This window comes from Arthrobacter sp. 05T444 (assembly GCF_056395905.1).
The window spans coordinates 227,286-284,063 of sequence record NZ_JBFTKK010000001.1 but is presented as its reverse complement, the minus strand read 5'-3'; the positions used below and the strand labels follow the sequence as shown (position 1 = coordinate 284,063).

The following is a 56,778-nucleotide window of genomic DNA, read 5'->3' as shown; positions in this document are numbered from 1 at the left end:
GGCGACCTGAGCTTTGACCTTCAGGGCTTCACCCACGACTTCGGAGCCAACTCGGTTTCCGGCGACGTGACCATCAGGCTCCCCCACGACGTGGGCGCGGACATAGTAGCCAATACTGCCAGCGGCGCTGTGGTGATCGATGACCAGAGATACGCCCAGCCCGGCGGCAGGGTGCAAACCATTGCAGGCCCGGACGCCAAGCTGATGCTGGTCCGGACCAATTCACTGTCGGGCAAGACGTCCATCTTCCACAGCCAGGCCCCCGCGGACGTCGGAACGGGCCTCTGATGCCTCCGGTCTTCGCCCACGGCGCGCTCCGCCTCTACCTGCTGGCGCTCCTCGAGTCTGGCCCCAAACACGGCTACGAACTGATCAAGGCGTTGAGCGAACGGTTCGGCGGCACGTACTCCCCCAGCGCCGGCACCATCTATCCGCGGCTTGGCAAACTGGAAGAAGAGGGTCTGGTGGCCACCGAATCGGAGGGCCGGCGCACCAATTACCGCATCACCGACGCCGGCCTGGCCGAGCTGAACGGCCGCAGGGATGAGCTCGCCGGCGTGGAGAACGACATTTCGGCTTCCGTGCGCCGGCTGGCTGACGACCTCCGCGCGGACATCCGGAGCAACATGCGGGGACTCCGGGCCGACCTCGCGGCCACGGCGGAAGCCGCACGGTTTGCTGCCACGTCAGGCGACTATCGCGGCTCCTCGTCCCGGTCCTCCCCTGACGCGCAACGCATGCTCAAGGAAGCCGAGATGCTGCTCCAGGCTTTCCGGGACGATCTGCGGGTGGAGCTCCGCACCCGGGCGGGCGCACATCCCATCACCCCCGTCACAGTGGAGACTGTAAGGACAGTCCTTGAGCAGGCGCGCATTTCGATCAGGAATTCACTAAAGGCCTAAGCCGTGAAGACTCCCCAATGTGCCGCCAATGGCGCCGGTTCGCGGCCTGTCCCGTGATGTGGGAGACTTGAGGGCAGCTCTTTTGAGTACCGATATTAAGGAGGCCAGCTATGAGCAAACGTGCACGTAAACGTCGTGACCGTAAGCGTGGCGGCGCTAACCACGGGAAGCGCCCCAACACCTAAGCCACGGCTTGAACCGAAGCTTAAACGAAGTGCCCCGGAACCTGTCGGTTCCGGGGCACTTCGCTTTGGTGGCCGGCGTCAGGCGTCCACTGGCCGGATGCTGTGGATTCTGTCCAGGATTGCGTTCTTGAGGTTTTCCGGAGCGGCTTCCGTGCAGGACCGCTTGACCATGTTGCGGATGACGCACTCGAGGTCATACTGCTGCGTGCATTCCGGGCACTCGTCCAGGTGATGTTTGATCTCCGCAATATCACTGCGGGTCAGGGCACCATCCAGATACTCGTAGATACGTTGCATCCGGGCGTCGTCGCAATCGCCCAATCCCTGGCAGTCGCTCATTTCCTGTTCTCCTGTTTGTTGCTTTCCGCTGCTGCGTTGGGTTCAGCAGCCTTGAATCCCCGTTCAGCGGCGTAATCCGCGAGCATGTCCCGCAGCATCTTTCGGCCGCGGTGAAGCCGGGACATGACGGTGCCGATGGGGGTGTTCATGATGTCTGAAATTTCTTTGTATGCGAAGCCTTCGACGTCGGCGAAGTAGACAGCCAGCCGGAATTCCTCCGGAATCGCCTGCAGCGCGCGCTTGACGTCCGAATCCGGCAGGTGGTCGAGGGCCTCTGCCTCCGCCGAACGGAGCCCGCTGGACGTATGCGACTCAGCCCTGGCGAGCTGCCAGTCCTCGATGGTGTCCGAGTTGGACTGCAGCGGCTCACGCTGCCGCTTCCGATAGAGATTGATGTAGGTGTTCGTCAGGATCCGGTACAGCCAGGCCTTCAGGTTGGTCCCTGGCTTGTACTGATGGAATGCCGAAAACGCCTTGGTGTAGGCCTCCTGGACGAGATCCTCCGCGTCCGACGGGTTCCGGGCCATGCGCATTGCGGCCGAGTACAACTGGTCCACGTACTGCATGGCGTCGCGCTCAAACCGGGCCCGCCGCGCCTCCGGACTTTCAGTGGCGACGTCGATTTCCTCCGCCAGCTCCGCGGCCTGCGGCGCGCTGATCTCCGGCGCGCTGATGTCGTCGGCGGCGTTCCCTGCGTCCTCTTGCGTGGCCTCTAGGGCCGGATCCACGGTGCTCATTGCCTTCAAGTCTACTGTCACCCGCGGAACTGCCCTTGGGCCAGGGTTGGCGCCATAGGGAAGTTCGGCGGACTCCTCCAGCGGCACGTCAAATGCCGACACGTCAATAGGTCCCCGCAGCTCTACAGCGTCTTTCACCAAAGTCAAAGCTCCATCTCCACTCCACTTTCCCGCATGTCGGGCACTCGACACCCCGGGTGCTCCGTGCGCCCCAGGCCGCCAAAGCCCTGTCCGGCGGCACGTCTCCCGCGGACCGGTCCCTTGCGCAGGCTTCTGCGGCAAAAGGCCGTCCGGGACGCCGCCCAACCATGTTTCGATGCCGGCAACGGTCCAGGACTGCTGTCCCGGGGTGTTCCGGATCTGCAGTGCACAACGACGCCAAGCGGGCAAATATTCCGCAAAAGTGCAAGACTAGAACCGACTCCGCCGCAGTCACCGCGGCTCGTCCATCCAGGAGGAAATTCATGTCCTTTGTCCGTTTTCTCGCCCGGCCGATGCTGGCTTCAAGTTTCGTCCTCGCCGGCGTGGACAAGCTCAGGAATGCGGACGACACTGTGGAACAGTTGTCCCCCCTCCTGCGCCGCGCCGCGGAAACACTTCCGTTCCAGACCAACGAGAAGGTCCTGGCCCGGGTGATCGGCGGAACCCAGGTGGGCGCCGGCGTCCTGTTCGCCGTCGGCAAGTTCGCGCGGTTGTCCGCTACCCTCCTGGCCATCATCTCAGCGCTGAACGCGTTCGTTGAATGGCGCAGTGCGGACATCAGCAGCAAGGAAGGCCGGGACGCCCGCCGCAACCAGCTGCTCAAGAACGTCACCCTTACCGGTGGCGTGCTGCTGGCCTCCGTTGATACCGCGGGCAAGCCTAGCCTTGCCTGGCGCGCGGAGCACCTCGCAGCTGACGCCCGGAAAACGGCAAGCCACCTCGCCGCGGACGCCCGCAAGACCACCGGAAAGAAGCTGCACAAGGCCGACAAGGCAGTCCGCAAGGCCGTAGACCACGCGGTAGGGGCATAGGCACGAATGACAGGATCCATCACGGACGCGCCCGCTGACCACACCGGCGCCGCTCCGCACTGGCCCGCGCCGTTTGCGGAGCAGCCGGTGGACGCCACCGTGCGCGTCCCCGGTTCGAAGTCACTGACCAACAGGTATCTCGTGCTTGCGGCGCTGGCCGACGGGCCCTCCCGCCTGCGTGCCCCGCTGCACTCCCGGGATTCCGCGCTGATGATCGGTGCGCTCCGGCAACTCGGCGCCGACGTCCGCGAGGTGCCGGGCGACAGTACCTTCGGCCCCGACCTCGAGGTGACGCCCATCCCGTCCGGTTCCGGCGCCATGGACGTCGCCATCGACTGCGGCCTGGCCGGCACTGTCATGCGTTTCGTTCCGCCTCTGGCAGCCCTGCGCCACGGTGTCGCTGTGTTCGACGGCGACCCGCACGCCCGGGAGCGGCCGATGGGAACCATCATCGAGGCGCTGGCGGCCCTCGGCGTCACCGTTCGCGGCGACGCCGGCGGGACACCCTCTTCCCTGCCTTTCCGCGTTGACGGGACGGGAGAGGTCCGCGGCGGCCATCTCGTCATCGACGCGAGCGCGTCATCCCAGTTTGTCTCCGCGCTGCTGCTCGTCGGCGCACGCTTCACCGAAGGCCTGCACCTCGAACACTCCGGAGACGCTGTCCCAAGCCTTGACCACATCAACATGACCGTGGCCGTGCTGCGCGGCGTGGGTGTGGAAGTGGACAACTCCACTCCGAACCACTGGATCGTCAGCCCCGGGCCGATCCGTGCCTTTGATGAGAAAATCGAACAGGACCTGTCCAACGCCGGGCCGTTCCTGGCCGCGGCCCTCGCCTCGGGCGGCACTGTGCGGATCCCGGACTGGCCCGAACACACCACTCAGGTGGGCGATCTTTGGCGGAGCATCCTGACGGATATGGGCGCGGCCGTGACACTGCAGGACGGAACGCTGACCGTCACCGGAGGCAGCGAGATCACGGGCGCCGACTTCGCGGAAACGAGCGAACTGGCCCCCACTGTCGCGGCGCTCTGCGCCCTCGCCACCGGCCCGTCACGGCTTAGCGGCATCGCACACCTCCGCGGGCACGAGACAGACCGCCTCGCCGCACTCGTCACGGAAATCAACCGGCTGGGCGGAGACGCCGAAGAGACGGGCGACGGGCTGATCATCCGGCCCGCAAAGCTCCATGGCGGTGTGGTCCGCAGCTACGCTGACCACCGGATGGCCACTGCAGGCGCCATCCTCGGACTGGCCGTGAAGGGCGTCGAAGTCCAGGACATCAGCACAACGGCCAAGACCATGCCGGACTTCCCGCAGCTGTGGGCGGACATGCTCACACAGCGGACCGGCCGCACCCAGAGGAACAACGCAGGGACCAGCGGTGGCACGCAGCACTGAGTCCTGGGACGAATCCGACGTCCGGATCCGCCCGAACAAGAAGGGCTCCCGTCCGCGCACCAAAGACCGTCCCAGCCATGACGATGCCGTCACCGGACGCATCATCACCGTTGACCGTGGCCGGTATACGGCAGTGGTGGGTGAGGACTCCGGCGACGAGCGGACGATCATCGCTGCCCGGGCCCGCGAGCTCCGCCGCTCCCCCGTGGTGGCCGGCGACTTCGTATCCCTCGTGGGTGACGTGTCAGGTGCTCCGGACACGCTCGCCCGGCTCGTAAAGATCCAGGCCCGGAAAACGCTCCTGCGCCGGAGCGCGGACGACACTGACCCGATTGAACGCGCCGTGGTGGCCAACGCGGACCAGCTGGTCGTCGTGGTGGCTGCCGCCAATCCGGAGCCCCGCACCGGTTTCATCGACCGCGCGCTGGTGGCCGCCTACGACGCCGGCATCGAGCCGCTGCTGCTCGTGACGAAGGCAGACGTCAAGGACCCCACCGAGCTGCTGGACAACTACCGCCATCTCGACTTCCCCGTCATCATTAGCCGCACAGCGGACTCTGCGGCGTCGGGCATCGACGCCCGCTCCGATGATGGCTTGTCCGCACGCCTCGACCTTGACGCCGTCTCCCAGCTGCGCGCCCACCTGGACGGCAAGGTGACTGTCATGCTGGGCCACTCCGGCGTCGGCAAGTCCACCATGGTGAATGCATTGACCGGCGCGGAGCGGGCAACCGGCGGCGTTAACGCCGTCACGGGACGCGGCCGGCACACGTCGTCGTCGGCCCTCGCGCTCAAGCTCGCGGACGCGCCCACCGGGAGCTGGATCATCGACACCCCGGGGATCCGCTCGTTTGGCCTCGCGCATGTGGACCCGGACCGAATCCTGCATTCCTTCCCTGACCTGGAGCCCGGCACCGAAGCCTGCGAACGCGGCTGCAAGCACGATGCAACCGCCGTCAACTGCGGCGTGGATGCCTGGGTGGAAGCCGGCCACGCAGGCCCTTCCGGGCCTGCGAGGCTAGCGTCCCTGCGCCGCCTGCTGGGCACCGATCCGCGCATGGAGGCCCAGGAAGCCAAGGAACTGGGAAGCGTCAGCTAGTCTCCCCGGCGGCTCCGGCATGCGGACATCCCCGCCCCGCCGGTCCTTTGACGGTAGTTTGGAACCATGACCCAACCCGCTTCGAGCTACAACGATGACCTGCGACTGGCCCATGTACTGGCGGATTCCGTGGATGACCAGACCATGAGCCGGTTCAAGGCGCTGGACCTTAAGATCGAAACCAAGCCCGACCTGACGCCGGTCACGGATGCCGACAAAGCCGCCGAGGAGTCCATCCGGGGCCAGCTCTCCCGCTCCCGCCCCCGCGATGCCGTCCTCGGCGAGGAGTTCGGCAGTTCGGGCCACGGTTCCCGGCGCTGGATCATTGACCCCATCGACGGCACCAAGAACTTCGTCCGCGGGGTGCCGGTGTGGGCCACGCTGATTGCGCTCGTCGATGAAGGCGAGCCCGTGGTGGGTGTCGTCAGCGCCCCGGCCCTCGGCAAACGCTGGTGGGCAGCCAAGGGCGCGGGCGCCTACATGGGGCGCTCCCTTGCCGCAGCCACCCGGCTGAAAGTCTCGAATGTCTCGAATCTTTCGGACGCTTCGCTGTCCTACTCGAGCCTCGGCGGCTGGAAAGAACGCGGGAACCTCGACGAGTTCCTCGCCCTCACCGAAGACGTCTGGCGCACCCGCGCCTTCGGGGATTTCTGGTCCTACTGCATGGTGGCGGAAGGGTCCGTGGACATCGCCTGCGAGCCGGAACTGAACCTGTATGACATGGCTGCGCTGGTGCCCATCGTCACGGAAGCCGGCGGCCGCTTCACCTCACTCGAAGGAACCGACGGTCCCTTCGGCGGCAACGCATTGGCCACCAACTCCATCCTTCATTCGGAGGTCCTCAAGCGGCTCAACCCACAGCTGGACGACCTGCTGTAGTTCGGTCCAACAAACTTTCCGAAGAATTATCGACGGCGGGCGCCCCCTCAGGAGGGCGTCCGCCGGCGTATGTTCGGCATTCCGGCCAGATGAAGCGGGGCTGTAACAAACCGCTTAACATTCACGTTGGCCTTTTCCATCGCCCGCCGGGATGTCCTACGCTCTTTACAGGTCACGAGTGCCAGCGCGAAACCCCGGTTTGCTGGCCGGCAACCCTCCATTCGCGGTGGGGTGCCCCGGGTGACGACCAGGCCGGTCCGGAACGGACCCGGCAAGCGCGGATCCCCGTCACAAAGGGGTCCTTTCACAGCGAGGTCCCATGACTACTGCAACGTTCTCCTCCAACACCGGCGCCGGCCTGCTCGACGATCGCATTGCCGCTGCCGGACGGCCGCTGGCCGCAGTTACCGGCGCCGAGATCCAGGCTCCGCTGATCCAGGGCGGCCACGTGCGTTACGCCAACCTCGATTACGGCGCGTCGGCACCTGCGCTGTCCGTGGTGTCGGCTTACCTCAACGAGATCCTGCCGTTCTACGCCAGCGTGCACCGCGGCGCGGGTTACGCATCGCAGATCAGCACGTCGGTCTATGAGAACGCCCGGAACATCGTCCGCGACTTTGTCGGCGGCCGCCCGGATGACTCCGTAATCTTCACGCGCAACACCACGGACTCCCTCAACCTGCTGGCAGGCTGCCTCCCGGTGGAGGACCACCACCACACGGGGGAAGTCCTGTACCTCGACATCGAGCACCACGCCAACCTGTTGCCCTGGCAGGGCGTGCCGCACCGCAGCGTGGTGGCATCCGCCACCCTCGAGGCCACCATCGCCAGCCTCCGGGCTGAACTGGAGCATGGCGACGTCAGCCTCCTCGCCGTGACCGGCGCCTCCAACGTCACCGGCGAAATACTGCCAATCCGCCGCCTTGCCGCGCTGGCACACGAGTTCGGCGCCCGGATCGTGGTGGACGCGGCACAGCTCGCTCCGCACCGCCGCATCAACATCGCCGCGGACGACGTCGATTATCTCGCCTTTTCCGGCCACAAGCTCTACGCGCCGTTCGGTTCCGGCGTCCTGGTGGGACGCCCTGACTGGCTCGACGCCGGCACCCCGCACCTTGCGGGCGGCGGCGCTGTCAGTGAGGCCCGGCTCGACGGCGTCAGCTGGACCACCGGCCCCGCCCGGCATGAAGGCGGTTCGCCCAACGTCCTGGGCGCTGCCACCCTGGCCCGCGCAACGCAGGTGGTCGCTGCCCTGGACCAGGAGCGCTGGCACGCCCACGAGGCGGCCATCCGGTCCTTCCTCGTCGAGGGGCTGCGGAGGATCGAAGGCGTCACCGTGCACCAGATCTTCTCGGACACCGACGCGGACAACGACACGATCGGCGTAGTGAACTTCTCAGTGGAAGGCTACGACGCCGGCCTGGTGGCGGCCTACCTTTCCGCCGAACACGGCGTCGGACTCCGCGACGGCCGCTTCTGCGCCCACCCGCTGCTCAAGCGCCTGGGACTTCCGTCCGGCTCCCTGCGCGCCAGCTTTGGCGTAGGTTCGCGGCTCGAGGACGCCCAGCGGCTCCTCGCGGGCATCGAAGAACTGCGCCGCACCGGCCTCGGCTGGGACTATGTGGTGGACTCGGGACGCTGGGTTCCGGCCAACGACACCCGCAGCTACCCGGACTGGGCACCCAACACCCCCGGCACCGCCGGCGCGGCCCCCTGCGCGCTGGACTGATCCCGGCACTCCGCCAGGGTGCTCCATGCGGTAAATTCGAAGGGTAAATTTTCAGCCTGCCCTAAGGAGACGGCGCGTGGCACGCGGTGGCCCCAAACTCGACCAGTGGCGGCGTCAGGAACTCGGGCAGAGTTTCCAGGACGGTGGCGAACACTACCACCGCGTCCGTCCCGGCTACCCTGCCGAGTCCGCGGACTGGATCATTCCTGCCGGCGCCCGGACAGCTGCTGACATAGGCGCCGGTACCGGCAAGTTCACCGCCTTGCTCGTGGAACGCGGCCTGGCGGTCAGCGCCGTGGATCCCTCGCCGGACATGCTTGATCAGCTCCGCGTCGCCTATCCGGCAGTGGCGGCGCGTGAGGGCACCGCTGAGGACACGGGGCTGCCCGGCTCGGCCTTCGACGTCGTGACGGTGGCACAGGCATGGCACTGGTGCGAGCCGCTGCGGGCCAGCACCGAAATCGCCCGGGTACTGAGACCCGACGGAGTGCTCGGCCTGATCTGGAACCAGCTGGATACGTCAGTGCCATGGGTCCACAGACTCTCGCGCATCATGCACGCCGGCGATGTCCACAAGCCGGACTTCCGTCCGCCCATAGGCCCCGAATTCACGGGCCTGGAAAGCCACCTGACCCGGTGGGACGACCCGGTCACCACGGCCGACATCCTCGAGCTGACCAAGTCGCGCAGCTACTACCTCGCCGCCAACGGGGCCACCCGCGCCAAGGTCACCGGAAACCTCGACTGGTACCTCCACGACCATCTGGGTCACGCCCGCGGCGAACTGTTGAGCCTCCCCTACCTCACCCAGACATGGCGGGCCGTCAGGGCGTGATGCCGCACCCGCAACGGGTAGGCTTGGATCTGTGAAGACCAGCACGCCATCCTCCTCGATCGAGGACTACGTCAAGGTCATCTACTCTTTCACGGAGTGGCAGGACAAACCCATTACGTCGACGCAGCTGGCCCAGCGCCTTGGCGTAGCCAATTCCTCGGTGTCCGAGATGGTCCGCAAACTCAAGGACCAGGGCCTGGTCCTTCACAAGCCCTACAGCGCCATCACCCTGACCCAGGAGGGCGTGCGCCTGGCCCTTTCCATGGTCCGGCGGCACCGGCTCATCGAGACGTACCTGGTGCAGGACCTGGGGTACAGCTGGGATGAGGTGCACGACGAAGCCGAGCTGCTCGAGCATGCCGTCTCCGACACATTCATCGAACGGATGGCGGCCAGGCTCGGCAACCCGACCCGGGATCCCCACGGTGACCCCATCCCCTCCGCTGACGGCACGGTACAGATGCCGCCGGCCCACCGGATGAGCGAACTCGACGAGGGCCATACTGGCAGGATCACCCGGATCAGCGACGAAAATCCGGAGCTGCTGCGCTACTTGGCCGCCGAAGAGATCGACCTGGACTCCGACGTCGAGGTCATGAGGCGCAAACCGTTCGGCGGCGCCCTCGTGGTGCGTATCGCTTCGGCGGGCAGAAGCCGCGACTTTGATCTCGCCGACGAGGTCACCTCGGCACTGTGGGTGCAGAGCGAAGAAGTGCACCCGGGCTGCCGGATGGCCGGCTCCGGATGAACGGCCACGCCATCGCCGGGCGCCCCATGACTGCGGCAGCATGAAGGCTGCGTCGGCTGATAAAGGAACCGCAGTGACAGCGGCCGGCAGCCACGGCTGGCGGACCTGGGCCGCCGTCGCCGCGGGAGGGCTGGCGGGCACAGAGCTGCGGTACGGTCTCGGCGTGCTGTTTCCGGAGTCCGCCGGCGCCGTGCCGTGGACCACACTGGCCATCAACGTCGCCGGAAGCTTCGTCCTTGGCATGCTGACCACCATCTGGATCGCGCGGCCGCACACTGCCTTCTGGCTCCGTGCCGCCATCGGGCCAGGTCTGCTCGGATCCTTCACCACCTTCTCAGCGGTGGTTGCTTCAGTGGACCAGCTGGCTCGCGGTGGGCTCCACGCAGTATGGGTTCTCTACCTGTCCCTGTCCGTCCTGCTGGGCCTTGGCGCCGCGGCAGTAGGCTGGAAAGCCGGGAAAGCGTTCGGTGCAGGAAACTGGGGCAGTCCATGACGGCCGGGGTCCTGGCTACGCCGCTGCTGGTGGGACTGTTCGGCATTGCCGGCGCCCTCATCAGGTTTGCCGCGGACACCTGGCTGGCCGGCAAGCCAACGCCCCGCCGCCACTGGCCCTGGGCCACGTTGCTGGTCAATGTCGCGGGGTCCCTTGTCATCGGACTGTCGATCGGTCTCAGCAGCCGCGTCGGACCGGAATGGCATGCAGCGCTGGCCACCGGACTGGCCGGCGGCCTGACCACCTTCAGCTCCTGGACCACGGCCACTGTCCGGCTGGTCAGCGAGGATCGGTACCCTGCCGCAGCGCTCAATGTCGGAATCAACCTCGTGGCCGGGCTGGCGGCCGCGGCGGCAGGCATCGCATTCAGCGGCGGGTAGTCCCCCCGGAGGCGGGCCGGCCGCCCAGGCGGCGCCAGCACCGCCGTCGTGCTCCGCTTTCAGGCTTGCTGCTGCCGGACAGGGTTGCGGATTCCGACGGCCGAGGCGGCCGCCCCGAGCAACAGCAGCGCCGCCGTGGCAATCAGGGCCCGGTGCAGGCCCTCTGTCGTCAGGACCGGGCCGATGATGAACCCGGCAAAGGCGATGCACACGAGACCGGCAATCCTCGAGACGGCGTTGTTGACGGCCGAACCGACGCCGGCTTGGTCCTGCGGAACGGCACCGAGGATCGCCGTGGTGAGAGGCGCAACGGTCATTGCCAGGCCCAGACCGAAAACCAGCTGCCCGGGCAGCACCTGGGTCCAGTAGCTCAGTGGCGTGCCCACCGTCAGGGTGAGCAGGAAGCCCACTGCACACAGTGCCGGCCCGCATGCCATGAACCAGCGGGGACCGTGTTTGCCTGCCAAGCGGCCAAAAAATGACGCCGATACCATGAGGATCACGGTGGACGGCAAGAGCGCAAAGCCCGCCGTGGTCGCCTTCATGCCGCCGATCTGCTGGATGTAGATGCCCAACGCAAAGAAGCCGAGGGAGAATCCGCCGTAGATGGCTGCAGTGGCAACGTTGCCCCAGCCGAAGTTCCGGACGGTGAACATTCCCAGCGGCAGGATTGGTGAGGCCGTCCGGGATTCGTGAACAAGAAACAGAATCAGGCACACGATGCCCGCGGCGAGGGGAAGCCAGACCTGCGGGCTGGCCCAGCCCGCCGTCCCCTGCTCGATCAGGGCATAGACCGGCCCGCCCAGTGCCCCGACTGCCAGCAGCGCTCCCGTAACGTCGATGCTGCTCGCCGGATCGGGCGCAGCGTCCGAGCTCCGCAGCTTCGCCAGCACCGGCCAGATGGCGGCAGCAGGGAGGACGTTGATGAAAAAGATGACGCGCCACGAGAGGAGATCCACGGACACTCCCCCGATCAGCGGGGCGACAATGGCGGCGGCGCTGGTCCAGGCAGACCACTTGCCGATCGCCGCACCCTGGGCGCTGTCGGAAAAGTGGTTGACGATCAGGGCCAGGGAGCTGGGAACCAGCAGCGCACCGGCGACTCCCTGCAGGCCGCGGCTTATCACCAGGACCTCCGCGGTCCACGCCGCACCGCAGAGAACTGACGTTGCGGCGAACCCGGCCAGACCCCATTGCAGCACCCTGGCGCGGCCGAAGTGATCCGAGAGTGAGCCGGCGGCGAGGATCAGGGCACCCAGCGTCAGGAGGTACGCGTCCACTACCCACTGCTGGATGGGCAGCCCGCCGCCGAGTTCCCGGCCTATTGCGGGGAGTGCAATGCTGACCACAAAGCTGTCCAGGATGGCCATGAACGACGCCACGATGGCCACCATGAGGACCTGGCGCTGCAGTCCTGTAGGAACAGCGCGGGAGGCTGCATCGGTCATGCTTTACCGTATCGTGGACTGTGATGATTAGCAGACGCGATGCGGCAATTGCCCTTGATGTACCTATGGAAATGGCCCAGCGCCACGGCATTCCCAGCCGGCTGACCGAAGCCGAGCTGGGTGAAATCCTGGACAATCCCCCACAGTGGCTACTCCAGTCGCGGGCCAACCGCACGGGAAAGCGCCCGGTGTGGGTTCATCTGCGCTGCGACGTCTGTGGCTACGAGGAGGCCGCGAGGCCCAAAAAATGGTGGCCGGAGTTTACCTACGTCAGCTGCAGCCACCACAGCCCGGCTGACATTCCGGCACCGGCTGCGGGGTTCGTCAGAAGCGAATTCGACGGCGTGGGCAGCCGCTTCGTGGGCATCTCGGACGTTTCCGTCTGAGCCGCAGGTGCCTTCGCCGGGCAGTTACATTCGGCGCGAAACAGGCGTAATTTACGTAGGGAGGGGCACTCTCCTGCTCCTCGGACGAGGGAGCACGCCATGCCGGACAAGTCACCGCACACGCATCAGCTGAAAAAAGCGGGCAAGACCATCAAACAAAAACGCGCGGACAAGAAAGCGAAGGGGCCCCTTGAGGGAGCCCCGGATCCCGTCGCGCATCTGAAGAAACGTTCATAGCCGCACGTAAATGCAATGAAGAGCGGGGCCGGTTCCGGCCCCGCTCTTCATGTTTGGCGGTCCCGCTCCCTTGAGCGGTCCTGGTGCCGTCCTAGCCGGGCTCCGCCATTTCCGCCGGGACGGCCACAATCTCCAGCTCGTGCCCGTCCCGCAGGACCACGATGACCATGGGTTCGCCGATGGCGTCGGCGAAGAGCAGCTTTTGCAGGCTTTCGGCGTTGCTCACCGGTCGCGATGCCGCCCTCAGCAGCACGTCGCCCACCTTCAGGCCCGCGTGCTCGGCAGGGGAACCCGAGAGCACTTCAACCACGCGCAGGCCGTCGCGCTGGCCGGTGCGGATCACCGCGCTGGGGCCGAGCCTGATGGGTGTGCTGATCACGCCCAGGTAAGCGCGGCGTACCCGCCCGTCAGCCAAAAGCGCGGCGATGATCCGTCGGGTGGTTTTATTGATCGGCACCGCCAGGCCCAGCCCCGCGCCGGCCACGGCGGTGTTGATCCCCACGATCCTGCTGCGGGCATCCGCCAGGGCACCGCCTGAACTGCCGGCGTTCAGGGCGGCGTCCGTCTGGATGACATCCTCGATGACCCTGCGGTTGCGCCCGGCCCAGACGGGGATGGCCCGACCCAAGCCGCTGACCACGCCCGCAGTCACAGAACCTGCGAGGCCGAGCGGGTTGCCGACCGCGATGACTAGCTGACCCACACGGAGGGATTCGGCATCGCCGAATTCCGCGGGCGCCACGTGCGGCGCCCGGCCGCGGACCACGGCGAGGTCTGAAAGGGGATCCGCCCCCACCATTTCAAGGTCAGTCGCGGAGCCGTCTGCGAACACAGCGCGGCCCTTCTGCGTTCCGGCGACCACATGGGCGTTGGTCAACAGGTAACCGTCTTCCGTAAACAGCACGGCGGAGCCGGCTCCCACCCGGAACCGTCCGTTGCGCCCGTTGCCTGTCATTTCGATCGCGGCGACGTGCGGCGTGACCGTACTGGCCACCCGGATCACCGTCTCGGAGTAGGAATCGAGGGGCCCGTCGTCTCTGTCAGGACCCGGTGAAGTTGCAGGCGCCGTGGACATGGCGCGCCTCCCTTGGCCGTTTCGTGCTTGGCGAAAATTGATTGGTATCTGGAACAACCCCTGCTGCGGCCCGGCTAGTCCCCGGCGGGCTACGCCGTCGGTGAACACCGGCGTAGGTCACATCGCCGCCCGAAGACAGAGCTTAAACACGTACAGCCCGGACGCGGGTCCGGGCTGTACGTGTTCGGCTTTTATACCGTGGAGATGGGGGGAATTGAACCCCCGTCCGATGTCGTGTTGTCAGGGCTTCTCCGGGCGCAGTTTGCGTCGGATTTTCTCGGCCCCAGCCGTCCTGCAAACAGGCGGCTGATCCGGGCCCAGTCATCTAAGAGTCCCGTTTACCCCGATGACGGGGGCAAACAGCAGTGGCTATCTAAATGACGCCAGGATCCGGGGCGATAGCAGCCTCGGGCTGACGGACTGTCTTACTGCTTAGGCAGCAAGAGCGAAGTCAGTGCGCTTAGATTCGGCACTTATTGGTTTGCAGACAGCGTTTACGAGATAATTCTGCATCCTCGGCCCGCTTCACCTGTCGCGACTAACATCGTCGAAACCGATCATCCCCGTATTTTGTTACCAAACCGGCGGGAACCATAAGTTCCTGCCGGACTATTCATCATAACGCATCCGTCCGGCGAAAAATTCCTAGCCGCGGTTGCGTTCCCGCATCACGCGGAGCGCCTCGCGCTTGTCCTGCTGTTCCCTCAGGGTCTGGCGCTTGTCATATTCCTTCTTGCCTCGGGCGATCCCGATCTCCACTTTGGCACGGCCGTCCAGGAAGTACAGCTGGAGCGGCACGATCGTAAAGCCGGACTCCCTGACCTTGTGCGAGATCTTGATCAGCTCCTCGCGGTGCAGCAGCAGTTTGCGGCGCCGGCGGGCGGCGTGGTTGGTCCAGCTCCCCTGGTTGTACTCGGGGATATGGATACCCTCCATCCACAGCTCGTCGTTGTAGAAAGTGCAGAAGCCGTCAACCATGGAGGCGTGGCCTTCCCGGAGGGACTTTACCTCGGTGCCCATCAGGGCGATGCCGGCCTCGTAGGTGTCCAGGACATGGTAGTCATGCCGGGCCTTCCGGTTGGTGGCCACTACCTTACGGCCACTTTCTTTCGGCACGGTAGAACTCCTCAGATCTTTGAAAGTTGGGTGCTTCGGCTGTCGCGGAGCAAAGTCATTCCAGTGTACGGCAGTCGTTCGGCCGGTTGCGGCGGGGTCAGGGCATCACAGCAGGCGCATGGGGTCGACTGCTTCGCCGTTCAGCCACGTCTCAAAGTGCGAGTGGCAGCCGGTGGAGTTACCGGTGGTACCTGAGTACGCGATCAGCTGCCCCTGGCTGACCTGCTGTCCCACCGAAACCACGACGCTCGTGTTGTGGTAGAAAATCGTTGTCAGCGAATTGCCCTGGACCACGCCGTGGGAGATCTTGACGTTGTTGCCGCCGCCGTCATCTGCCCAGCCGGCCGAGATCACGGTGCCGGCCGCGGGCGCATAGACGGGCGTGCCGCAGGCGGCACCGAAGTCGATGCCGGTGTGCATGTAGCCGCCGGCGCCGTAGAAGTCGATCGTGCCCGGCGGCGTTGCCCGCCAGCCAAAACCGGAGGTGATCGGGACGCTGGCGTCGAACGGGTGGCGGAGACCGAAGGCCGACGGCGGACCCGCCGCCGGCGGCACGTACGGCTGCACGATCCGGGCCCGGGCAGCGGCTTCCTCGTCACCGCGGGCGCGGGCAGCAGCTTCGGCCTGGGCGCGCGCCGCCGCTGCGGCGGCCTCGGCGATGCGCCGCTGTTCCGCCAGCCAGGCTTCGCGCAGCTTCCGGTCCCGTTCAACGATCTCGGCAGCAACTTTGTCCTGGCGCGCTTTGACTGCGGCAAGTTTGCTCTGGATGCCGGGTTTGGCAGCTTCGAGCTGCTTGTTCAGGCGTGCGGTGTCCGCGATGAGCTTGTCCACCTTGGCCTTCTTGGCAGCTGCCTCGTCGCGGGCGGCTTTTTCCTTCTCCAGGGCGGCGTCGGCCTTGGCCTTCAGGTCCTGGATCTCCGCCTCAACAGCTTCCAGCCGGGCCTGCGAATTCACGTTGGTGGCATTTTGCTGGCTCAGCTTGTCCATGGCGGAGTTCTGGCTTCGCATGGCCTGGTCTGCAAGGTCGATGGTGTCGGTGAGGCTGCCGGTGTTGTTCGAGCCGAAGAAAAGCGTCAGGTTCGAAGGCACACCGCCGGACTTGTACGCCTGGGTGGCGATCTGGCCGATCAGCTTCTTGGTGCTGGCAATTTTCTGTTTGTCGGAATCAAGCTGCTGGGTGATCTTCGCCTTGTTTTGCTGGGCCAGATCCACGCGGGCAGCAAGGGCTTCCACCTCTTTCACCGCACTCGCCACCCGGCCTTGGGCCTCGAGCAGCGCCTGCTGGGCGCCGGGTAGCTGGCCGCGGAAAATGACCAGGTCTCCCGCGGCTTTGGAGATCTTCGCATCAACGAACTCCAGGGACTGCTGGACGCGGGCCGCTTCGTCCTTGAGCGCGGCCTGCTGGTCTTCCAGGTCGCCGGCAAATGCGGGGGCTGACGATCCGAGCCCGGCGGCCAGCACCACCGCGAGTGCGGCGCTGATGATCCTGCGTTGGCGTCCCGAAGGGACGCTCGGCAGCTGCCGGCCGGGCTTTGCAATCATGGGCGTTCCTTCGATATGCATGGCCTATACCCTCAAGTATCGGCGGAGGGTCAACAGAGATGAAGTACCGGCCAGAACTACGCCCAGGCCGATGAGCGCCGGCGCCAGCAGCAGGGTCTGCGCTGGGGAGATAAATGCCGTGTCCGGGTACTGCTTGGACATGTATTCGCCGAGGAAGAAGTGCGCCACCGCCCAGAGGGTGCCTGACGCCAGCGCTGCACCGATCACGGCTGCGATAACGCCCTCCAGGATGAACGGCAGCTGGATCACCGTCTTTGAGGCGCCCACGAGCCTCATGATCCCGGTCTCGCGGCGCCGGCTGAAGGCCGACAGCCTGATGGTGGTGGCAATGAGCAGGATCGCGCAGACCGTCATGACGCCGGCGATGCTCACAGCCACCAGTGAGGCTGCGTTCATGACAGAAAACAACCGCTCCAGGACCTGCCGCTGGTCAATGACCGTTTCCACCCCGGGCTGCGAGGAGAAGGTTTCACTGATGATCTGGTACTTTTCCGGATCCTTCATGTTGATCCGGAAGGACGCAGGAAGCTGGTCCGGGGTGACGGAGTCCACGATGGGAGAGTTCGAGAACTGCTCCTTGAAATGCTTGTAGGCGTCGTCCTTGGACTCGAACTGGAAGTCGTTGATGTACTGGGAAACGGCCGGTGACTCAAGGAGCGTCCGCAAGTTGTCCTGCTGCTCAGGCGTCGCCGAACCCGAAGCGCAACCGGCCGCCGTCGAACCTTCACCGCAGAGGAAGACCGCTACCTGGACTTTGTCGTACCAGTAGCCCTTCATCTGGTTGATCTGCAGCTGGAGCATGCCGGCGGCGCCGACGAACGTGAGTGACACGAAGGTGACCAGGATGACCGAAACCACCATGGACATGTTCCGGCGCAGGCCGCTGCCGATTTCCCCGAGGATGAACTGGAGCCTCACAGCCGGCCCTCCCCTGAACGGTTGGATGTATGCCTTTCCGGCGACACGTTGCGTGGGTCGTCCGACGCGGGGAATCCCCCGCCGGCCTCCTCCCGGCCACTGGCATCGCGGAGCCTGCGGGACTGGCCGACGATCGGAATCATCGACGTGTACAGCGCGCGGGCTTCGTCGCGGATGACCACGCCGTTCTTCAGCTCCACGACGCGCTTGCGCATTTCATTCACGATGTCGTCGTCGTGCGTGGCCATGACCACGGTGGTGCCGTTCTGGTTGATCTTGTCCAGAACGCCCATGATCCCCATGGACGTGGTGGGATCGAGGTTGCCGGTGGGCTCGTCGGCCAGCAGGATGCCGGGACGGTTCACCACGGCGCGGGCGATTGCCACGCGCTGCTGCTCTCCGCCGGAGAGCTCGTGCGGCATGCGCTTCTCTTTCCCCTCCAGCCCCACGGTCTTGAGTACTTCGGGGACGGTGTCCCGGATGACGCTGCGGCTTTTGCCGATGACCTGCATGGCGAAGGCGACGTTCGCGAACACGTTCTTTTGCGGGAGCAGGCGGAAGTCCTGGAACACGACGCCGATTCCGCGGCGCAGCCTCGGAACGCGCCAGCTTGAGATGTTGGCGACGTTTTGCCCTGCGACATAGACGGTGCCGGACGTGGCGCGGTCTTCCTTGAGCACCAGGCGCAGGAACGTCGACTTGCCGGATCCGGATGCGCCGACAAGGAAGGCAAATTCACCACGGTCGATTTCAAGGGTGACAGAGTCCAGCGCGGGCCGGGTTGTCTGGTCGTAGACCTTGGTGACATTTTCGAATCGGATCATGACCCTATGTACCCTGCAGGACACGGCCCTGTGGGCCTGGTCTGCAACCGGTGCGGGGGCTTTCTCTTGGGGGAAGGAGAGCTCCGGCTTCTCGACTATACCTACGGGGGCAGGAACTCCCGGGTGAGTCAGAGGGGCGTGTCGCAGTATAGGTCGCAGTATAGAAGGTCGCTGTATTGAAAGTCGCTGTATTGAAACCGGAGGCCGGGCGGCTGGTGGGCGGCCTCCCGTCCGTCGCGCAGCCACGCCCGCGTTGCCGGCCGGCCGGCTCGCCTACTTGTCGGCGTTGCGGTTGTCGGTGCGCCAACGGATGCCGGCCTCGATGAAGTCGTCGATTGCGCCGTCGAACACTGCTGACGTGTTGCCCACTTCGTGTTCGGTCCGGAGGTCCTTGACCATCTGGTACGGGTTCAGGACATAGGAGCGCATCTGGTCGCCCCAGGATGCTTTGACGTCACCGGCGAACGCCTTCTTCTCGGCGTCCTCCTGTTCTTTCTTCAGCAAAAGGAGGCGGGACTGGAGCACGCGCAATGCAGCGGCGCGGTTCTGCAGCTGTGACTTTTCATTCTGCATCGACACCACAGTGCCGGTGGGGATATGTGTCAGCCGGACGGCGGAGTCGGTCGTGTTGACCGACTGGCCGCCGGGGCCGGAGGACCTGAAGACGTCCACCCGGATCTCATTGTCCGGGATGTCGATGGAGTCGGTCTGCTCGATGAGCGGAATGACTTCCACCGCCGCGAAGGACGTCTGGCGGCGGCCCTGGTTGTCAAAGGGGCTGATCCGGACCAGCCGGTGTGTGCCGGCCTCGACGCTCAGCGTGCCGAAAGCGTACGGTGCATTGACCTCGAAGGTGGCGGACTTAAGCCCGGCTTCCTCTGCATAGGAAGTGTCCATGACTGTGGTGGGGTATCCATGCCGCTCGGCCCAGCGCAGGTACATCCGGAGGAGCATTTCCGCGAAGTCGGCAGCATCGACGCCGCCGGCACCCGAGCGAATGGTTACCACGGCCTCGCGCTCGTCGTATTCGCCTGCGAGGAGCGTGACGACCTCAAGCTCCTTGAGGGACTTCCTGATCGACTCGAGCTCCGCGGCGGCCTCGCCCATCGAATCGGCGTCGTCCTCGTCCTGGCCCAGCTCCACGAGGACCTCAAGGTCGTCGATGCGGGAGACCAGCGTGTTCAGCCGCTCAAGTTCTGACTGGCGGTGCGACAGCCGTGACGTGATCACCTGAGCGGCTGCGGGGTCATCCCACAGATTCGGTTCGCCGGCGCGCTCGCTCAGTTCTGCGATGTCTTCCTTCAGCGCCTCCACGTTGGTGACGTTCTCAATGGAGGTGTAGGTGGCGCGCAAGGCGCGGATCTCTGCAGAAAAATCTATTTGAGCCATGGTGGTTTAAGCCTACGCTATCCGCCTCCTTCGGCCGGACGGTGGGATGGGCGGTAGGTGCGCGCACGTCAGCGAGTGAGCCTGGACCGCGCGGTGGAGGCCGCTTCAATCCGTATGCCGTCCGGCACGAGGAAGTTGACCACTGGAGGATGCACGGCCGCGCTGAGAACCACGACGGCGGTGGCACCGTCAGGCGTGCCGGTCGCCGGAGCGACGGCCAGCCCGTCAAAGCGCCCGAACGCACCGTTCCGGCTGAGGTAGTCAGAGGCGACGTTCCTGATGCGGTCCCCACTCAGCACGGCCGAAGGAGTGCCCCCGGCCGATTCCACCTGGCCCAGGGTGTAGCTGCCCGCGGCGGCAACGGACGCACCGTCCGCCAGGGACAGGAGCTTCTTGTGCTCGATGTAGAGGCTGGACGCGGCCATCACCACGGTGCTGACCAGGAGTGCCAACATGACGAATCCAATGATGAGCACGGTCATCTGCCCGTCTTCGGGCCCGGCGGCTACGCTGCCCTCAGCGGCGGCGGACGGTCGGCGCAGTACGGGGACACTCAACGGAACCTGCCCACAACTTGGGTCGCCGAGGCGTTCAGCTGGCTGGCGTTGAGGTGGAATGCTTCGCTGAAGGGGACAAAAGGCAGAGGCACGCTGAGATGGACCGTCACGGTGACCGCAGATCCCGCGGCCATGCAGTCCCCACGATCACAGCTCACTTCCACGCGGGCGTTTTCGGCGGGATGGCCGTAGTCCGCGATGGCCAGGACGGCTGCCTGCTCTGCTGCTGCCCGACCGGCCGGTTCGTCGGGTTGGGCCACGAAAACCTTAGCCGCCTGGTCTGCCGCGCCGACCACCGCGAATGAGCCGCCCTGGATCTGTGCCACGGTGATGATGAAGTACACCACCGGCACCATGAGGAGCAGGCCCAGGAACGTGAACTCGACGACAGCACTCCCCCGGTCCTCCAAGTCGGGCCCGCAGGACGGCTGCCGCGTTGCAGTGCCAGGCCCTGCATCCAGGACGGATTGCGCCCGCAGATCCGGGTCGGCGCCGTTCCCGCTTTGTTCCGGGACCCGGCGGTCAAGGCACAGCGCTTCGCGGAGGCGGCGCACGATTGGCCTTGTTAGGGGGCCAGTTAGAGTACCAGGCCGTGACCGGCGCCCGGACGGCGGCGACAATTCCCGCCTGGACCGTTCGGCTGCGGATGGCCGCTCAGTTGTTGATGGCCGCATGGCCCCTGACCTCCAGCAGGTCCCGCGGGCCGATCAGACCGATCACCGGCATCGGCGCCCGTACCGTTACTTCCAGTGTGCGCAGGCCCTGAAACGTGACTTCACTTGTCTGTATGTCCTGGGCGAAGTCGGCGTTAAGCGCAGTCCCGATGAGTTCGCCCGTGCGTTGCCGTGCATCAATGGCGCTGCGGTCCGCCAAGGTCCCGTACCGCGCGCCCGAAGCCGCGGCGTCGATCAACGTATTACGGACATGCAGCACCAGTGCGAGCTGAATGATGGCCAGAAAGAACATCGTGAGCAGCCCGCCCACCAGGACGAAGTCGACGACAGCAGAACCACGCTCGCGCTCGGAGCCGTCCGCGGCACCCAGGATCACGAGCTATTTTCCGACCGTGTCCATGGCCTGGTTGAACATTGCTTCAAGTGCCGGTCCGGCGAGCGCAAGCAGCGCAGCCACGAGCACCGCCGACATGAGGGTAATCATGACCCAGCCTGGAACGTCGCCCCGCTCCGCGTGATCGCTGTGGACCGTTTGGTCGCCGGGAGTCGGGAGCCTCGAGGCCGTCGATCTCCTGACGCGAGCCATCAGCGCGCCGAAAAGTGCGATTCCGTGCTTGGCTATGAATGTCATTTACTTCCCGTTTCTTTGCGATAGCGGTTGCTGGTTAGAGGAATTCGGTCTTCTGCAGGGCGGTCGGGTAGGGGCGGCATCAAAGGCTCAGGCTCAGCGCAGCGAGGCCGGGGAACACGGCGAAGACAACCGTGAGCGGCAACACTCCAAAGACCAGGGGAACCATCATGGCGATTTCTTTCTTTCCGGCGGACTCCATCAATTCGCGCTTGGCGGTGTCCCTGACGTCCTGCGCCTGGGCCCGCAGGACGTCAGCCAGGGGTGTGCCCCTCTCCACCGCGACGAGGATGCCGTCGACAAAGCGGATCAGCGGTCCGAGGTCCGTCCGGGCGGAGAACTCTTGAAGCGCTTCCACCAAAGGCTTGCCGGCACGCGTTTCTGCAAGCACTTTTTCGAACTCCTTGGACAGCTCTCCGCGGGCGCTTCTGCAGACCCGGTCCAGAGCACCGGTGGCACTTTCCCCCGCGCCCACAGCGAGCGCCATCAGCTCGGCAAGGCTCGGAAATTCAGCCATCATCCTGGTTTCCCGTTTTTTGATCTGGACTCCCAGCCAATAGTCACGGAAGAGGATTCCGCCCAGCGCGCTTCCGGCCGAAGCCACGACGGCCAGCACCGGACTAAATCTGCCGGCCGCGGCGCCCAAGGCGATGATGCCGACAGCCGCCACGAACCCGGACACAGCCCAGAGCAGTTGTTCGGCACGGAAATGAACAGGCGATTTGCTGATCCCGGCCTGCGCCAGTTTCCGGGCAAGCGCGGAGGTTCCAAGGTTGAACCTGGCCAGCTTCGCCATCCCGTCCCTGATAAGCGGACGCACAATACGTTCGAGCGGTCCGAAGGGCGTGAGGTTGTGGTCGGCAGCCCTCAGCAGGCGGGACTCCATGTTCTGGGATTTGAGCTGCGGTTCGATGCGTTCGACAAAGGTGGTGGGCCGCATGAACGGGAGCCGGACTAGCAGGAGCCACAGTCCGGCGCCAAGAACTATGCCGCACACGACAGCGGCGGCCGGGACGGTCGTCATCGCAGAACCCTCTCTTCCTCGGGCAGAGCACCGATCCGCAGCATGATGGAGTAGCAGACCAAGGAGACCACCAGCCCGCCGAGCAGGACCCCGGCCCCCATGGGGGTGTTGTAGGCGGCAACCGCTTCCGGGCGGCTCGCCAGCAACACCATCACGATCCATGGGGCGGCTACTGCGAGCCGGGCCGCGTTGACGGTCCAGGACTGCCGGGCTTCCAGTTCACTCCGGGTCCTGGCACTTTCGCGGAGGAACTCAGCCAGGGTCCCGAGCAGCTTGCCGAGATCCGAGCCTCCGACTTCCCTCGTGAGCCTGAGCGCCTCGATGATGCGATCGGCGACCGGATCAGCCAGGCGTTCCTTTAGTTTGTTCAGCGAGGCATCGAACTGGCCGCCCGCCCGATAGTCGGAGCCGAAGTCGCGGAACACGTGGCGGAGTTCCTCCGGCCCTTTCTCCCCCAGCTGAATAAGAGCTTCGGGCAGTGACAGCCCTGCCCTGATGGCGGATCTGAGGTGATCCACCACGTCTGGCCACAACCGCCGCAAAACTGCCGTCCGGCGTCGGGCCCTCCATCTGACCACCACCACCGGAAGCCAGGCCCCGAACAGACCGAAGCAGAAGGAAATCGGCCACGATTTACTCAGGACGAAGAACACCAGGGTTACGAATAATCCGAGCCCCAGGCAACTGCCGACGAGACCTGCCCCCGTGACCCTTTCAATGCCGGCGGCAAGCAGCAAATCCTGCAGGCGGCTGGTCCGGGGGTCGCGCTTGGCGGCCGCAGGCTGCTCCCAAGCCGACCACCAGATCAGGAACAGTCCCGCCCCGGTCAGCACGCCAAGCAGCGGCGCCGTCAACGGGACTCCAAGAGGGCCGCGACGTCGTAACCTGCCCTCGCGAACTTTTCGGCTGCGGGCATCGAGCTGGCTTTTGGCTGAAGCTGGCCGTCGGTCACGGAGAAAACCATGGACGACTCAATGATGCCGTTCTCGACGCGCCTGCCGAGGGAGAGGATCTCCGTCACCTGCCTGCGACCGTTCGCCTGCCGGCTGCAATGGACCACGAGGTCAATGCACGAAGCCACAGTCGGGACAACAAAGGCGCTAGATATGTTGTCGCCCGCCAGCAACGGAAGCGTGCAGATCTTGGTCACCGCGTCGTGCGCAGAGTTCGCGTGGACCGTGCACATGCCAGGAAGCCCCGAATTCAGGGCAATGAGCATATCGAGGCTTTCTGCTTCCCGGACCTCTCCGACCACCAGTCGGTCCGGCCGCATTCGGAGGGCCTCTTTGACCAGCCGCCGCAGCGGTATTTCGCCCTCGCCCTCGAGGTTGGGCTGGCGGCACTGAAGTCCCACGACGTCGCGCAGCGGAAACTGGAGTTCAAAGATTTCCTCCACCGTGATGACCCGCTCACGGCTGCCGATGCTGGCGGCCAGGCAGTTCAGCATGGTCGTTTTACCCGCCTGGGTGGATCCTGACACGAGAATGTTGAGGCCGCTGGCCACCGCTGCACCCAGAAACCGAGCAGACTGGGGTGTCAGGGTCCCCAGCTCAACCAGGTGCTCAAGGCGGCTCGCCTTGACCACGAACTTACGGATATTGATGGCCCAATGGCGTCTCGTCACGTCCGGGATGACCACGTGGAGCCGAGACCCGTCCGGCAGCGCTGCATCCACAAACGGTGAGGACATGTCCAGGCGCCGCCCAGAACTCTTCAGCATTCGCTCCACGAGGTCCCGAACCTGCTGGTCCGTGAGGCTGAGCGACGTCAGCTCGGACTCGCCGTTCCGGGCCACGTAAATTTCGGTGGGGGCGTTCAGCCAGATTTCCTCGATGTTCGGATCATCCAGAAGAGGCTGCAGGGCACCGAAGCCGGCAACCGCGTCGAAAACGAACCTGCGGGCCAGCTCCAAAGGGCCGAGGGGCGGAAGCGGTCCCATCAGGGCACGCTCGTCGTAATCACTCACTGCCGCGTCCACCAGCCGCCTGACCTCGCCGGTCTGCCGCAGTGGATCAAGACCACGCCTGCGAATCAGCTCCCGGACTTCGTCCTCGACTATCCGTACAGCATCCATGCGTTCCCCCGAACGACTTCCGCCCCCAGCGGAGACAGTCCAATTGGGTTAAAGCTAAAGGATGGCGACCCCCGAATGAAGTCATATGGGGGAAGTTGTGGATAAACAGGAACTACGCTCCGGCCGAGAGGCAGACAGCCAACCGGAGGTCTGCATTCGCGGCGTCAAGCTGCTTCGCGATAAAATTGCTCGTTGTGTCAGCAACCAGGATCCTAGAAACGCCAGAAAAGCGCCCGCACGCAGTCCGCGGGCCTCTGACGACGAGCCAATTTCAACCTGAAATCCAAGGTCTGCGGGCTATCGCCGTCGTCATTGTCGTGCTGTACCACCTCTGGCCACAGCGGTTGACCGGCGGCTATGTCGGCGTCGACGTCTTCTTCGTTATTTCCGGTTTCCTGATCACTGCGCACATGTATCGCGAAGTCCGGGACGGTTCAAAAGTAGGACTCACTCGGTTCTGGGCCCGGAGGATCCGTCGGCTGCTCCCCGCTTCGATACTGGTCCTGCTCGTGTCGCTGCTCGGAGTCTTCTTGTGGGTCCCCTCGACTCTCTGGGAAGTTGCTGCCCGTCAAATCGGCGCCAGTGTCCTGTATGTCCAGAACTGGATCCTTGCCGGCGACTCCGTTGATTACTCGGCACAGCATAACGACGCCTCAGCCGTCCAGCACTACTGGTCGCTCTCGGTGGAGGAGCAGTTCTACTTCGTCTGGCCCCTCCTGGTGGCGGCGCTGCTGTTCGTTGCCGGACGGCCCCCGGTTGCCAGGCGTTTGGGCCGTCTTGGCTCACCCAGAGCCATGATGATTGCAGGTATCACGGCAGTCGGCACCGCATCGCTGGTCTATTCAATCGTTCTGACGGCACTAAATCCCTCGGTCGCCTACTTTGCAACCCCCACCCGCGTCTGGGAATTCGCCGCCGGCGGCCTGATGGCCCTCGTCTTCAATGGAAGGCAATACTCCGGACGGCTGTCCTCGGCTCTCGCCTGGGCCGGACTGCTCCTGATCGCCTTTTCGGCGCTCACGTACGACGGCGGCACCCCCTTCCCCGGTTGGACAGCCGTGGTTCCCGTGGCCGGAACAGCCCTCGTACTGGTCTGCAGCGGGAACACTGCGGTCATGAACGCGCGTTGGTGGCTCTCCCGGAAGCCCATGACGTTTTTGGGCGATGTGTCCTACGGCCTATATCTCTGGCACTGGCCGCTGATCGTCATCGTCCCGTTCGTCCTTGGCCACGCGCTGACCACACCAGAAAAATTTCTGCTTTTGCTGGCATCGATCCTTCTGGCATGGATCACCAAGCTGACCGTTGAGGATCCGTTGCGCCGCGGCCGGGCACTCAAGACTTCCCCGCGGGCCTACGCCTTCACGGCAGGCGGCATGATCCTCACCGTCGCGTTGTGTTTTGGCCTGACGGCATCCGCCTACTCAACGCCGAGCGCTGACCGTGCGGCTGAGCTTGGAGACTGCTACGGACCTGGAGCACTGGTTCCGGCTAATGGCTGCGGTCCGGTCGTAGGCAAGGAGTCACCGAGCCCCGCACCCGCGCTTGTGGCCAAGCAGAATACGCAGCCCCTTCACCCGGGGTGTCAGGCCGACGCCGTCGGGACTGACATCGTGAGTTGCGATTTGGGGGTGGACGCCGCACAGGCGCGGGAAACAGTGGCCGTGGTCGGTGACTCCCACGCGACAGCCTGGTTCCCCGCCCTTGAGACGCTGGCAAAAGACCGCGGGTGGCACATCAAGACCTACACCAAGAGCTCCTGCCCCGTCACGGCCGCACTTCGCGTCCAGCCGGGGGAGAAGACCGATTCAAATCAACGTGACTGTTTCGCTTGGGGACAAAACGTGACTGACGAACTGGTGGCGGACAAGAAGATCACCACCGTCTTCGCCGCTTCCTACTCCACTGCCTTTACGTTCATGTCCCCAGACAACAAGAAGCTGCAGAACCCCGCCGTCGACGGATTCGCCGAAGTGTGGCGTCACTGGATGACCGCGGGCAAGCGTGTAGTGGTCTTCGATGACGTTCCGCGGACCAACGGCGAGTACGTTCCTACCTGCCTCGCACGCCATCAAAATGCACTTGATTGCGCCGTTCCAGTCGGCAAGGCGTATCCCGCCGGCACTGCCATCACCAACGCCGCAAAGGCCATGGCTTCCGAGGGCGTGCACCGCATCAACCTTCGTGACCAGTTTTGCGACAAGGCCCTTTGCTACCCTGTTGTGGGCTCCATGATTGTCTACAGGGACTTCTCCCACGTCAGCGCTGAGTATGCACGGGCACTCGCTCCGTACATAGCCAAGCAACTCCCCAAGCCCTAGCCGTCCGGGCCATCCTGCCCGGCAAGCAACGGAACAATCAGGCTTTTCCTGCGTAGCCGAACGGGTTTGAACTCTGCCAGCGCCAGTGATCCCGGCACATCTGTGCAAGGTCCCGGTGTGCAGACCAGCCCAGGTCGGCCAGAGCCGCCGAGGCGTCGGCGTAACTTACTGCCGCATCGCCGGGCCGCCGGGGCGCGAACTCGTACGGAATGGGATGCCCGGCCGCGGCGCCGAAGGCCTCGATGACTTCCAGCACGGAGGAGCCCCGTCCGGTCCCGAGGTTCCACCGGAAAGCGCCGGTCTTGGTCTCCAGGTAGTGCAGGGCGGCCAGGTGGCCGGCCGCGAGGTCCATGACGTGGATGTAGTCCCGCACTCCTGTGCCGTCGGGCGTGGGATAGTCGTTGCCGAACACCATGACCTTCTCCCGGCGGCCCACCGCCACCTGGGCCACGAACGGCAGCAGGTTGTTGGGAATGCCGTGCGGGTCTTCACCGATCCGCCCGGATTCGTGCGCACCCACCGGATTAAAGTACCGGAGCAATGCGATGCTCCAGCGCGGGTCCGCCGCGCTCAGGTCGGAGAGGATGTCCTCGATCTGTTCCTTGGTCCTGCCATATGGATTGGTGGCGTCCAGCGGCGACTTCTCGATCAACGGGACGTGCTCCGAAGCGCCGTACACCGTGGCGGACGAGCTGAAGACCAGCCGCCGTACGCCCGCCTTCTCCATGCTCTCCAGCAGGTTCAGCGTGCCCACAACATTGTTCTTGTAGTACCAGAGGGGCTTCTCGACCGACTCCCCCACGGCCTTGAGGCCGGCGAAGTGGATAACGGCGTCGAAGCCGCCTTCCGCGAACACCTCGTCGACGGCGTCCGCGTCCAGAAGGTCGCCCTCACGGAAATCCACTTTCTTGCCGGTAAGCTCCTCGACCCGCCGCACCGCCTCGACACTGGAATTCATGAGGTTGTCCAGCACCACCACCTCATGCGCATCCTCAAGCAGGCAAAGTGCGGTGTGTGATCCGATATAGCCGGCGCCCCCGGTGACCAAAACTTTCATGGCCACAAGTCTAAGGGCCCCGCCCGGCATTGAATGGCAGTTAGGCGGAGCACCGTGGTCCGAACTGGACAAACGTCACAACAGTCACATTCGTCACTTCCCTACCGCCGATGCTAGGATTGCCGCGACCATCGCTGCCGGTGTGAAGAGGGGCTCAGCTCGGGGGAACAGTCCAGCACCTGACGCCTCTTCAGCCGGCAGTTTAAGGCTACGGAGTACTAGATGAATCGTTCCTCGAACAGCAGTCTGACCCCAGCCCTCGTTCTGAGGGCCAGGCGCCTAAGTCTTCTAGGGGGCTCGGCTCTTCTATCTGCGATGCTGTGCATCGGCGGCGTACTCCCTGTTCAGGCTGCTCCGGCACCGCCCGAAGGCCCGAGCCCTGGCAGCACTGCCGGACCTCTAACTGATGCCGCTGGAGCAACAGAAGCGTCCACGGAGGAGCCCGCACCCCCGGCAGTTGATATGGAAGCTCTCCGGGCGGAAATCGGAAAGAACGGCTCTTACATGGGCCAAGGCGCCAAGAGCCGTTCCGCCCAACTTGTCAGGCAGTCCGGAACAGCGTCGACGTATGCATTGTCCCCGGAAGCCGCCAACACGTGGATGGCTCCGGGCATTCAGGGCCTTGATGTCAGCAGCCACCAATCCGCTGTCAATTGGGCGGCCCAGTTCAACCTCGGCGCCAGGTTTGCCTACGTTAAGGCGACGGAGGGGACCACGTACAAGAGCGAAACCTTCGGGTCCCAGTACGACGGAGCAGCGGGCGCCGGCCTGATCCGCGGCGCCTACCACTTCGCTCTCCCAAATGTATCGACGGCGTCCGCCCAGGCCGACTACTTTGTGAACAATGGCGGCGGATGGAGCGGGGACGGCAAGACAATGCCGCCCCTTCTGGACATTGAGTACAACCCGTACCCTTCGCTTGGCAACACTTGCTACAACATGAGTCAAGCGGCGATGGTCAACTGGATCGCTGCCTTTTCTAACAGGGTTCTGGCCAGGACAGGCCGGCTGCCCATGATCTACACCACCACTGACTGGTGGACCACCTGCACCGGAAACTCCGGCGCCTTCAGCAGGCAACCGCTGCATCTTGCCTCTTACTCGCGCTACGTGGGCAACATGCCCAACGGCTGGGGAACATACAGCGTCTGGCAGTACAGCAGCACCGGCCCGTTCGCGGGCGACTCGAATGCCTGGAACGGCACGCTCGCCGGGCTGCAGAAGTTTGCATCCCAGGCAGACGGCGCCGTGCCTACACCGTCCATCACGTCCTTGGGAGACGTGGTTGCAGCGGACGCGTCGGGCATCCTGTGGGACTATCCTGCCGCCGGGAGCGGAACATTTCGCACGCGGAAGCAAATTGGCCAAGGTTGGAGGGGCCTGCGTTCGATCAATGCCATCGACTGGAACGCCGATGGTGTCCTGGACCTCGTCGCCCAATGGGATTCGGGCCGCGTCAACGTCTATCTGGGGATCGCAGCAGGCGGGTTCGCCACGGGCCCCGTGCTAGCGGCGTCGGGGTGGAACAACTACCAACTGACGATCGGCTACTGGCTGAACAGCAGCTACTTTCCGCAGGTCATGACACGGGATGATGCAGGCGGCCTGCGCCTGTGGCGCAATGCCTCGGGTTCAGCACTCAGCGCCGGAACCTCCATCGGCCAGGGCTGGGGCGGACAGAACCTGACCATGATCGACTTCGACGGCGACGGCAATCAGGACATCCTCGCCCAGAACTCCACCGGCGCACTCCGTCTGTTCCGTTCAGGCGGCAGTGGCGCCTTCCTGTCCGAGGCCCGCACGACTATCGGCAGTGGCTGGAACAAAATGACGAGCGTTACGGTCACCACGAATTTCAACGGGGCCGGAACGAACGGCCTCATGGCGCGTAACACCGAGGGCCAGCTTTCTTACTATCCGGTGCCCGGCAACTCAAGGTGGGGCATCGTCACGAGCATCGGCGTCGGCTGGAACGGCTACCTCATCGCGGGCGGCGAGACCATCAACACCACCCCGCCGCCTCCGGCGCCGGTGCCCACGCCATCTATAACCGCGGCCACTGACGTCGTGACCATAGATGCAGCGGGCAGCCTCTACCGCCGCGCCACAGGCACAGGATCCATGGGAGCCGCCACAAAGATCGGCACAGGGTTTACAGGGCTCGCTTCCGTTCACGTTGCCGATTGGAACGCCGACGGAATCCAGGACCTAGTCACGTTCAGCACAACGGGAGTGCTCGGCGTCCAGGCCGGGCTGTCAGCCGGAGGCTTTGCCGGGAGGACCGTTTTGGCGTCAGGCCTTTCCGGCGCGGACGTCACGGTGGGCCCCTGGGTCCGGACTTCCAAGTATCCGGGCGTGGTTATCCGCACGGCTACCGGCAACCTCCAGTTCTACCCGAATGCATCGGGGGCAGGCCTTGGCCCGGCCACCAGCCTCGGTTCCGGGTTCGCCCGGATGCATGTGTCCATGACCGATGCAGACGGTGACGGCAACCAGGACGTGGTCGCCGTTGACTATCTGGGACGGATGACGCTCTTCCGTTCCAGCGGCTCAGGAGCGCTTGTCGCCGAGTCCCGGAAGCTCCTTGCCACCGGGTGGAACACGATGAACAGCATCAGTCCTGCCAAGGGCTTCACAGCCCCGGGTTCACATGGAATTCTGGCGCGGGACCGTGCAGGAACACTGAACTACTACCCCCTGAACCAGGGCGCCCTGGGCGCCAAGTCCGTGCTCACGGCAGGCTGGGCCGGCGTCCTCATTTCCGGAAGCGCCCTCCTGGCCTCAGAGCGGGCGATCACAAGCACAGCGGATGTGCTCACAGTTGATTCGGCAGGCGGACTATGGAACCGCCCGGCAGGCGGCTCTGCGGGCGTCGGCGGCGCCTACCAGATTGGGATCGGCTGGTCAGGAATGAAATCGCTCAACGTTGTGGACTGGAACAGCGATGGCGTTCCGGACGTCCTGGCCCAAAAGTCGACCGGCGCGTTAACCGCTTATCTGGGGTCGGCGTCGGGCGGATTCCGGGCACCGGTTACGGTCGCCGCGGCAGGATTCGCACAGACAACCTTTGTCTCGGGCAAATGGATGTCCGGAACAAGCTATCCGGGGCTGGTGGGCTACGGCACTAACGGTGAATTGAACTACTGGGCCAATGGTTCCGGAGGCGCCATCAGCGCTCCTGTCAGGATCGGCATCGGCTGGGGTGGCCTCAGGCTGGCCATGGTCGACTTCGACTCCGATGGAAAGCAAGACCTTCTGGCGGTCAACCCAGCGGGCTCCATGAAGCTCTACCGCTCCACCGGATTGAACAAATTCATCCCGGAAACCAGAAAGGTAGTTGGCTCCGGGTGGCAGAACTTCCGCCAGTTCTCCGCCACCGCCGGCTTTGCGGGCGCTGCCAGCAAAGGTGTCCTGGCGGTGCGGACCTCCGGAGAGCTGCGCTACTACCCGGTACTCGCCGGCAGCAGGTGGGGAACGGCGTGGACGGCAGGGTCGGTGGGCGCGGCGGCACTCGTTTCGGCGTCGTCCGCGGCGGGTTAGACGCCGGCTGCAGGCAAGAACGGCGGCTCCCATTCGGGAGCCGCCGTTCTTTAATGGCGTCGGCGGGCTTGTAACAGCCTAGGCGCGGGCGTGCCGGGACCCCACGATGTCCTCGACCGCTTTCTGCCAGGCCATCACCTGGGTCTGGGCTGAGAGCGGCCGGGCTGCAGCATCCGCAGCCCTCTTCCACATTGATATCTTTTCGGCGGTTAGGCCATGGAGTGTTTCGCGCAAAGAGCCGGCAGAAAAATCGGGGGTCACGGCGCCCAATCCGTACTGCTCCACGAGTGACACCATGGCCGGTGATGGGCCTACGATCAAGCCGATGCGCGCCTGGACGGCTTCGAAGAACTTATTCGGCAACGCGTTCTTGAGATTGAAGTTGGTGGGCGGCAGGAATACGAGTGAGACGTCGTATTCGCTCAGGGTGGACACCAGCTGGCTGTACGGCACAGGGTCGCGGAAGCGGATCGCCGGCACTGCTGCAGCCTTCTCTTTGAGCTCAGTGACGTAATCCGGCTCGTTGGGCATGACGATCATGTCAAGGGTGAGCCAATCCGGTGCGTCCCGCATTGCCTCGATGAAGTTTTCAAGCTTCCGGTAGCGCTGCCCGGCAGCGCTGTGGATCAGGCGCACCGGCGAACTGACAGGGCGCACGTCCCGCTCGGAGTATGGTGCCGCGTTAGTCACGACTCCGGCCGCCACGCCGTAATCCTTGGTGTACTCGTCCGCGATGCCTTGCGAGACGGTGGTGACGGAGGCGGCGAGGGACAAGTAGCGGCGGCAAAGCCATCGCATGAACGGTGCAACGAACAGGCGCCATTTCAGATCGTCCTCTTTTTCGCGCGGTGCGAACTCGTGGAGGTCTGAATGGACGCCGAGCCGTGGCTGGAGCTCCAGCGCCAGCGGCAACGTGTTCAGGTCATTCGCCAGAATGACGTCAAATTCGCCGCGCGGCAAGATCTTCCGTGCAGCCGACACGGCAGTCAGTCCGTCATAAACGCGGGAATAGCGGCGGGACACGAGGCCCAGCTTGTCCGACGGCCAGCCGCGCGAATCATCGGGCAAAGGGAAATGGCCTTCGGTTCCCTCCGGGGCCCCACCGTAGGCACACGTGAACACCCGGTACTTGTCCTTGAACAGCTCGACCTGCTTGAGGACCCTCGGATCCGAGCGTATGGGTGAGAAGGTCAGGATCAGCAGCGAGGGGAGCTCAGTCATATGACTCATTATCCCAGACGCCCGCGCGCCTGTTAGCCGGGGACCTGACCTGCCGGCCTCCCCTGGGGCGAATGCGCGGGGGACGGCCGGAAGGACTAGAAGATGCTTCTGAGCAGAGGAACGCGGCGCGCGGCCAGCGAAACGGCAAAACTGCCAACCACTGTCACGGCATAGGCAGCGAAGATGGCGGCCAGAGATTTACCGGCGGCAACTTCCGGAAATTGAAGCCGGATGACTTCAAAGATGACGAGGTGTACCAGGAAGACGCCGAAAGTTGCATTCGACAGCGCCACGATTGCCCTGCCCGCCCGCTTCACGGTGAGCTTGGCCGTGAGGGACAGCGTCACGACGAACACGCCCAGCGCTGCGAGGGCCACGAGCACGCCAACGTAGGAAACGGAGGAAACCGCATCGAGGAGCGGAAAGACGCCCTTATGGCTGTAATGCCAAATGGCTGCCGCTATGAGGCAACCCGTCGCCACAGCGGCAAGCGCCAGCTTGAACCCCTTGAGCCGGATATCCTTCAGTGCATAGCCGGCCAGGAAGTAACCCACGTAGGGCATCCAGTGGGTGAGGAAGTTGAGATGAATCGGGCGCGAAATGCCAAAGAGGCTGAGGATTCCCGGAATCATGTAGAAGACCAGCGCAGCGGCAAGAAACGATGCGGCGGCAGTCGCAGCCCTTACTCGGCCGCCGCCCCGCAGGAACGACGCCAAGAATGGCGCCACGGCGTACAGCCCGGCGATCAGCCAGAGAAAGTAGAGCTGGGTGAACACCGACCCGTCAACCAGCAGCTGCAGAATCCGCGGCAGCGGGATAACTTCGCCGCGCATCCAGAACCGCACGCCAACCAGGTAAATGAGGTTCCAGGCGATCAGCGCCGGTACCAGGCGGGCCGCTCGACGCCGATAGAAAATCCCAGGGCTCTCTGTGAGTTGCTTGGACCCAAGCATCAGCGCGCCGGAAATCATGACGAACACAGGCACAACCCAGATCCAGCCCACGTCGATCGCCATCGCAATCCACCACGCACGGCTGTCGCGCGGCGCGCGTCCAACCATGTGGCCGAAAACATGGATCGCCACAACTCCGCAGATACTGGCGATCCGCAGTATGTCGAGGCCAAAGTCGCGTGTACGGGGCCGCTCGGAAATGCGGGTCCCGCTCAGTTGCGTGCCGGCCTGAACCGAACTCATTGTCCCCCGGTGGCCGGTGGTGTCAGACGCCGGTGGCCCTGCGTGCCCTCGCTCTGGGGCTGCTCTGCCTTGCCGGGGAGTCCCACCTCATCCAAGGCTATCCTGCGCGACAGCTTCGTAAGCGTCGCCTCCATATGACGGAACCGCTGGTACGTGGTGGCCATGAACACCAGGAAACTCACCACAAGGCCGTAAAGGACCAGGTCCGTTCCACGGCCGATGCCCAGAAGCCTGGCCACCCGCGTCAACAACTCAGGGAAGAAAATGGAAAACGCAGCCACCAGGGCAAAGAGCACCAGCATGATGCGCCGGATGGCCAGGTGCCGGGCGTTGGACCCTCCGCGCATAAGTGCCAGCGACATGACTACAACGGCCAGGACAAGAACTATCTGGACAATAATCTGCACAATTTCACCTAAAAAAGAGATCAGCGACGATATTGACCGAGTTCAACAAGGACTGGCCCTTCGATTTGGAATAGTCCGTATAGACGATTTCAACCGGTTGCTCGACCCAGCGCGGGTTCATCTCCGCAAGCTGGTGGACAAGTTCAGAAGCGTGCGCCATCCGATTTTGCTGCAGATTGATGCCCCGGGCAACGCCTGGGCTGAACGCCCGCAGGCCGTTGTGCGCGTCGGTGAGGGCCATGCCCGTCGCCATGCGCGACTGTACGGCGGCCGTCCTCAGGACAAGTCGCTTCAGCGGCGTCAGCTTCGTCCTGTTATCGAGGAACCTCGACCCAAGAACGACGTCGGCCTCCCCTGAACGTATGCGGTCTGCCATAGCCATCGCGTCTGCCACGCGATGCTGTCCGTCCGCATCAAAGGTCACGATGCAGTCCACCTCAGGATCCTGAAGCGAATACTCAATGCCTGTCTGGAGCGCCGCGCCCTGCCCCAGATTAACTGGATGCTGGACGACCACTGCCCCGGCCTGCCGTGCCACGTCCTGGGATCCGTCCGTGCTGCCATCGTCGACACACACAACGTTGGGAAATTCTCCGCGCAGCCCCTCGATGACCGTGCCGACGACGGACGCTTCGTTGTACATGGGGATGACTATCCAGGTTCGACTCACGCGTCAAGTATTCCATAGGCGCCATGGCTTAGGCTCGCCCAAGACTCCGTGCCGGAGCTCAATCCCGGACCATTCGCCGGAGCACATGCAACATGGCGATCGGACCATGAACCAGTTCGGCGTCTGTTCGTTTACGCAGCTGCCATACGGTACGGTCTGCGAGGAGGTCAGCGGCCACCACGATGTCGGAGCCGCACAAGGTGTCGCGCAGGTCTTTCCGTCGCGCTACTGCACTGGCCAGTCGGCGGGACTCCATGTTGTCCCGTGCCAGCCGGCCGGCAATCCCGACAGGCCCTGGTTTCCCGGCAGCGTCCGCTAACAATGAAATCACCCGCCCCGCGGGCGATTTTTCGAGGGTAACCACCTTCACCCGTTCATCTGCCGGAGTGACTTGGGGCCCGTCGTCGTATGTATAAACGACGGTTCCCGTCATCTGGCAGCCGTTTTGGTCTGCGAGCGCGGTAGCCCGGCTCCACAAATCGTCCATCACGGCCTGCGGATGAGCGCCGCGTCCGACAAGGATGCTGAGGTGCAGCGGTTTCTGCCCGGTCATACCTGTGTCCTTTCCTCGCGCGCGGGCATGGAGCGCGCGCTGTGACCCGCGATGGCGCGGAGTTCTGCAATTACGGGTTCCAGGATCGTGCTGCGGAGGAACTGCTGTCCGTAGGCCCAGGCCGCGTCCCAGCGTTCATCGTCCGGGTCTTGCAACGCCTCAGCACATTCCCGAAGTGCCTGCCCGATGCCTTCAGCAGTGAGCCCTTTCGCCGGAAACCACAACGGGTAGTCACGGAGCAGGTCAGTGGCGGCATTTTCCATGTCATGGACCGAAACGATCGGCAGGCCCGTGGCCAGGTACTCCGTGGTCTTGCCCCCAGTGACGTATTTGCCGGTTGAAAGCAGGAGGACAAGTGCATCCAAAGTGCCGTAGAACCCGGCGACATCCCGTTTGGAGATCGGGCCGTCGTACCGAAGCCCGTTGCGGCGGGCTTCGCCAAAGATCTGGAGAATCTCAGCGCCGGCGGCCCCCGAAGCGCTCAGCTTCCCGCGGAAGACAGCTTCGGCACCGGGCGTATCCCCGCCGAAAGCCCTGTCCCAGCCGTCCAAGAATTCCTGCAAGGGCATGTTTACGTACTGAAGCGTGCCCAGGTAGCCGAAGCGGGGATGGTCGGTTCGTTGCACCGCCCGTTTGGCATGACCGGGCTGCGGATCGAAACCGTTGGCCACGACGCGCATATTTTCAGCCGATTCCGGGTACCGCCGGACGTATTCGTCCCTGATCTGGCTGTTGACGAACCAGACTTGGGCGGCCTCCCTCAGGTATTGCGCCTCGCGCTGTCCCAGCGCACTGTCCGGTCCGAAGTCTTCCGCACCGCTGATGGTGTTGAACGCCCAAGCATCGCGATAGTCCAGGACGTACGGGACGCCATCAAGCGCCCGGGCAACACCAAATGACACGTAGGGGCTGGCGGAAGCCATGACCAGGTCGACGGGTTTTTCGGCGTGGACGCGTCTGGCAGCCGAGGCAGCGGGTTCCAGCCAGGAGCCATGGAAATCTTCAGGAAAGTTGCGGCGGCTGCGGCGGCGCAGCGCTTCCTTCCACAGGTAGGGCGCCTCGATCCTGAAACGGGAGAAGCGGCGAAGGTCACCCTTGGCTGGCTGCTCGGCCCCGCCGTCGTCAACTGCGACGACTTGGATGCGGGGATCGATCGACTCGGCAAGCTTCTCGTCCACTCCCGAGATCTGGGACCAGACCTCGGGGTCCACGGTTATAACCGTCACGTCCCAGCCGTCGTGGGCGAAGGCATTGGCCACAGCCGTGCAACGATAAACAGACGACGCGGTGCTGGGTGGAAAGGCGAAAGCTATATATAGCAGGTGGGGCTTGGTCATTATGCAGTTCCTGACACTGTGGCGATGATGTTCCATTGCTTTGCCTTCCGCCGGGCCTCTCCGACGAAGGTCTTGGCTACATCTGCACAATCGAAGAGCTGTGTAACCCAAATTTGCTGGCTCATTCCCAACATCATCTCATTCCAGACTGGCCGCATAGTGACAGTTACTTGCCCTGCGGCTCTGCTGCAGCGGCGCTGGGAATGAGCTCCGTCCGCCGTGCGAAGGGTGTCTGCGAAGGGCGACGCGTAGTATTGGGAGGGATTCTGTCCCTTGCCGTTCTGGAGTAATTCTTGAAACACCTGCGCCGCACCATGCGCGAGCTGCTGCCGCTTCTGCCGTCCAACGCAAGAAGGTTCCTCCTCCTCTTCGGCGTACTGTCGGCTGTGCTGGCGCTTCTCGACTCAGGCGCCCTTGGGGTATTCGCCCTCGTGCTAAACCAGATCCTCAAGGGTGGAAGCATGAGTCTTCCTGTCTTCGGGTCCGTGAGCCAGGAGTTCGGATTGCTGCTGCTGGTCTCATCCGCGATGGTGATGATCCTCAAATCTGTGCTTAACATCTGGCTCCAGTGGATCTCGACCCGCAAGTTCGCGGACTATGAACTTGATATTGGCACCGTGCTGTTCCAGAGCTACATTCGCGCCCCGTGGACGGTTCGAATGAAGCGGTCCACCACGGAGCTCGTGCGCATGATCGACGTCGGAATCGCCAATACGGTTGCGGGCGTCCTGTTACCCGCCGTGACTCTACCGGCGCAAGCGCTGACGTTTGCCTCCGTGCTGGTAGTACTGATCGGCGCTTCCTGGCAGACAGCCCTCGCGACGGTCATTTATCTCGGCGCCATTGCTGCATTCCTCTACCTCTGGCTGTCAAAAAAGTCCTACGAAGCAGGAAAAGTGAACCGGGACGCCGCCATGCGGATGTCCACTCTGGTCTCTGAAATGCTTGGGGCGCTCAAGGAAATCACCCTCCGTGACAAGGCAGACGAAGTCGGCGCCGTTGTCATGCAGAGCCGCGAGAGGGCCGCACGTTCCCGTTCCAACATCCGGTTCATGGCCACGGTGCCAAAGTTCGTGATCGACATGGCCCTGATTGGCGGCTTCCTCCTCATCGGGACTGTCGGTTATCTGATCGGAGGAATCCAGGTCGCAATGTCATCTGTGGCGATCTTCGGCCTGGCCGGTTTCAAGATGGTCCCGGCCCTCACTCAGATGCAGTCCCAGCTGACACTGGTGCAGTCGACACTGCCTTACACCGAAACGGTCATGGGCGATATCCGCGACGCCGCGGAGTACCGCAAAAACGCGGAGAAGCTCGGCAAGACTCCCATCAAGCATGAGCCGAAGATGCTCGAACTGAAGAACGTTGAGTTCACCTACCCAGGTGCCGGTGAGCCTGCCGTCCAGAACATCAACCTTCGGTTGCCGATCGGTTCCTCGGTGGGTGTCGTCGGGCAGTCAGGGGCGGGCAAGTCCACGCTCATCGACATCTTCCTTGGTCTGCTGACCCCGTCCAAAGGCACCATGACGCTGGACGGCGTTCCGCTGGAGGATGTCCTTTCCGACTGGCGCAAGCGCGTTGGCTATGTTCCCCAGGAAGTCGCCATTTTTGACGGTTCGGTGGCGCAGAACGTCGCCCTGACGTGGGGCAAGGACATCGACGAGGGTCGTGTCCTCAAGTCCTTGGAACGGGCCCAGCTCCTGGAAACCATTGAATCGCGCAAGGACGGCATCCACGGCCGCGTCGGTGAGCGCGGGCTCGCTCTCTCGGGTGGCCAGCGCCAACGCCTCGGCATCGCGCGCGCCCTGTACATGAATCCCCTCGTACTCGTGCTTGATGAGGCCACGAGTGCCCTGGACACCGGAACGGAAGCTGCCGTTGCCAAGGCGATCAGCGAACTGCACGGCGAGATGACCGTGATCTCCGTAGCGCACCGCCTCTCGACTATCCGAAACAACGATCTGGTCTGCTTCATGAAAGAAGGAAGCATCGTCTCCCAGGGATCCTTTGACGAAGTCGTGGAACAAAACCCTGACTTCGCCGAGCACGCTGCACTTGCGGGCCTGCACAACCGCGATGGCGACGACTCTGGCGAGGAAGACGCCGGTGGCGCCGGACAGAACGCGGCTCAGGAGTTCGCTGCCAAGCAGCCCCTGAGTACGCGCGGCGCTGGGACCTAAGCACCAAATCAGAAGTATCAAGAAGGCCCGGACTCAGCGTCCGGGCCTTTCTTGATTCAGCGGTTGCCTCAGCCGGAAACCCGGCGGTAGAGCGCATCCAGCATGGGCACGTATCTGCCGGCATCGTATCTGGGCACAGCCCACCCGCGGCCATCCAGCCGCGCTGACTGGGCGTGCGGGTCGGCGAGCGTTCCGACGATCTGCTCGACAACTTCGTCGACGTTCCCCTCCATCACGGGGGGAACCGTGCCGTCGTCGGGTCGCGGCAGGCGGCTTCCGAGGGCAGCCACCGGCAGGCCGATGCACAGGGCTTCGAATTCGCTGGTGGAGAAGTAATTTGAAGCCTGCCCCACTCCCACCCAGGCGCGGCTGAGCTTCTCGTAATACTCCTGCTGCGGCAGCTTGTCCAACATGGTGACGCCGAGCCGCTGAGCCTGCGATGCCCCGGGGCCCCAGTTAAGGCCAACGACCTCAGCCTTGCCTTGAAGGGCCCGGCATAGCTCCTCCGCCAGGCCCAGCTGCTGGGTCACGCCCTTGTCGTCGTCCCAGCGTGAGATAAACAGCACTGTGGGTGGTCCCACAGGCGACCACGACGGCAATCCGGCCACATCAACCAGGGACGGAAGGAATTCCGAGTCCGGACGGGCCGCGTGTGCGTCGTGCTCGTTGTCGGCGTTCGCGTAAAAGACGTGTGCCGCGCCATCGATGGCACGCTGGATCTCATCGTGGAAGCTTGGATCCTTCCACTGCCTTCTGATGTCGGTTCCATGCAGGGTGAGGACGTACGGGCGCCGCGGCATTCCGCGTTCCTTAATCAGCCTGACGCTCGTGCCGTAGTGCACGTGCACGACGTCGGCTGCCCGGAGCTTGACGGCCCGCCGTGCAGCGTACGGGATGAACCGGGCCTTGGCCAGCAGCGGATTCTTCGGCGCCACTGTCATCGGACGGACCTGCTCCGGCGGCAGGTAGTCCCAGCTGATGCCCGCGCGCGCCGCAGCGCGGACCATGTTCCGCGCCACAAAGGCGCAGTCATTGAACTGAAGAACCTTGGGTTCCGACTTCACAGTTCCCCTCCGAGAGTGTGTGCAATGATGCTTGTAACGCCCGTGGCCTCAGGCACGGGCCAGAGCAGCCGTATATGCGCGGTCGAAGAGCTCCCCCACTGCCTCCGGCGAAAACCGTTCGCGGATGGGACCGGCGATGTCTCCGGCAGGCACATCCTTGAATGCGTCCCGGGCATCCAGGACGGCTCGTCCCAGCGTCTCAGGAGACACGTCGTCGACCAGTCTGCTGTTGGAGCCGTCGGCGTAGTCGCTGAAGCCGCCCACCCGGGTGGCCACGACAGCGCGGCCCGCCGCCAGTGCCTCTGCGGCCGAAGTGAAGAAGTTTTCCTGGGCAGTGGGAAGAAAGAAGAGGTCGGCGCCAGATAGTTGGTCGGCAACTTCAGCGGGCTTCACCGAGCCTGTCAACGTCACCTGGCCCTGAAGCCCGAGCCTCGCAATCAGCGCCTCACATTCTCCGCGAAGCGGGCCTTCACCCACCCACGTCAGGTGCGCGTCCGTGCGGTGGTCGCGCAGCCAGGCAATGGCCCGCACCGCTTCCAGCGGCCGCTTGCGGGCAATGAGCCCGCCCACGGCAGCGAGGCGGAGCGGCGTACCGAAGGAGGAAGGGACGACGGCGCCGCGGGCTTTGACCACGCACGGCACCACGACGGCGGCGTGCGGGCGCGCAAACCGCTGCATTTCGCGCGTGAGCTGCCCGGTCACACCGGTGACGACGTGGGGCAAACGCAGGACGCCGCGCACCCAGGCCAGCTTGGCCCAGAGGGGCGAGACACTGGCCGGGTTCACGACGCCGTTCCAGTGCTCTGTATGGACCCATGCTGGCCGGCGCCCCGTCAGCGCGCGTGCGGCCCACGGCATCATCGTGACGAGGATCGAGGAGAACGCCATGGTGTGGACCACGTCAGCCCAGGCCATTTCCTTGGCCAGCGTCCGGCTGGCAGCCAGGACGGTAGACGGCCGTTTCGGGTCCGCCGCCACCCGCCGCACGGGCGTGCCTTCCCACAGGCCGGAAGATTGCCGCGGCATGGCGAGGGTGGTGCCGAGCCGGACGTGGATCACGCGGACCTCGTGTCCGCGTCCCCGGATGGCTTCCACGTGCTCGGAGTTAAACGGCGCCTCGGTGGGATTTTCGTCATGGGGGTACCACGTTGCGACTACAAGGATCTTCATGTGTTCTTTCGACGGAATCGGAGAGTTTTCAGGGGGCGCCGGAGCGTGGAAGCCGTGCTCATCCCGGCGTGACGCGCTAGACCAGCGCCGAGGCGCTCATGAACCTCAGTGGCGCCTCGGGATGCAGGGCCTGCGACAGGCTGCGCGGCAGCCAGGTCTGCGGGCTCGCAAACCGGCGCCGGGCCAATGCCAGCGCCTTCATCAAGGCCACGTCCGCCTCTTCGCGGGCCACGGCGTCGAGCAGTCTTCTGTCCGCGAGTGAGAGCGGTCGCGCAGCGTGCGGTGCCCGGAACAGCAGTTTCTGCAATTCGCGCGCCATCTCGGCGGCATCGGCCGAACTCCAGGTTCCGGCCTCGGCACGCAGCAGGACGTGCCCAAAGATGTGCACCCTGATGATCTTCGTGACAATTGCTTCCCTGGCCCGGTGAGGCAAATCCTCGAACCATCCGGACGTGACCAAGTCGGTTGCGAATGCCAAGTCCTCTGCCACGGGGCGCGGGGTGTGTGTGACACGGAGGGCGGCGTCGGCGTGCACCAGGTATCGCGGGAGGCCGCGGCCGTAGCTGATGTTCGCGCCCGAAAACCACAGCTTCGCCGAAAACGACTGGTCCTCGCCGGTGGCGTAGCGGGTCGGAAATGTGAGTCCCAGCCGGCGCACGAGCGAAAGCCGCAACAGTCCGAGCGGCGCTGTCCGGTACGTCAGGCGGTCGGCCACTGGATCGAGCCGGGCGTGGCGGGTGCGCCTCACCACAGGCGTGCGAATGGGACCACCGCCGGCGTGGCCCATGGGTGCTATCAGCACGTCGGCGTGGTCGCGCTCAGCAGCTTCAACCCACCGTGCCAGCGCGCCCGGCTCGACGGAATCATCGCTGCCCATGATGGCCACCCACGTGCCGGATGATTCGGCGATGCCGTGGTTGAAGGGGCCCGCGGGGCTCTTGATGCCGTCCACGTAGTGGTGAAAGCGCACGAGGCCACGGTGTTCGGGAGCCACACGCTTTCGGATCGGATCCACATCCGTGTTGTGGCAAACCACGTTGATCCGCAGCCGCCGCTGCGCACCGGGAGCCGTGGGCAGACCGCCGTCGACCAGCGACGCAACGGCGCGCCCCACGGGCCGGTCGGGGGTATGTACGGCGATCACCAGGTCGAGCAGCACTGAGTCCTGTATTTCGTTGTCCACCCAGTAAGGTTATCGCGGGACCCATGAAACCCTGCCGAGGAGCACGCACCCCCATGAGCCAGAGCATCGAAGTAGTCATCCCTGTCCATGATCTGGAGCGGCCGTTCGTTCGCGCGGTCCGGTCCGTGCTCGACCAGGCTCCGGGGCTTGCGGAGCTCGGGGTGGCCCTGGGGACGACGGTTGTGCTGCACAACATTGGAGGGGCCGGCGCCCCCGACCTGACCCAGGAAGGCATTGCTTCCGACGGCGTCACCTGGCTGCGGTGCGACGACGGCATCCCCTCCCCTGCCGGTCCCCGCAACCTCGCCTTGGACGAAAGCACGGCAACGTACCTCTGCTTCCTCGATTCCGACGACTACCTTGAGCCCGGATCGCTGGCGGCCTGGTGGAAGGCAGCGCAGGCCGCTGGCGCTTCCGCCGTCATCGCGCCATTGCGCACCCCTGAGGGCACCATCCTTCCGTCTCCCCGGATCCGGCCCTCCAAGCCGGCGGTTTTGGATCCGCTTAAGGACGGCCTCGCGTACCGAAGTGTTCCCTACGGCCTGCTGCGGCGCTCTGCCCTGTCAGCAGTCGGGTTCCGGTATGCCGAAGGCCTGCGCACCGGCGAAGACATCGAAGCCACCCTCAAGCTGTGGTTCCGCGCCGGCGCCGTCTGCTACCCCTACGGAGCGGCCGCGTACCACCAGACCGATGACTCCGGGGCCGGCCGCGTTACCAGCTCCATTAGCCCGTTGGCAGATGAATTCCGCTGGCTCGAGCGTCTCCTCACCTCGGGTTGGCTCCGCGCCGCGACCGTTTCCGAGCGCCGGGCCGTGGCGTTGAAAATCCTGCGCGTCCATGGCATCGGCGCCCTGGTCCGGCGGGGCTTAGCGGCGGCTGACGCTCAAGGCAGGGCTTTGTGGGACGACGCTGAACGCAGCTATTGGGCTGACGTCTCCGACCGGCTGCTGGCTTTCGCAGGCGGGTCACTGCCAGCGCTGAGCCGCCGCGACGCTGACCTGGCCCGTGCCGCCGCAAAGGCGGCGGATGTACCGGCACTGCGTGCCGCCGTCGAACATCACAGGAATGCCGGCAGAAGCGGCGATCTTGTCACCGCCAAGCCGCTGGCTGTCCTGTCACGCGACTCTGTCGTGAGGCACTATCTGGCTGAACGCCTCCGGGCGAAAGCGGGCGTCTTCAGGGTTTCCTGATGGCCGCAGCCGCCGTCGGAACCGGTGGCCGGGCCGACGCCGATGCGGGTCCCGGTGCCCGCCCGGAGCCCACGCGGGCGGAAATATGGACGGCCTGCCTCTAAACTTGAATCCATGCGAATTCTCAGCGTCGTTGGCGCACGTCCCCAGTTTGTGAAACTTGCACCGATAGCGGCGGCGATGGCCGGACAGGCCGAACACCTGATCGCCCACACGGGCCAGCACTATGACGAGCTCATGAGCGATGTGTTCTTCCGCGATCTCGGCATCCCGGCACCGGATTTCAATCTTGGCGTCGGCTCCGGCAAGCACGGTGCCCAGACAGGTGCCATGCTGCACGGCCTGGAAGGCATCCTTGAGGAGTCAGCCCCGGACTGTGTCCTGGTTTATGGCGACACCAACTCAACCCTCGCGGCGGCCATCGCGGCCATCAAGATGCACATCCCCGTTGCCCACCTGGAGGCCGGGCTCCGGTCCTTCAACCGCCGGATGCCGGAAGAGCACAACCGCGTCCTGACGGACCACAGCGCTGACCTCCTGCTTGCACCCACCGAGGTGGCGGTGAAGCACCTCGCCACGGAAGGCCTCGCGGAGCGGACGGTACTTGTCGGCGACGTCATGACCGACGTGCTTTTCAAGGTCCGCGACATGCTCGACGCCACCGAGCAGCCCCTGCCCGTCGATGCGGCGCCGGGCGAATACTACGTCTGCACCATCCACCGGCCCGACAACACCGATTCTCCTGAGCGACTGGGAGCCATCATCGAGTCCCTGGCCAGCTTGGAAAAGCCGGTCTTCGTGCTGGCCCACCCGCGGCTCGTCAGCCTGGCGGCCAAGCACGGCCTCGATCTGGAGCAGGGTTCCGTCCGGGTTGCTGCACCGCTGGCCTACCCGCAGCTGGTCCATGCCGTCCGGAACAGCGCCGGCGTGATCACCGATTCCGGCGGACTCCAGAAGGAAGCCTTCCTGCTCCGCACCCCCTGCACCACCATCCGTCCGGAAACTGAATGGGTGGAGACGGTCGAACTGGGCTGGAACGTCCTGGTCAGCGAGGACCTAAGCATCCTGGCAGACACTGTCCGCCGTCCCGCGCCGCCCGCAACCGACGCCACGCCCTACGGCGACGGCCACGCCGCCGAGCGTACGGTCGCGGCGCTGATCGAGGCGTTCGGCAGCTAGGTTCCCTGGGCCCCACCCATGGAAAAGGCCTTCGGAACGGCAGCTGACAGGCTGCCTCTCCGGAGGCCTTTCGCGTGGGTTCTGGTCCCGCTTGCGGTAGAAAGCTATTTGGCGGCGGTGGCCGGGTCGCAGGCCACCACTTTGAACAGCTTGGCCGCTCCCTCCTGGTCCACCAGTTCCACGGCCTTGGAGGCATCCAGGTCCTGCAGTCCCGGGAACGTGCGGCTGGACGGATGGTTCAACAGGTACTGCTTGCCGAAGTCGAGCGCGTACGAAACCTTCGTCTCCCGCACGGCATCGCACACAGCCGGCGACGAGTCCGCCTTGGAGAGCGAGTCCGCGATGACACGTTCACTCTTTGATTCCCGCTGACCCATGTGGAACTCAAGGACCTTCCGGTCCGCAAATGCATAGGCCAGCGCCCCGCCGTTCCAGGGGTTGACTGCGATGACAGCATCCTCCGGAACCCGGGAATCGATACGGGCCAGCAGCTTGTACTCGTCCGAGGAAAGGATCGAATCCTTGGTGTCGCGCTCATAGAAAATATGGTTGGACGCGACATAGTCGCGGACGGGGCCGGTCTGGGTGGCCCAGGCGAGAACCACGCAGGCGATGACCATGCCGGCGAGGCCGGGAAGAAGGGCTCCGCGGCCCTTCATCAGGGCGCTCCCCCGCAGCCGCGGCGTCAGGCGCTCGAAAGCTCCCGTGGCCCAGTCCGCAAGGACCAGGACACCCAGGGCAGCGAGCACGACGCTGAAGATGGGCACGTACGCGGCCAGCCGGTACGTGTCCTGGTACCAGGTTCCCGTGAAGAATGCCCTGGCCCACCCCGCCTCGAAACCGGCGTCCACAACGTAGAGGAATCCAGCGACGAAAAAGCAGCCAAACAGCCAGAACTGGGACCGCTGGCGGACGATTCGGGCCAGTCCGATCAAAGCCAGAATGGAGATCGCCACGGTAACGTCGGTTTTCATCGGCGCATTCGCGACGACTTCACCAATGGCTCCGGCCACCGTCTGATGGGCGGTCCAGCCGTTGTAGGCTGCCGGCCTGAGTTTGTCCCAGATGACCAGTGCAAGTGCAATCCCGGCTGCCGTTGCCACTGCGGTGACGGCGAACCTCCCAGGAGAAGCCTTGGCGCGGACCATCGTCCGGACGTGCAGTGCCAGCCTCCACAGCACGATGGGGACGCTGAAGGCAAGCAGTGCGTTGATGGCGCTCATGTGGGACAGCGCCAGTCCGGGAAGTGCAAGCACGAGTACGAGCCAGCTTCGGACCGGGACGTCCTGCAACGTGGGCGCCAGCCGGCAGACAAGGACCACTGCGGCAACACCGGCCGGCAACACAGCGACCGAGAGCAGGTTGGGGAACAGCGGTCCCCACACGAGCAGGAGGTAGGGGAAGGCAAGGAACCCGGCCGATATGACGCCGGCCGCCAGCAGGCCGATCGGCCGCGGTCCAAGAACCACCCGCGTCAGGAACACCACCGATATTGGCCAGATCACCGCCGAGGCCACCAGATTCACCGCATTGACTGATACCGGCACGGATGCGCCCGTCAACTGGGTCACGAGTGCGGCCAGCGAGTGCCACACGGCGGGGTACACCGAGGACAGACCTCCTGTTCCCCCTGCCATGCTTCCCAGGTTCAACGTGGAGGCGTTGCCCGTGTCCAGCACGAAGCGGACAGCGTTCAAATGAAAGACATTGTCATAGCGCTGGGAAATGTTGTCCGGAACCCCGACCAGCTGGACGTACCGGCGCGCAATCAGAAAGGCGCCGGCAGCAATACCAATCGCTACCGTTGCCAGCACGGTCCACTTTTCCTGGGTATCATCCGTCGGCGTCCGGCGGGGTCGGGCCCAGCGCGTCCGCATGATGGCCCATGCAGCGGCGGAAGCCACCAGGGTGGTCGCAATAACAACCCAGATGCTCCAGCCCACGTGGACAAACGGGGCGAGAATAGCGCCGATGCCCGCAATGGACAGCGACAGGGCCGGTGCAAAACCGAGAAGGCTGGTCCGCCGGAAGCCCAGCGCCCATCCCAGGGCTGCGCCCGGGAGGAGCACCACTGCTACCGCGATGAACAGGGCCGGCAGCGACGTCAGCCAGGACACATTTCCTCCAAGATTGGGTTATGTAGGTACACGGTCCGTCCGAATTCGTCCGGTCCGCAGAAAAACGGTGGGTCAGTTCCCGGCCGGCCAAGCATGGGCCTCGGCTGGCGGTCCTGACCCGGATCTATCGGTTCCGGAGCCTGCTGATGACTTCGTCAACGGGGCCGTCCATGACCACCGAGCCATGTTCAAGCATCACTCCGCGTTCGCAGACGTGGGACACCAGATCCAGGTCATGGCTGACGACAATCAGGGTCTTCCCCGCGGCGGCCAGCTCCTTGATCTTCGCAAGGCACTTCTTCTGGAACGGCTCGTCGCCTACGGCCAGGATCTCGTCAACGAGGAACACGTCCGGGTCCGTGTGGACTGCAACGGAAAACGCCAGCCGAAGGTACATGCCGGAGGAATAGAACTTCACTTCGGTGTCGATGAATTCGCCAATCTCGGCAAACTCAACAATCGACTCGAACTTTTCCTTGATCTGCGCTTCCGTCATGCCGAGGATCGCGCCGTTCAGGTAGACGTTGTCCCGTCCTGACAGGTCAGGATGGAATCCCGCACCTACCTCAATCAGCCCTGCCACCCGGCCACCGGTGCGGACTGTGCCCGAATCGGGCAGCATGACCCCGGAAATGTGCTTGAGCAGCGTCGATTTGCCGGAACCGTTGAGGCCCAGGAGCGCCACTGTCTCACCGTGTTCGACGTCGATCGAAAGGTCCCTGAGGGCATGGAACTTCTTGGAGAGGTCGCCCTTGCGTCCCCGGATCAGCCACACGAGTGCTTCCTTGAGTGATCTGGTGTGGCGCAGGACAAACTGCTTGTTGATGTTGCGTATTTCTATGGCGGTGGTCATGTCACAGCTCCTGCGCGAAACGGCCTTCGAGCCTGCGGAAGGTCCACTGGCCGAGGAACAGAATGAGCAGGGACACGAGCAGGCCCACCGGGATCCAGACGGTGACCAGGTTGGGCGGGCTGCCCTCCGCCCCCGCCGTGGTGGGAAGCCAGAACGCGTGGTGAAACGACTCGACGGCGATCGTGATGGGGTTGAGCTGGTACACGGAGAACCAGAAGTCCCCCGCCTTGGCCTGGACCATCCGCCAGGAATACAGCACAGGCGAAACCCAGGTGGCAACCATCAGCAGCAGGTCGACGAAATTCTCCGAGTCCCGGAAATAGACGTTCACGGCCCCGAAAAAGAGCCCCAGGCCCGTGGCGAGGAGGGCAATGATCAGGAACCCCGCAACGGCTGTGTACGCCTCGAGAAGGCCCGGCCGCCACCCACTGAACAGGCAAGCGACCACCAGCACGAACGCCTGCGGCAGGAAATGCACCGCCGACACCCAAACCGACGAGACCGGAAACAGCTCGCGGGGCAGGTAGATCTTGTTGATCAGGCCACTGTTGTTGACGATCGAGCGGGTGGCAGTGCTCAGGGACTCCGTGAAGAAGTTCACCATGATGATCCCGGAGAACAGGTAGACGGCGTAATTCGGCAAGCCGCCCCTGTTTGTCGGGCTCTGCTCGAGGCCAAGGAAAACGCCCAGCGCCAGGTAGAAGGCAACAAACTGCACGCCAGGCTTGACGTAGGTCCAGAGCAGTCCGAGGACGGATCCGCGGTAGCGGATCCTGAGCTCCTTGCGGACCAGGAGTTTCAGAAGGAACCTGGACCGGAAAACGTCGGCAAGGCCGTTCCCGGTTCCCGGAACGACCAGGGCACGGTCAGCGCCCTGGCGTGTCGGGGATGTACGTCCGTTCGTCACTTATTGGGCTTCTGCTGTTCAGGGCTGGAGTCGGACATGGACTCAAAGGTCTTCGTCCAGGCTTCGGGTGACGTGAACTCACTGAGTCCACCCTTGTATGCCGCCGAGAGTTCGTCCCAGCGCGCCAGGACCCTTGCGTGCAGCGTCATGCTCCGCAGCAGCTGCTTGCGGAAACGGACGTTGTCCCGGCGGTACCAGGATGCGCCGGTTCCGTCGGAAGCAGAGACGATGGCCGAGTCCAGGTGCGACAGCCGCCACCAGCGCGCGTCTGCCGCAGGCACGACTGCTTCGGGGTGCCGGGAGGCCTCCGGGTTTACGGCTCGCAGCTGGCGAACAGCACCGGAAAGCGCACTGGACACTGTCTGAACGATGTTCTTGGGCCGCGTCGGGACCATGCCGAACTTGGGCAGGTGCACGCGCTTGACGGCGGGGAACTCGGTGATGTCCTTGGTGACCTGGGCGTCCGGGAAGCCCGAACGGACCTGGCGGATTTCCGGAAGCTTGCCGCCGATGGTCCGGTGCAGGTGCGAAGGCCCGTCGAGCAGGTCCTGGAGGGCGCGGTTGCGGAGCTCCACGGCCGAGTACTGCAGCGAGAGCAGGTGGCGGACGTCCTGCAGGAAGCTTTCGACCGGCAGCCGTCCGCCCTTCTCGTACTGTGAGTACAGCAAGGCCGCCACCCACCGGTTCCGCTGGTGGAAGTACGCCTGCCAGTCAATGGTGTCGTCCTTCTCCGTCCACGGCATATGCCACACGGCTGCTCCGGGCAGGCTCACGGTGGTGTATCCGTTGGCCTTGGCGCGGATGCCGTATTCGACGTCGTCCCACTTGATGAAGACGGGGAGGGCGAGCCCGATCTCCTTGATGATCGAGGTCGGGATCAGGCACATCCACCAGCCGTTGTAGTCGACGTCGATCCGCCGGTGCATCCAGGGCGTGGTCCGGAGGTTGCTGGCAGCGAAGTCGTGGGCTATCTGCCCCTCGCCGATCGGTTCGTACTGGAACCGGTACTCGTTGATGCCTTCACCAAAGTTGTGGATCACCGATCGCTCAAACAGGTTGAACATGTGGCCGCCCACAATGGTGGCGCTCCGCGTGAAGTCTGCAAAGTTGACGGCACGCAGCACGCCCTCGGTCTCCACCACGACGTCATCATCCAGGAGCATCACATACTTGCTCTGGCCGTCCTGTACTGACTCGTGCATTCCGCGGGCGAACCCGCCGGAGCCTCCAAGGTTTCCCTGTTCAATCAGCTTGAACTTGTCGCCGAGCACAGCGGCGGCTTCCTCGAAGCCCTGCTCGTCCCTGACCTTCTGGTTACCCTGGTCGGTGACGATGAGCCGGTCCATGACCGCGAGCAGGTCTTCTGATTCGGCGAACGTCCGCAGGTGCTTGACGCAGTAATCCGGACGGTTGAACGTGGTGACCGCGATGGAAAGCGTGCCAGGGCTGAAGCCTTCCGGTTCCGGAACCGCCCAGTCAGCCTGCTGCAGGGTCACGTCGTCGCCGTGGGCGACGAGGTCGAACCAGTACCAGCCGCCGTCGGCGAAGGTGGTCAGCGACAGTTCACACGTCGCGGTGGCCCCTCCCGTGACATGCATGCTTTGAACGCGGTTGGAACTTCCGCGGGGGCTGGACTTGTACACAATGACCGTTGCCTCGGCATCCACCTCAATGCTGAGCCGGACTTTCTGCACGTCCGTGTGGGCTCGCCAGTAGCTGGCGGGGAATGCGTTGAAGTACGTTCCAAACGAGACCCTGCGGTGGGCCGGCAGCGACAGCCGGCGGCGGCCGAGGATGAAGTCCGAACGGACCTGGCTGCGCTGAGTGGCGATAGGCGTGGCTCCGCCGCGCTTGGAGATCGACTCCTGGCTGTCGACGACACGGCGCGCGGCATCGAAGTCAACGTACAGGGGCAGGGTGTCCGTGTCGCCGTCGACCGGGAAAACCACCCGGTGGACTGTCTTCCAGACGGTATCGTCTGTGGCCGATTCGGCTCCCTGCCGGAACTCTGTCGCTACGCTCATGCGTCTACTCCTCCGCTTTCCAGCTTCGCACCGCCGCTGAAGTGCGGCTTGATCTTGTTGTCAAACATGCTCAGGGCCGATCCAATGGCCATGTGCATGTCGAGGTACTTGTACGTCCCCAGCCGTCCGCCGAACAGCACGGAATCTTCACCGCGGGCCAGGTCCCGGTAGGCCAGCAGCTTCGAACGGTCGACGGCGGTGTTCACCGGGTAATAGGGTTCGTCGCCCTTCTCCGCAAAACGGGAGAACTCCCGCATGATCACCGTGGCGTCCTTGGTGTAGTCGCGTTCGGGGTGGAAGTGCCGGAATTCGTGGATTCGTGTGTAGGGGACTTCCTCGTCCGGGTAGTTCATCACTGCGCAGCCCTGGAAGTCCTCCACGGGCAGGACCTCTTCCTCAAGGTCGATGGTGCGCCAGGAGAGGTCACCTTCGGCGTAGTTGAAGTACCGGTCCACCGGTCCCGTGTAAATGACGGGGACCTGGCCACGCACAGACGCCTGGCCGAATTCCCCGCCGTCGAAGAAATCAGTGTTGAGGTGAACCTCGATGTTCGGGTGATCGGCCATGCGCTCGATCCACGCCGTGTAGCCGTCAACCGGGAGACCTTCATACGAGTCGTTGAAGTAGCGGTTGTCGTAGTTGTAGCGGACGGGAAGGCGGGAAATGATCTCCGCCGGCAGGTCCTTGGGGTCCGTCTGCCACTGCTTGCCGGTGTAGTACTTGATGAACGCCTCATAGAGGGGCCGGCCGATCAGCTGGATGCCCTTGTCGTTCAGGTTCTGCGGATCAGTGCCCGCAAGCTCCCCTGCCTGCTCCTGGATCAGCGCCCTGGCTTCCGCGGGTCCCATGGACGCGCGGAAAAACTGGTTAATGGTGCCAAGGTTGATGGGCATCTGGTACACCTCGCCCTTATGGCTGGTGTACACCTTGTGCTGGTAGTTGGTGAAGGCCGTGAAGCGGTTCACGTACTCCCAGACCCGTTCGTTCGAGGTGTGGAAGAGGTGGGCGCCGTAGCGGTGGACCTCAATGCCGGTCTTGGGTTCATTTTCGCTGTATGCATTGCCACCGATATGGTGACGGCGGTCCAGGACTGCAACCTTAAGCCCAAGCTCCGTGGCGGCGCGTTCCGCGATTGTCAGGCCAAAAAAACCTGAACCGACTACGACGAGATCAGCGTTCACAACTCTCCTGTGTTCTTTGGTGGCAGGGTTAGACAGCCCTATCTGCCGGGTCTAGACTACCCGAAGTTAAAAATTGTCCCGCATTCCGGGGCTCCTGCAGAGTGCCTGTCCGGGACAGACCGAGCGGGTGCAGCAGGGCGAAATTGCTGCACCTGGCTGCTCCACCGAGGTGCACTTTCTCCTCGTGCCCGGACCGTATCCTCAGTCCCCGCTGTTCTCAGTCCCCCACGGTCGCAAGGACTTCCTGCGCGGCATGCTGCCCCGAGGTTTCCAGCGAGGCGTGCTGCTGCACCCAGCCCGCTCTGGCGGCCCGGCCGCCGTCGTCATTTCCTGAGTATTCAGCGGCCAGCACGCGGAGCATGGCCCCGGCGACACTGTCGACGTCGTAACCTGGCGCTTCACCCAGTCCGTTGTCCGCAACCAGGGCAGCGCCCTCTCCGGCGCCAGCGAAGACCACGGGGGTGCCGCATCCGGCGGCGGCGTAGATTTTGGTCGGCTTCGCGAAGTCGTAGCCCTGGCCCGGCTTGATGCTGACCAGGGCTGCCGCAGCGCCGCGGATCCACTGCGCCGCCTCCGCCGGAGGAATGACCCCGCCGAAGTGCACGTGTCCGGGAACGGTTTCCGCGGCGAGTTCCCTGAGATGCGGCTCATCGGAACCCTGGCCGAAGAACCGGATGCCCGCACCCGGGTGCTCAGCCAGAACGGCAGGCAGCGCCCGGATAAAGACGTCCGCGCCCTGCCACTCCGACATGGTCCCCGTGTAGACGAAATACGGTGCCTGGGTTTCCGCTGAATCCCCGGCCGGCCCGAAGACCGAAGTGTCGATGCCGTTCCCGACGACGGCCACGCGGTCCGCGTGGACGCCGAACTGCCGGACCTTTTCGGCCACGGCGTCCGAGATCGCAATCACCTTGGCGGCCCTGCGCAGTGCAAAGCCCTCGGCCGCGCGCATCACCCGGATGACGACGCCCGGAACATCCGTTGCTGACAGGGCCTCGGTCCAGACATCCGCCGCGTAGTAGACGAACGGACGACGTCGCAGCGCCGAACTCAGGGCAACCACCACGCCTGTCGTGGGGGGCGGTTCGGACACGACGACGTCGGCATTGGTGAAAAGCAGCCGAAAGAAGGCCGGCACGTCGAAACTCATGTACTGGACATAGCCGCGCACGTTGCCGCCGGCATCCCGCAGCACCGGCCAGCGGGAAAGCCTGTACTGCGGGCTGAAGGCCGGGGAGCCCTTGGGCGGCCTGGTGGTCACGACGCTGACTTCCGCGCCGTTTGCCCTCAGGCCATCCACCAGCGCCTGCAGCCTGAAGGATGCCGCCCCCACCTCCGGGGTGAAGAGGCGTGAGGCTACGGCGACCTTCGGGGGTTTCTTAGCAGTCACGAATTGGCAATCTTCACGATCTGCCGGCTCGTTGCGGACTCCAGGACTGCCTCGGCAACCCTGAGGGTATCCAGCCCCTCCTGCATGGTGACCACGTCACTGCGCAGGCCAAGGACGGCGTCGCGGAAGGCTTCGTGTTCGGTCCGCAGCGGCTCGGGCTTGGCGATGGCGAGGCGCGTGACGTTGCCTTCGGAGACTCCGCGGAACGCCGCCATGGACTCCCATTCTGTGGCAACCGTGCCGTTTTCGAAGAACGTCAGGTCGGCGGTGATGGTGTCAGCCACGAAGGCGCCCTTCTCACCGGTGACAATGGTCAGGCGCTCCTTCATCGGGGAGAGCCAGTTGACCAGGTGGTTGGTGATGACGCCGTTCCTGAGCTGCCCGGTGGCCGCGACCATGTCCTCATGCGGACGGCCGCTGCGGGTGGTGGTGCGGGCGAAAATCGACTCGAACCGGCTCTGCGCGAGCCAGGCTGTGAGGTCGATGTCGTGCGTGCCAAGGTCCTTGACCACGCCGACGTCGGCGATCCGGGCGGGGAACGGCCCCTGACGCCGGGTCGCAATCTGGTAGACATCGCCGAGCTCGCCGGCTTCAATGCGCTTGCGCAGCGACTGCAGGGCAGGGTTGAACCGCTCGATGTGGCCAACAGCCCCCACGAGGCCCTTTGCCGCGAAGGCGTCGACGAGACGCTGCCCGGCCTCGGCGCTGTCGGCGATGGGCTTTTCAACGAGCGTGTGGACGCCGGCCTCGGCCAGAGCCAGCCCTACTTCCTCGTGCAGGCCGGTGGGAACGGCCACGACGGCCATGTCGATGCCGGCTGCAATGAGTTCCTCAACGGAAGAGAGCAAGTCCAGCTGGCCTGCGACACCGTGAGGATCCCCGAAGGAGTCCGCGACAGCCACGAGGTCGACGCCGTCGAGTTCCCGCACCACGCGGGCATGGTGACGGCCCATCATGCCCAGCCCGATCAGGCCAACGCGAAGGTTTGCCATCAGGCACCTGCCTGGACAAGCTTGTTGACCGCCGTGACGATGCGTTCCAGGTCACCCTGACCCAATGAGGGGTGCACCGGCAGGGAGAGTACTTCCTTGGCCGCGGTTTCAGTGTTGGGCAGGTCTTCCGTGCGGTTGAACGACGGGAGGCGGTGGTTCGGGACCGGGTAGTACACGCCGGTACCGATGTTGTACTCCTCGCGCAGGGCCTTGGCCAGTCCGTCGCGGTCCTCGGTGACCCGGATCGTGTACTGGTGGTAAACGTGGGATGCGCCCTCGGCGACCTTGGGCGTGCCAACACCCTGCAGGTTCTCGGTGAGGAAAGCAGCGTTCTGCTGGCGCTGTTCAGTCCAACCCAGGACCTTCTTGAGCTGGACCCGTCCGATGGAGGCGTGCAGGTCAGTCATCCGGGCATTGAAGCCGATAAGTTCGTTTTCGTACTGCTTTTCCATGCCCTGGTTCCGCAGGAGGCGCAGGTTCCGTTCGACCGTTGCGTCGGGGGTGGAGACCATGCCGCCCTCACCGGAGGTCATGTTCTTGGTGGGGTAAAGGCTGAACATGGCAAATTTGCCGAACGTTCCCACCATCTGGCCGTTAAAGCTGGCGCCGTGAGCCTGGGCCGCGTCCTCGTACAGGTCGATGCCACGCTCGGCGGCAAGTTTGGTGAAGCCCTCGACGTCGAACGGGTGGCCGTACAGGTGGACGGGCATGATGCCCTTGGTCTTGTCCGTGATGAGCGAGGCAACGTGGTCAACGTCGAGCGTGTAGTGGTCCAGTTCGATGTCGGCGAACACCGGAGTGGCACCCGTGAGCGCAACAGAGTTGCCGGTCGCGGCAAAGGTGAACGAGGGAACGATGACTTCATCGCCGGCGCCAACCCCGGAGGCCAGGAGCCCCAGGTGGAGCCCGGAGGTGCCTGAGTTGACGGCTACCGAGGAACGGCCATCGAGAAGGACCGCAGAAAATTCCTTCTCAAACTCCGCGACCTGCGTGCCCTGGGCGAGCATGCCGGTGGCCAGAACAGCGTCGACGGCGGCCCGCTCGTCGTCGCCGATGATCGGCTTCGCGGCGGGGATAAAGTCGTAGCTCATGCGTTCTCCTCAGATTCTTTCAGGGAATTTCCGTCTTCAATGTACTTGGCGCCGGTGGCGGGGCAGACCCAGAAGTCGCCCTCCTGCCGCAGCGGTTGGCCGGCCTTGCCGACCCAACCGAGTCGGCGGGCCGGAACGCCCGCCACGAGGGCGAACGCGGGAACATCCTTGGTGACGACGGCACCGGCCGCCACCGTCGCCCAGCGGCCGACTGTCAGGGGGGCCACGCACACGGCGCGGGCACCGATCGAGGCGCCGTCTTCTATGGTCACGCCCACCGGCGTCCAGTCGTGGGCGCTCTTAAGCGAGCCGTCAGGGCTGACCGACCGCGGGTAGGTGTCGTTGGTCAGCACCACCGCCGGTCCGATGAAAACGCCCTTGCCCAGCCGTGCGGGTTCGTAGACCAGGGCGTAGTTCTGGATCTTCGTGTTGGCGCCGATCTGCACACCGGTGCCGACGTAGGCACCGCGCCCTACGATGCAGTTTTCACCAAGATTCGCCTGCTCGCGGACCTGGGCAAGGTGCCATACCTTCGTGCCGTCGCCGAGGATGGCCTGATCCGAAACATCAGCGCTCGGAGCAATGGTCGTCGTCATAGTTTGGTTCCTTTCAAAAGGTGCTGACGCTGAGGCCCGGCAGGGCCGCAGCAGCAAGTCAGTGTCAGGCCTTGCCAATGACGCGGTAGGTGACCCCGTCCCAGCGGTCAGCAGAGCTCACGCGGCGGCCGTCGATGAAGGCCTTGATGCCGGGCAGGTCCGCGGGTGTCAGTTCCCGGTACTCGGCGTGGTCTGCCTGGACGACGGCTGCATCAACGGGCTCGCCGACGTGGTAGGCCGCGAAGCCGAGCTTGTCCAGTTCCGCATCCGTGTACAGGGGGTCATGAACCGACACGGCAGCGCCGCGCTTCTCGAGGGAAGCCACGGCATCGAAGACACCGGAGAACGCCGTCTCCTTGACGCCGCCGCGGTAGGCCGCGCCCAAAACGACAACCCGGGCGCCGGTCAGGTCGCCGTAGGCGCCTTCAAGGAGGCCCACGGTGTAGTCGGGCATGTCGGCATTGGCAGCACGGGCGGCCCGCACCACGGTGGCCTCCGGGTCGTTCCAGAGGTAAAGGCGCGGGTACACCGGGATGCAGTGGCCGCCTACCGCGATGCCCGGCTGGTGGATGTGGCTGTATGGCTGGGAGTTGGATGCTTCGATGACCTGGTAGATGTCGATGCCGGCTGTGGCCGCGAAGCGGGCAAACTGGTTGGCGAGCCCGATGTTGACGTCGCGGTACGTGGTCTCGGCCAGCTTCGCCAG

55 protein-coding genes, 1 other RNA gene and 1 riboswitch (2 of these 57 running past the window's edge) are annotated in these 56,778 nt (G+C 64.4%); of the genes, 19 read left to right on the top strand and 37 right to left on the bottom strand.

What is annotated here, in order from left to right:
* From AC1DD3_RS01285 to AC1DD3_RS01275, 3 genes are all read left to right on the top strand, one after another.
* Positions 1–288, top strand: the 3' end of a protein-coding gene (locus AC1DD3_RS01285; protein ID WP_476880800.1) for a DUF4097 family beta strand repeat-containing protein. It extends 540 nt beyond the left edge of the window; only the last 288 of its 828 coding nucleotides appear in the window; its start codon lies off the left edge, out of view; the stop codon is at positions 286–288.
* Positions 288–902, top strand: a complete 615-nt coding sequence (locus AC1DD3_RS01280; protein ID WP_230116942.1) for a PadR family transcriptional regulator — start codon at positions 288–290, stop codon at positions 900–902. Before AC1DD3_RS01285 ends, AC1DD3_RS01280 begins: the two co-directional genes overlap by 1 nt.
* Before the next feature lie 110 nt (positions 903–1,012).
* Complete coding sequence (locus AC1DD3_RS01275) at positions 1,013–1,087, top strand: 50S ribosomal protein bL37 (protein ID WP_369299106.1); 75 nt, start codon at positions 1,013–1,015, stop codon at positions 1,085–1,087.
* Positions 1,088–1,165: 78 nt separating this feature from the next.
* Here the strand turns inward: AC1DD3_RS01275 and rsrA are convergent, their stop codons facing one another.
* Both rsrA and AC1DD3_RS01265 read right to left on the bottom strand, forming a co-directional pair.
* Positions 1,166–1,426 (bottom strand): mycothiol system anti-sigma-R factor, encoded by a 261-nt coding sequence (gene rsrA, locus AC1DD3_RS01270; protein ID WP_230116943.1) that lies wholly within the window; start codon positions 1,424–1,426, stop codon positions 1,166–1,168.
* Complete coding sequence (locus AC1DD3_RS01265; protein ID WP_476874661.1) at positions 1,423–2,310, bottom strand: sigma-70 family RNA polymerase sigma factor; 888 nt, start codon at positions 2,308–2,310, stop codon at positions 1,423–1,425. The genes rsrA and AC1DD3_RS01265 overlap by 4 nt, the downstream gene beginning before the upstream one ends.
* 317 nt (positions 2,311–2,627) lie before the next feature.
* Here AC1DD3_RS01265 and AC1DD3_RS01260 point away from each other — a divergent pair, with 317 nt between their 5' ends.
* The 9 genes from AC1DD3_RS01260 to AC1DD3_RS01220 all read left to right on the top strand — a co-directional run bounded on the left by AC1DD3_RS01260 (position 2,628) and on the right by AC1DD3_RS01220 (position 10,740).
* Entirely contained in the window at positions 2,628–3,176 is a 549-nt protein-coding gene (locus AC1DD3_RS01260) for a DoxX family protein (protein WP_230116945.1), read from the top strand.
* A 6-nt stretch (positions 3,177–3,182) separates the two neighbouring features.
* Positions 3,183–4,577 carry a 3-phosphoshikimate 1-carboxyvinyltransferase gene (aroA, locus tag AC1DD3_RS01255; protein ID WP_476880799.1) on the top strand — a complete coding sequence of 465 codons (1,395 nt, stop codon included), beginning with the start codon at positions 3,183–3,185 and terminating at the stop codon, positions 4,575–4,577.
* The gene (rsgA, locus tag AC1DD3_RS01250) at positions 4,561–5,676 is read left to right on the top strand and encodes a ribosome small subunit-dependent GTPase A (RefSeq protein WP_230116947.1); all 1,116 of its coding nucleotides are present in this window, start codon (positions 4,561–4,563) and stop codon (positions 5,674–5,676) included. The genes aroA and rsgA overlap by 17 nt, the downstream gene beginning before the upstream one ends.
* Positions 5,677–5,742: 66 nt before the next feature.
* A complete protein-coding gene (gene hisN, locus AC1DD3_RS01245; RefSeq protein ID WP_230116948.1) occupies positions 5,743–6,555 on the top strand; it encodes a histidinol-phosphatase in 813 nt (270 codons plus the stop codon).
* 170 nt (positions 6,556–6,725) lie between these two features.
* Positions 6,726–6,839: riboswitch (SAM riboswitch) on the top strand.
* A gap of 35 nt (positions 6,840–6,874) precedes the next feature.
* Positions 6,875–8,284, top strand: a complete 1,410-nt coding sequence (locus AC1DD3_RS01240; protein WP_230116949.1) for an aminotransferase class V-fold PLP-dependent enzyme — start codon at positions 6,875–6,877, stop codon at positions 8,282–8,284.
* A gap of 76 nt (positions 8,285–8,360) precedes the next feature.
* Positions 8,361–9,119 (top strand): class I SAM-dependent methyltransferase, encoded by a 759-nt coding sequence (locus tag AC1DD3_RS01235; protein WP_476880798.1) that lies wholly within the window; start codon positions 8,361–8,363, stop codon positions 9,117–9,119.
* Between the two features lie 31 nt (positions 9,120–9,150).
* Positions 9,151–9,867: a metal-dependent transcriptional regulator gene (locus AC1DD3_RS01230; RefSeq protein WP_476880797.1), complete on the top strand. Its 717-nt coding sequence runs from the start codon at positions 9,151–9,153 to the stop codon at positions 9,865–9,867.
* Between the two features lie 40 nt (positions 9,868–9,907).
* Positions 9,908–10,360 (top strand): FluC/FEX family fluoride channel, encoded by a 453-nt coding sequence (locus AC1DD3_RS01225; protein WP_476880796.1) that lies wholly within the window; start codon positions 9,908–9,910, stop codon positions 10,358–10,360.
* Positions 10,357–10,740, top strand: coding sequence for a fluoride efflux transporter FluC (locus AC1DD3_RS01220; RefSeq protein ID WP_230116953.1), 384 nt, complete (start codon positions 10,357–10,359; stop codon positions 10,738–10,740). The genes AC1DD3_RS01225 and AC1DD3_RS01220 overlap by 4 nt, the downstream gene beginning before the upstream one ends.
* Before the next feature lie 59 nt (positions 10,741–10,799).
* On the opposite strand, the gene AC1DD3_RS01215 is transcribed toward AC1DD3_RS01220, so the two are convergent.
* The gene (locus AC1DD3_RS01215) at positions 10,800–12,188 is read right to left on the bottom strand and encodes an MFS transporter (RefSeq protein ID WP_476880795.1); all 1,389 of its coding nucleotides are present in this window, start codon (positions 12,186–12,188) and stop codon (positions 10,800–10,802) included.
* Positions 12,189–12,211: 23 nt separating this feature from the next.
* On the opposite strand from AC1DD3_RS01215, the gene AC1DD3_RS01210 reads away from it, so the two are divergent.
* Both AC1DD3_RS01210 and AC1DD3_RS01205 read left to right on the top strand, forming a co-directional pair.
* Entirely contained in the window at positions 12,212–12,574 is a 363-nt protein-coding gene (locus AC1DD3_RS01210; RefSeq protein WP_230117053.1) for a hypothetical protein, read from the top strand.
* A gap of 99 nt (positions 12,575–12,673) precedes the next feature.
* The gene (locus tag AC1DD3_RS01205) at positions 12,674–12,811 is read left to right on the top strand and encodes a hypothetical protein (RefSeq protein ID WP_230116955.1); all 138 of its coding nucleotides are present in this window, start codon (positions 12,674–12,676) and stop codon (positions 12,809–12,811) included.
* Positions 12,812–12,902: 91 nt separating this feature from the next.
* Here the strand turns inward: AC1DD3_RS01205 and AC1DD3_RS01200 are convergent, their stop codons facing one another.
* The 14 genes from AC1DD3_RS01200 to AC1DD3_RS01135 form a co-directional block, all read right to left on the bottom strand.
* Complete coding sequence (locus AC1DD3_RS01200; protein ID WP_230116956.1) at positions 12,903–13,886, bottom strand: S1C family serine protease; 984 nt, start codon at positions 13,884–13,886, stop codon at positions 12,903–12,905.
* 196 nt (positions 13,887–14,082) lie between these two features.
* Positions 14,083–14,451: a transfer-messenger RNA gene (gene ssrA / locus AC1DD3_RS01195) on the bottom strand.
* Between the two features lie 80 nt (positions 14,452–14,531).
* Entirely contained in the window at positions 14,532–15,002 is a 471-nt protein-coding gene (gene smpB / locus AC1DD3_RS01190; protein WP_230116957.1) for an SsrA-binding protein SmpB, read from the bottom strand.
* A 105-nt stretch (positions 15,003–15,107) separates the two neighbouring features.
* Complete coding sequence (locus tag AC1DD3_RS01185) at positions 15,108–16,544, bottom strand: peptidoglycan DD-metalloendopeptidase family protein (protein WP_476880794.1); 1,437 nt, start codon at positions 16,542–16,544, stop codon at positions 15,108–15,110.
* Between the two features lie 24 nt (positions 16,545–16,568).
* Positions 16,569–17,483: a permease-like cell division protein FtsX gene (ftsX, locus tag AC1DD3_RS01180; RefSeq protein ID WP_230116959.1), complete on the bottom strand. Its 915-nt coding sequence runs from the start codon at positions 17,481–17,483 to the stop codon at positions 16,569–16,571.
* Positions 17,480–18,307, bottom strand: coding sequence for a cell division ATP-binding protein FtsE (gene ftsE, locus AC1DD3_RS01175; protein ID WP_476880793.1), 828 nt, complete (start codon positions 18,305–18,307; stop codon positions 17,480–17,482). The genes ftsX and ftsE overlap by 4 nt, the downstream gene beginning before the upstream one ends.
* 273 nt (positions 18,308–18,580) lie before the next feature.
* Positions 18,581–19,696: a peptide chain release factor 2 gene (prfB, locus tag AC1DD3_RS01170; RefSeq protein ID WP_230116961.1), complete on the bottom strand. Its 1,116-nt coding sequence runs from the start codon at positions 19,694–19,696 to the stop codon at positions 18,581–18,583.
* Positions 19,697–19,764: 68 nt separating this feature from the next.
* Entirely contained in the window at positions 19,765–20,253 is a 489-nt protein-coding gene (locus AC1DD3_RS01165) for a pilus assembly protein TadG-related protein (protein WP_476880792.1), read from the bottom strand.
* Entirely contained in the window at positions 20,250–20,807 is a 558-nt protein-coding gene (locus AC1DD3_RS01160) for a hypothetical protein (protein WP_476880791.1), read from the bottom strand. Before AC1DD3_RS01160 ends, AC1DD3_RS01165 begins: the two co-directional genes overlap by 4 nt.
* 100 nt (positions 20,808–20,907) lie before the next feature.
* Positions 20,908–21,303, bottom strand: coding sequence for a TadE family protein (locus AC1DD3_RS01155; protein ID WP_476874650.1), 396 nt, complete (start codon positions 21,301–21,303; stop codon positions 20,908–20,910).
* 3 nt (positions 21,304–21,306) lie between these two features.
* A complete protein-coding gene (locus AC1DD3_RS01150) occupies positions 21,307–21,513 on the bottom strand; it encodes a hypothetical protein (protein ID WP_476880857.1) in 207 nt (68 codons plus the stop codon).
* Between the two features lie 124 nt (positions 21,514–21,637).
* Positions 21,638–22,579, bottom strand: coding sequence for a type II secretion system F family protein (locus AC1DD3_RS01145; RefSeq protein ID WP_476880790.1), 942 nt, complete (start codon positions 22,577–22,579; stop codon positions 21,638–21,640).
* A complete protein-coding gene (locus tag AC1DD3_RS01140; protein WP_476874647.1) occupies positions 22,576–23,433 on the bottom strand; it encodes a type II secretion system F family protein in 858 nt (285 codons plus the stop codon). Before AC1DD3_RS01140 ends, AC1DD3_RS01145 begins: the two co-directional genes overlap by 4 nt.
* On the bottom strand, positions 23,430–24,653 hold the full coding sequence (locus AC1DD3_RS01135; RefSeq protein ID WP_476880789.1) for a CpaF family protein: 1,224 nt from the start codon (positions 24,651–24,653) through the stop codon (positions 23,430–23,432). The genes AC1DD3_RS01140 and AC1DD3_RS01135 overlap by 4 nt, the downstream gene beginning before the upstream one ends.
* A gap of 194 nt (positions 24,654–24,847) precedes the next feature.
* Between AC1DD3_RS01135 and AC1DD3_RS01130 the strand changes: the two genes are divergently transcribed.
* Positions 24,848–26,974: an acyltransferase family protein gene (locus tag AC1DD3_RS01130; protein ID WP_476880788.1), complete on the top strand. Its 2,127-nt coding sequence runs from the start codon at positions 24,848–24,850 to the stop codon at positions 26,972–26,974.
* A 37-nt stretch (positions 26,975–27,011) separates the two neighbouring features.
* Here the strand turns inward: AC1DD3_RS01130 and galE are convergent, their stop codons facing one another.
* A complete protein-coding gene (gene galE / locus AC1DD3_RS01125; RefSeq protein WP_476880787.1) occupies positions 27,012–28,031 on the bottom strand; it encodes a UDP-glucose 4-epimerase GalE in 1,020 nt (339 codons plus the stop codon).
* Between the two features lie 462 nt (positions 28,032–28,493).
* Between galE and AC1DD3_RS01120 the strand changes: the two genes are divergently transcribed.
* On the top strand, positions 28,494–31,571 hold the full coding sequence (locus AC1DD3_RS01120) for a GH25 family lysozyme (RefSeq protein WP_476880786.1): 3,078 nt from the start codon (positions 28,494–28,496) through the stop codon (positions 31,569–31,571).
* Positions 31,572–31,649: 78 nt separating this feature from the next.
* Here AC1DD3_RS01120 and AC1DD3_RS01115 read toward each other — a convergent pair whose 3' ends face one another.
* The 6 genes from AC1DD3_RS01115 to AC1DD3_RS01090 all read right to left on the bottom strand — a co-directional run bounded on the left by AC1DD3_RS01115 (position 31,650) and on the right by AC1DD3_RS01090 (position 36,955).
* Entirely contained in the window at positions 31,650–32,792 is a 1,143-nt protein-coding gene (locus tag AC1DD3_RS01115; RefSeq protein ID WP_476880785.1) for a glycosyltransferase, read from the bottom strand.
* Positions 32,793–32,887: 95 nt separating this feature from the next.
* The gene (locus AC1DD3_RS01110) at positions 32,888–33,988 is read right to left on the bottom strand and encodes an acyltransferase (RefSeq protein WP_476880784.1); all 1,101 of its coding nucleotides are present in this window, start codon (positions 33,986–33,988) and stop codon (positions 32,888–32,890) included.
* The gene (locus tag AC1DD3_RS01105) at positions 33,985–34,395 is read right to left on the bottom strand and encodes a DUF2304 family protein (RefSeq protein ID WP_476880783.1); all 411 of its coding nucleotides are present in this window, start codon (positions 34,393–34,395) and stop codon (positions 33,985–33,987) included. Before AC1DD3_RS01105 ends, AC1DD3_RS01110 begins: the two co-directional genes overlap by 4 nt.
* A gap of 4 nt (positions 34,396–34,399) precedes the next feature.
* Entirely contained in the window at positions 34,400–35,038 is a 639-nt protein-coding gene (locus AC1DD3_RS01100) for a glycosyltransferase family 2 protein (protein ID WP_476880782.1), read from the bottom strand.
* Between the two features lie 85 nt (positions 35,039–35,123).
* The gene (locus AC1DD3_RS01095) at positions 35,124–35,618 is read right to left on the bottom strand and encodes a hypothetical protein (protein ID WP_476880781.1); all 495 of its coding nucleotides are present in this window, start codon (positions 35,616–35,618) and stop codon (positions 35,124–35,126) included.
* Positions 35,615–36,955: a glycosyltransferase gene (locus AC1DD3_RS01090; RefSeq protein WP_476880780.1), complete on the bottom strand. Its 1,341-nt coding sequence runs from the start codon at positions 36,953–36,955 to the stop codon at positions 35,615–35,617. Before AC1DD3_RS01090 ends, AC1DD3_RS01095 begins: the two co-directional genes overlap by 4 nt.
* 293 nt (positions 36,956–37,248) lie before the next feature.
* Here AC1DD3_RS01090 and AC1DD3_RS01085 point away from each other — a divergent pair, with 293 nt between their 5' ends.
* Positions 37,249–39,135, top strand: coding sequence for an ABC transporter ATP-binding protein (locus tag AC1DD3_RS01085; protein WP_476880779.1), 1,887 nt, complete (start codon positions 37,249–37,251; stop codon positions 39,133–39,135).
* Positions 39,136–39,203: 68 nt separating this feature from the next.
* On the opposite strand, the gene AC1DD3_RS01080 is transcribed toward AC1DD3_RS01085, so the two are convergent.
* The 3 genes from AC1DD3_RS01080 to AC1DD3_RS01070 all read right to left on the bottom strand — a co-directional run bounded on the left by AC1DD3_RS01080 (position 39,204) and on the right by AC1DD3_RS01070 (position 42,552).
* Complete coding sequence (locus AC1DD3_RS01080) at positions 39,204–40,199, bottom strand: glycosyltransferase family protein (RefSeq protein WP_476880778.1); 996 nt, start codon at positions 40,197–40,199, stop codon at positions 39,204–39,206.
* A gap of 48 nt (positions 40,200–40,247) precedes the next feature.
* Positions 40,248–41,369 carry a glycosyltransferase gene (locus AC1DD3_RS01075; protein WP_476880777.1) on the bottom strand — a complete coding sequence of 374 codons (1,122 nt, stop codon included), beginning with the start codon at positions 41,367–41,369 and terminating at the stop codon, positions 40,248–40,250.
* 76 nt (positions 41,370–41,445) lie between these two features.
* Positions 41,446–42,552 carry a glycosyltransferase family A protein gene (locus AC1DD3_RS01070; protein WP_476880776.1) on the bottom strand — a complete coding sequence of 369 codons (1,107 nt, stop codon included), beginning with the start codon at positions 42,550–42,552 and terminating at the stop codon, positions 41,446–41,448.
* Positions 42,553–42,605: 53 nt separating this feature from the next.
* Here AC1DD3_RS01070 and AC1DD3_RS01065 point away from each other — a divergent pair, with 53 nt between their 5' ends.
* Both AC1DD3_RS01065 and wecB read left to right on the top strand, forming a co-directional pair.
* A complete protein-coding gene (locus AC1DD3_RS01065) occupies positions 42,606–43,742 on the top strand; it encodes a glycosyltransferase family 2 protein (protein ID WP_476880775.1) in 1,137 nt (378 codons plus the stop codon).
* A gap of 114 nt (positions 43,743–43,856) precedes the next feature.
* Positions 43,857–44,921, top strand: a complete 1,065-nt coding sequence (gene wecB, locus AC1DD3_RS01060) for a non-hydrolyzing UDP-N-acetylglucosamine 2-epimerase (protein WP_476874629.1) — start codon at positions 43,857–43,859, stop codon at positions 44,919–44,921.
* A gap of 104 nt (positions 44,922–45,025) precedes the next feature.
* On the opposite strand, the gene AC1DD3_RS01055 is transcribed toward wecB, so the two are convergent.
* The 10 genes from AC1DD3_RS01055 to AC1DD3_RS01010 all read right to left on the bottom strand — a co-directional run.
* Positions 45,026–47,038: a DUF6541 family protein gene (locus AC1DD3_RS01055; protein ID WP_476880774.1), complete on the bottom strand. Its 2,013-nt coding sequence runs from the start codon at positions 47,036–47,038 to the stop codon at positions 45,026–45,028.
* Between the two features lie 124 nt (positions 47,039–47,162).
* Positions 47,163–47,891: an ABC transporter ATP-binding protein gene (locus AC1DD3_RS01050; protein ID WP_476880773.1), complete on the bottom strand. Its 729-nt coding sequence runs from the start codon at positions 47,889–47,891 to the stop codon at positions 47,163–47,165.
* Position 47,892: 1 nt separating this feature from the next.
* A complete protein-coding gene (locus tag AC1DD3_RS01045; protein WP_230116989.1) occupies positions 47,893–48,798 on the bottom strand; it encodes an ABC transporter permease in 906 nt (301 codons plus the stop codon).
* Complete coding sequence (locus AC1DD3_RS01040) at positions 48,795–50,822, bottom strand: glycosyltransferase (RefSeq protein WP_476880772.1); 2,028 nt, start codon at positions 50,820–50,822, stop codon at positions 48,795–48,797. The genes AC1DD3_RS01045 and AC1DD3_RS01040 overlap by 4 nt, the downstream gene beginning before the upstream one ends.
* Complete coding sequence (gene glf, locus AC1DD3_RS01035) at positions 50,819–52,003, bottom strand: UDP-galactopyranose mutase (protein ID WP_230116991.1); 1,185 nt, start codon at positions 52,001–52,003, stop codon at positions 50,819–50,821. Before glf ends, AC1DD3_RS01040 begins: the two co-directional genes overlap by 4 nt.
* Before the next feature lie 217 nt (positions 52,004–52,220).
* Complete coding sequence (locus tag AC1DD3_RS01030; RefSeq protein WP_476880771.1) at positions 52,221–53,393, bottom strand: glycosyltransferase family 4 protein; 1,173 nt, start codon at positions 53,391–53,393, stop codon at positions 52,221–52,223.
* Positions 53,390–54,385: a Gfo/Idh/MocA family protein gene (locus tag AC1DD3_RS01025; protein ID WP_230116994.1), complete on the bottom strand. Its 996-nt coding sequence runs from the start codon at positions 54,383–54,385 to the stop codon at positions 53,390–53,392. The genes AC1DD3_RS01030 and AC1DD3_RS01025 overlap by 4 nt, the downstream gene beginning before the upstream one ends.
* Positions 54,385–55,476 carry a DegT/DnrJ/EryC1/StrS family aminotransferase gene (locus AC1DD3_RS01020; RefSeq protein WP_230116995.1) on the bottom strand — a complete coding sequence of 364 codons (1,092 nt, stop codon included), beginning with the start codon at positions 55,474–55,476 and terminating at the stop codon, positions 54,385–54,387. Before AC1DD3_RS01020 ends, AC1DD3_RS01025 begins: the two co-directional genes overlap by 1 nt.
* The gene (locus AC1DD3_RS01015) at positions 55,473–56,072 is read right to left on the bottom strand and encodes an acyltransferase (protein WP_230116996.1); all 600 of its coding nucleotides are present in this window, start codon (positions 56,070–56,072) and stop codon (positions 55,473–55,475) included. The genes AC1DD3_RS01020 and AC1DD3_RS01015 overlap by 4 nt, the downstream gene beginning before the upstream one ends.
* A gap of 64 nt (positions 56,073–56,136) precedes the next feature.
* Positions 56,137–56,778 carry the final stretch of a nucleotide sugar dehydrogenase gene (locus tag AC1DD3_RS01010; RefSeq protein WP_230116997.1) on the bottom strand. Its footprint extends 648 nt past the window's final position, so 642 of the gene's 1,290 nt are visible here — the last part of the coding sequence; the start codon falls outside the window, past its right edge; its stop codon occupies positions 56,137–56,139.

Bases quoted from the DNA above. Each gene is read 5' to 3' on its own strand.
- AC1DD3_RS01095 (WP_476880781.1), bottom strand. From the start codon at position 35,618: ATGACCGGGCAGAAACCGCTGCACCTCAGCATCCTTGTCGGACGCGGC.
- AC1DD3_RS01110 (WP_476880784.1), bottom strand. From the start codon at position 33,988: ATGAGTTCGGTTCAGGCCGGCACGCAACTGAGCGGGACCCGCATTTCC.
- AC1DD3_RS01025 (WP_230116994.1), bottom strand. From the start codon at position 54,385: ATGGCAAACCTTCGCGTTGGCCTGATCGGGCTGGGCATGATGGGCCGT.
- AC1DD3_RS01225 (WP_476880796.1), top strand. From the start codon at position 9,908: ATGAAGGCTGCGTCGGCTGATAAAGGAACCGCAGTGACAGCGGCCGGC.
- AC1DD3_RS01185 (WP_476880794.1), bottom strand. From the start codon at position 16,544: ATGATTGCAAAGCCCGGCCGGCAGCTGCCGAGCGTCCCTTCGGGACGC.
- hisN (WP_230116948.1), top strand. From the start codon at position 5,743: ATGACCCAACCCGCTTCGAGCTACAACGATGACCTGCGACTGGCCCAT.
- AC1DD3_RS01090 (WP_476880780.1), bottom strand. From the start codon at position 36,955: ATGACCAAGCCCCACCTGCTATATATAGCTTTCGCCTTTCCACCCAGC.
- rsrA (WP_230116943.1), bottom strand. From the start codon at position 1,426: ATGAGCGACTGCCAGGGATTGGGCGATTGCGACGACGCCCGGATGCAA.
- galE (WP_476880787.1), bottom strand. From the start codon at position 28,031: ATGAAAGTTTTGGTCACCGGGGGCGCCGGCTATATCGGATCACACACC.
- AC1DD3_RS01145 (WP_476880790.1), bottom strand. From the start codon at position 22,579: ATGACGACCGTCCCGGCCGCCGCTGTCGTGTGCGGCATAGTTCTTGGC.
- AC1DD3_RS01075 (WP_476880777.1), bottom strand. From the start codon at position 41,369: ATGAAGATCCTTGTAGTCGCAACGTGGTACCCCCATGACGAAAATCCC.
- AC1DD3_RS01260 (WP_230116945.1), top strand. From the start codon at position 2,628: ATGTCCTTTGTCCGTTTTCTCGCCCGGCCGATGCTGGCTTCAAGTTTC.
- AC1DD3_RS01040 (WP_476880772.1), bottom strand. From the start codon at position 50,822: ATGAGCGTAGCGACAGAGTTCCGGCAGGGAGCCGAATCGGCCACAGAC.
- AC1DD3_RS01200 (WP_230116956.1), bottom strand. From the start codon at position 13,886: ATGTCCACGGCGCCTGCAACTTCACCGGGTCCTGACAGAGACGACGGG.
- AC1DD3_RS01015 (WP_230116996.1), bottom strand. From the start codon at position 56,072: ATGACGACGACCATTGCTCCGAGCGCTGATGTTTCGGATCAGGCCATC.
- AC1DD3_RS01050 (WP_476880773.1), bottom strand. From the start codon at position 47,891: ATGACCACCGCCATAGAAATACGCAACATCAACAAGCAGTTTGTCCTG.
- AC1DD3_RS01020 (WP_230116995.1), bottom strand. From the start codon at position 55,476: ATGAGCTACGACTTTATCCCCGCCGCGAAGCCGATCATCGGCGACGAC.
- AC1DD3_RS01205 (WP_230116955.1), top strand. From the start codon at position 12,674: ATGCCGGACAAGTCACCGCACACGCATCAGCTGAAAAAAGCGGGCAAG.
- AC1DD3_RS01280 (WP_230116942.1), top strand. From the start codon at position 288: ATGCCTCCGGTCTTCGCCCACGGCGCGCTCCGCCTCTACCTGCTGGCG.
- AC1DD3_RS01220 (WP_230116953.1), top strand. From the start codon at position 10,357: ATGACGGCCGGGGTCCTGGCTACGCCGCTGCTGGTGGGACTGTTCGGC.
- AC1DD3_RS01100 (WP_476880782.1), bottom strand. From the start codon at position 35,038: ATGTACAACGAAGCGTCCGTCGTCGGCACGGTCATCGAGGGGCTGCGC.
- AC1DD3_RS01240 (WP_230116949.1), top strand. From the start codon at position 6,875: ATGACTACTGCAACGTTCTCCTCCAACACCGGCGCCGGCCTGCTCGAC.
- ftsE (WP_476880793.1), bottom strand. From the start codon at position 18,307: ATGATCCGATTCGAAAATGTCACCAAGGTCTACGACCAGACAACCCGG.
- AC1DD3_RS01120 (WP_476880786.1), top strand. From the start codon at position 28,494: ATGGAAGCTCTCCGGGCGGAAATCGGAAAGAACGGCTCTTACATGGGC.
- wecB (WP_476874629.1), top strand. From the start codon at position 43,857: ATGCGAATTCTCAGCGTCGTTGGCGCACGTCCCCAGTTTGTGAAACTT.
- prfB (WP_230116961.1), bottom strand. From the start codon at position 19,696: ATGGCTCAAATAGATTTTTCTGCAGAGATCCGCGCCTTGCGCGCCACC.
- AC1DD3_RS01210 (WP_230117053.1), top strand. From the start codon at position 12,212: ATGATTAGCAGACGCGATGCGGCAATTGCCCTTGATGTACCTATGGAA.
- AC1DD3_RS01150 (WP_476880857.1), bottom strand. From the start codon at position 21,513: ATGGCTCGCGTCAGGAGATCGACGGCCTCGAGGCTCCCGACTCCCGGC.
- AC1DD3_RS01065 (WP_476880775.1), top strand. From the start codon at position 42,606: ATGAGCCAGAGCATCGAAGTAGTCATCCCTGTCCATGATCTGGAGCGG.
- aroA (WP_476880799.1), top strand. From the start codon at position 3,183: ATGACAGGATCCATCACGGACGCGCCCGCTGACCACACCGGCGCCGCT.
- AC1DD3_RS01115 (WP_476880785.1), bottom strand. From the start codon at position 32,792: ATGACTGAGCTCCCCTCGCTGCTGATCCTGACCTTCTCACCCATACGC.
- AC1DD3_RS01135 (WP_476880789.1), bottom strand. From the start codon at position 24,653: ATGGATGCTGTACGGATAGTCGAGGACGAAGTCCGGGAGCTGATTCGC.
- AC1DD3_RS01215 (WP_476880795.1), bottom strand. From the start codon at position 12,188: ATGACCGATGCAGCCTCCCGCGCTGTTCCTACAGGACTGCAGCGCCAG.